Here is a 57671-nt window from a genome sequence, read left to right as displayed (position 1 = left end):
TTCTGAACATCATACATTCTGACCTCCACCTTCCCGTCGATCCGGCGGGTTACCTTAAAATACTCGGCTTTGTTGGAACCTACCACGTCGACTTCTTTTGCCAGCAGCAGGTAATATGCCGCCGCATATCGCTGCAAATCACCTATACGTATATGAAGCTTCCGTTCGATCTCTCGGCCGTCCTTCGCATAAATCTCCGAAGGCATATTGTGTACCGCGGCGGTAATATCCTGCTCGCTGATAGCCGCCTGGATTTCTTTTGCTGCCTGAACCCAGTCGGCTTTGCTGAGTTCGCTGCCTACAAACCGGTCGAGGTGGCGGGCCTGCCACATGAGGCTGCGGAGCCCTTTGATCCGTTCCCCGAAGTTTTCGCCGTTGGGCATACCCCATTCACGGTCGGCGAGCCAGGGAATGATGCCGTCCCAGCGTGAAAAAGCATGGTCGCGGTCGCGGGGGATTGGGCGGTATGTTTCACCGTCTTTGGTTTTGTAACCTGCCCATTTCCAGTTGTCTTCGTGCTTGCTCCAATCGCCGATCCAGAGATCGAAGATCCGCGCGCGGGCAAATTCGTGCTTATCGACGCGGTTGCCGTGGTCGTGGTAGAGCTTGTTAAAGAGTTTGAAGCTTTTTTCAATGTCTTTGGCTCCGCCGAAAATGTCGGGTTTGTCGATCTTGTCGGTCGGACGCTCTTCCAGCATTCCGAAAAGATTGCCATAGTTCTCCTTGAACGCACCGAGTTTATTGTCTTTCGGAAGCACGTACAATGCCGGAGTGGCATGCAGAATGCCGATTTTTTCGAGCAGCGGCGCTACGGCCATGGCTCCGTAGGGCTGCTGGGTGGAGGTCTGGTCTTTGAGCACCTGCGAAACGACCGTCCCGCGCAGCTCATACGCAAGCGCCCGGAAAGGATCTTTGTCGACCGACCGGAAAACATATTCCTTGCCATTTCCAGCCACCAGTTTCAGGGATGTAGTCTGTCGGCCGCCGCCTTTTCCGGAGATGACGAGCCCGTTGAAAGTGGTGTCCATGTTCAGATAGGGAACTTTTACAGGTACTGTCCAGGAATCGCGGTAATGCTTTCCGAACCATTTCTCCTTAAAACGTTTGCTGGCATATTCGCTCCCTGCTGCTATGTTGGCAGGCTGGGAATGGGGGCTGTCCATTTTATCCGACGGCTTTACTAATGCATTGCAGGGTTGGTAAAGTGTGTTTTTAATGCCTCTCGCATCGTTTCCGCAAGCCGATAAGAACAGGTTACCCGTTTCCCTGCTAACTACACGTTGCCCGTTCAGTGTCCAATGCTGAAAATTTACCGCGCCATTCTCGCGGTAAGTGAGCTCGATGAAGCCCTGGTCAGGCGAGGCCAAGGCTGCCTTTTTGCCGTGTGCGACGTAGCTGCCGCCTGCGATGCCCCCGCTGTTGATGTAGAAGTTATTGTCTTTCTGCAAAACAGACTGACTCCGTTCGTGGCCGGTAGCCAGGATTACAGAGGAATAATCCCTTAAAACGCCATTCAGTTTGTATCGGAGGATGCCAAACCGGGCATTGGAAATATCGCGCGGATTGCCGATGTTCTGTTTAAACCCGACCAGTGCGCTGCTGATCAGTGGTGGCGCCAGGTAGGAGCCGGCTGAAAAGTGACCACCATAGTTGCCGGGAGACTCGATCGGGAAATGAGAGAGCACGAGTACATTTTTATCGTTGGTGTCGTCCAGGATACCTTCCAGCTCTTCTATGAAATTGTCCGTATCTGCAACGGAGCAGGCGTCGGACGATGGTGTGGGTTTGTCGAAGGGATGGTTCCACCATTGGGAGTTGATAACGATAATTTCCAGCATCGGAAATGATACCGTCCAGGGACCCGGACAGCCGTGGCCGAGGAACAATTGGAAGCGCTGGTGCTTTTCTTTTTCCAGTGCTTTTTCCAAGGCCAGAATCCTTTCCCAGCCCTTTTTGCCCGAATCCAGCCAGTCGCGGTCGCCCTGGTTGATGAGCATATGCAGTTGCGGGGCGCGGTCGAGCAGGGCAACAGCATTTTTCTTCCATTCGACAGCCTGGCCGGTAGTCCATTGTTCAGGAAAAACATCTCCATTCATAACCCAAAGCACCGGGCCAGATTGCTGCGCGAGGTAATTTTCGATGATCGGGAAAATGTCGTCGGGATTTTTGAGGTCCGCGATGTTGCCGGTCAGCACGACTTTAAAGTCCGCCGCCAGCAGCGGCCGGGATGAAAAAATCAGGAGAGCGGCGACCAGGCCCAGGCGGCCTATGCAGATTTTCTGGCGATGAATAGCGCGGTGTAGAGGTGTTATCAAAGTTTCGGTACGTTGGGTAATGAAAACAATCACAATTTAGCAGTAATTCATACAGATTGAAATGGATCTATCATTGGAAACGTTGGGAAATTACGTTGCCACACTGTTTTTTTAATACCTTACAGCACAAAAACCGTTTGAAATGCCGCTATCAAAACTGCCGATGAAGCTATTGCTCATCGAAGACGAACCCAGTGTGATATCCGTGATCCAGCGAAGTCTTTCAGCTAATGGCCACGAAATCACCGTCGCTATGGACGGCCAATCGGGATTGCAAATGGCATTGCAGCACCAGTTCGACGTGATTATACTCGATCTCATGATCCCCATTATCAACGGAATGGAAGTCTGCCGCAGGGCACGCAATGCGCAGGTCACCACGCCGATCCTGATGCTGACGGCGCTCGGAACCACTGAAAATATTGTATCCGGGCTGGACGCCGGTGCTGACGACTATATGACCAAGCCATTTAAACTTGCAGAACTCGAAGCACGCCTGCGAAACCTTACGCGTCGGAGTAAAGAGCCCGAGAAAGAGAAAAACGACAAGGTGCTCTCGCTGGGAGATCTGGTTCTGGACAAAGTAACGAAGACCGTTAAACGCGGCACACAGACCATCGAGCTCACGGCCACAGAATTCCGGCTACTCGAATACCTGCTTTCGAACACCAATCGGGTACTGAACCGGATGGAGATACTCGAAAATGTGTGGGACATCAATTTCAACCTGGGTACCAATGTCGTGGATGTCTATATCAATTACCTGCGTAAGAAAATCGACAAGAACCATGATGTCAAGCTGATTCATACCGTTTTCGGGATGGGTTATGTGATCCGCCAGTCGTATGAAGATACAAAATAAAATTGCGCTCATTTTTACAGCCCTTTCGGCAAGCATTATCATTGCATTGAGCGTGTTTGTCTATTTTTTTGCTTCAGAGAGCATTTCCGGCAGCTTTTTTCACCGGCTGGAAGTACGCTCTGACATTGTAGGGCACGCTGCATTGCAGGAGAACAAGTCGCTCACCTCTATCTATTATGACATCAAGGAACGGCACCTGGGCAGTCTGCCGTTCGAGAAGCACCGTATTCTGCCAGACCCCCTGGACGAAGGAAGTAAAAAGCGGCTTGCATTACCGTCGTCGTTCTTCGAGGCGACAGAAGGGAGCATTCCGGCCCGGTTTTTCAGTCATGACACTTCCTACGTGGTCATGCGTGTCGCTCGGGAGAATAAAAAGATCATGGTCGTTTCATCGGCATTGGACCTTTATGGAATGGAAGAAATGACGAACCTTAAAAACCTGCTCCTGATTGGGTTTTTTATTGCGATGCTGTTTGTGTTTACATTTGGAAAGCTGTTTTCAGATGTCATTTTCAGGCCTATTCGCCGCATTATCCGCAATGTAAGAGGTATCAATGCCCACAATCTGCACCAGCGCCTGGTGGTAGAGGAGAGTAAGGACGACGTGGAAGACCTTTCGAGAACCTTCAACGATATGCTCGACCGTCTGGAAGTGACTTTTGAAATGCAAAACAACTTTGTAAGCAATGCTTCCCATGAATTCAAAACACCGCTGACGATCGTAAGCGGGGAAGCGGAGCTAGGGATGTCGATGCCGGGATTACCGGAGGCGGCCAGAGAATCATTTCTTAATATTTACAAAGAAGTAGAAAAACTCGAACACCTGACGGGCAGCATGCTGAGTCTTGCGCAGACCGGTTTCGACGGTAAGAAAGAGCAATGGACCGAGGTTCGGATTGATGAGCTGATACTTTCAGTGAAGGAGGCCGCAGATCGCATTATCCCTGATAATAAGGTGAGTATCAACTTCGACCACTTGCCTGAGGACGAAGACAAACTGGCCGTCAATGGCAATCTGGCGCTTTTGAAAGCGGCATTTACGAATATCGTCCTGAACAGCTGTAAGTATTCGGACAACAAACCTGTCCGGATTGAAATCCGTGCTGACCATAAGTACGCCATCGTCGAAATTGTGGACGAAGGTATCGGTATTCCGGACCGGGAGATCGGGCAAATTTTTGTGCCCTTTTTTCGTGCTTCCAACACCGGCAGGTACAAGGGCTACGGGATTGGTTTACCGCTGGCACACAACATCATACGCATGCACCAGGGGAAAGCGGAGGTGTACAGCCGCGTAGGAGAGGGAACGCGCTTCATTACCTACCTTCCGTTCAAGTATTTTTAGGCGCTCTTACCTCATTTTAATATTCTTATTTCATTCTAATAAATCTCTCACCGTATTATAACCGGGCTTTTAAATAGCCCTAATGTTTGGGCGGTAACATTGCATTGTCAATTGAAAATCAACGCTTTGTTAAACAAACCGACAAACTTAATATGAGAACGGTAGTAATCCCTACAGACTTTACCAATGAAGGCATTCAGATCGCTGAGGCCATTGTAAGAGACATTCAGGACGATGTGCGGGTGGTTTTCACCCATCTTTTCCACGTGGCCGACGACATTCAGGATTTGCTTTTTTCCACTTACCGCGAGAAGGAGTACGAGCTGGTACCCGAAGAATTCTGGGAGGATTGTAAAATACTCAAAGACACTTTTTCGGATAAACTCAGCAGCATCAAAGTCGATTTCTTCTATGGGAGCAAACTCGCCCTTCTGAAAAATTTCCTTGAATACTACGAAACCGACCTGGTCGCTTATTCGGAGATATATGGCATTCCCAAACTGACCAGAAGCAGCCTGGACGCCTTGCCGGTTCTCAAAAAAACCGGTTATCCGATGATCAACACCGATATGGTGCGCGTATCGGCACTGGCGGACCTGGGCAACTACCGGTAAGCTGTTTTGTATAAAATGAGATTGTGAAAAAGGTAAAGATTCGTGAATTATGCTTCTCAAAAAGAATATCCCCATCCGATATATTTTCGGAAAGATCAAATATGAAATTCTGTTCGTGACCATCTATGGCGTCGCGATTGAAATCATCTACCAGAACTTTCATATCACCAATATATCCATCCCGATGACGGTCCCTACCGTATTGGGTACGATCATATCGCTGTTGCTCGCATTCCGTTCCAATCAGGCCTACGATCGCTGGTGGGAGGCGCGGATCATCTGGGGCGCCATCGTGAACGATTCGCGTACGCTTGCCCGGCAGATACTTTCGTTGATGGAAGACCCGCTGGATCCGGAGCGTATCGACGGTTTCAAGAAGCGGATGATCAAAAGGCAGATCGCCTGGTGTTACGGGTTAGGCAAAGGACTTCGAAAGGACGATCCGATGCCGCTGATCAGCAAATTCGTGTCGGAAGAAGAGGTAGAATACCTGAAAGACTTTGATAACAAGCATGTTGGTCTTATTCAGCTCCACGCTCGCGACCTGAATAATGCCCTGAAACAGGGTTGGGTAAATCCCTATCAACAAGTGGAGCTCGACCAGACGCTAACCCGGTTGTGCGATCATATGGGCAAGTCGGAACGGATTAAGAATACCGTTTTCCCGTCGACTTACAGCCTGTACATTCATCTGGCGCTGCATTTTTTTATACTGCTGCTGCCATTCGGACTGGTGCAATTGTTTGGCTTCCTGATGGTTCCGGTGCTGATCGTGATTACTGCTTGCTTCTTCCTGATAGAGAAAATGGCGATCCATTTGCAGGATCCTTTCGAAAACAAACCGACCGACACACCGGTACTGTCGATTTCACGTAATATCGAGCGTGACTTGAAACAGATGATGAAAGACAAGCATGTGCCGATGGCATACCAGCCCGACCGTTTTTACATTTTGTAGTGTTTTTTGGTGCGAAGCTCCTGCTTCGCACCTTATTTTTTGCTCAAACCATTGTGGATATCGACCAGGATGTTGTGATCATCCCTCACCCAGTTACCGCTCTCGTATTTTTTTTGTTTCCCGCTAAAAAGATAGTCCTCGAACATACTGTAAGCCTTACGCGCTTCCTCCGCGGAGTAAAAAGAGTTCAGCCAGGTGGCCGGTATCTTGTCTTTTTTCACCACACCAACCCCTGCATTGTAAAGCTTTATAATGCCTGCCGAAAATTCCATTGATATATAATCCTGTTCCCGGATTTGCGCACTTTTAAGGACGGAAGCTGTGTGCGCCAGGTAATTGAGCAATCTTGCGCGTATCTGTGCGTCGTTTTCGGACTGCGCAGGCTTGACCCTCCACCAGTTGTTGGCAGGGAAATAAGGATCGTCCTGGTAGCGCAACAGTTTACGCCCATATTCAATCAGTGAGACACTTTCCTCTGGTGAAAATTCCAAATTGATCAGCCGGAGACCATTCCCGGCGAAAGAGAAGAATACGCCGATTTCTTCCGTTCTCCGGCTTGTGGTGAGGAAAACAGTATGCGCCGCGGTATCCAAATCCCACCGGCCGGTTGTGTATTCGCCATTTGTTCCAACCCTTGTGAAAGTGCTGTCCGGAAAGAACGAAATCAGCATGTTCTTCCTGTCTCCGGGTATATGCTGGCTCGAAGGCAGGCCATTCGGCTCGACGACGTCGCGTTCCGTAATGCTGACACCCGAAATCCGCCAGGTGCCTAGCATGTGTTTTGGTTTCGGCTTGCTGAGCTCGTCCATGGCATCGCGGGTAGGGCCCGACGGTCGTTTTGAACCCGTGCGGTAAATGATCCCGTGATGCTGCATCATGGTGATCATCATGAAGAGGATGAACAGTTTAAAGGAAGTCATGGCGCGGCTGCTGATGCGGTAGTGTTTACCCTCAAGTTAGGAAATTCTGTTTAAATAAAAATGAAGTAAACGGAAGGATACTTGAAATTTTGAGTAATTATTGGCCTCTGAATGCTTATTTCCAAATATAGGGATGGTCATAATGCATCCGTATTTAATCCTAAAACCCAGGAAATCTGCCCATGAACTTGCTCAGGTCTTTACCGTTGCTCTTCGTTTTTGTATTGTTAAATTTTGGTTACGATTTCGGCACGGATGACCCGGAACTGGTCGTTGCACCATCGGCAGATGCCACATTGCGGGCGGTGCAGAATGAAAAAGACGAAACCATCAGCATTTTCCGGGGTAACGAAACCAAGCCCATTCTCACCCAAAATGCGAAGGCCGATTTCCGCCCTTACCTGCATCCGATCGTCGCGCCGGATGGCAAGGGCGTCCTCACCGAGTACAGTCCCGGTCACCACAAGCACCAGACCGGCATTTACTGGGGCTACACCCGCGTGAATGGGCGGGATTATTTTCACCATCCGGGCGATGGTTACTGGAAAAGGGTTTCAGCCAAAGTGATCGAGGGAAAAAGCACCGAAGTGAAATGGCAAACCGTATATAACCTCATGGATTCGACCGGCACTGCAGTCTTGACCGAAACGCAAAACTGGTCGATGCGCGTGGAGGACGGCAAATACCTGCTCGATCTGGAATGGAACGGGGAAGCGCAAAAAGACGTGACCATCGGCAAATACGATTACGGCGGGTTGTTTGTGAGAATGCCCTGGAAAGAAGGTATCAAAGGTGAAGTAGTAAATGCGGCGCGGCAAAAGAACGAAAAGGCAGAAGGGCAGGCCGCCATGTGGGTGGATATTGGAATGCAGGTGCCGGGGCGTAATGATTTGGCGCATATTGCCATACTCGATCATCCATCCAATAAAGGTTACCCGCAAATCTGGCGCGTGGACGGCCAGCTAGGCGCAGGTCCCGCACGGGCGCGTAAGGGTGATTGGCATATCAAAAAGGGTGAAACCGAGATCATTAAACATGAATTGGTAGTTTATACCGGTGAATTTAAAGATGTTGAGTTAAATAAAACTTTCGGGGAGTTTATTGGTAACACCGGTCAGTACAACACCACGGCGCTTTGGGCATTAGCTCAAAAGGAGGGTAGGGAAGCCAAATTTCTCAGCGCACAGGAAGCGGTCGCGGCAATGACGGTGAAGGAAGGTTGTCAGGTCAATGCATTTGCCTCCGAACCGATGATGACCCAGCCGATGGCATTCTGCTGGGACGACCGCGGCCGGATGTGGATCGCCGAAAACAAGGATTACGAGTCGCGCGGGAAAGGCTTTTCCAATGCCGGAACCAGCCGCATTCTGATCCTGGAAGATACCGACCACGATGGCGTAGCCGATAGCAAGAAGGTATTTATGGAAGGCCTGGCATTTCCGGCTGCATTGGCGGTGGGTTTCGGAGGGGTATACGTTGGCGCTCCGCCTAATCTCCTTTTTGTGCCTGATACAAATGGCGATGATAAGGCCGATATGGACGATATCGAGGTCCGACTCACCGGCTGGGGCATCCGTGACCGGCACGAGACGCTCAATAGTTTTCATTGGGGGCCGGATGGCTGGCTTTATGGCTTGCAGGGTTTTGCAACGCCTTCCAAAGTGGGCAAACCGGCCGGTAAGGGCAAGTTGTACAAGCATAATGACCCGTTTCCGGAGAATATCGAAGTCGAGGATGGCGTCGATATCAACGGTGGCGTGTGGCGGTACCATCCTACAAAAAGAAAATTTGAAGTGGTAGCCCACGGTTTCAGCAATCCGTGGGGCATTGACTACGATGCCAAAGGCCAGCTTTTTATCACTGCGTGCGTGATCCCGCATTTGTGGCACGTCGTGCCCGGCGGTGTTTACCACCGGCAGGGCGGGCAGCATTTTAATCCGTACGTGTACAATGATATCAAAACCATCGCCGACCATAGCCACCGCTCGGCGCATGGCGGGGCGCGCATTTATCTTTCCGACGCATTCCCGGCCTCCGAGCGCGGTAAAATCTTTATGGCCAATATCCACGAGCACGGCATTCTCTCCGACCAATTAATACCGAAAGGCTCCGGCTTCTCCGGCAAGCACAGCGACGATTTCCTGATGGCCAACAATGCGCAATGGGTTGGTTTTAGTATGGAAATAGGGCCCGAGGGCGGCATGTACATCCTAGACTGGCACGACGCCGACATTTGCGGTTCCGACGTGCTCAATTCCGAAACCGGCCGGATTTTCAGGGTAATGCCCAAAAACTCCCTGGCCGAAAACTGGAAAGGCCGCTACGACGACCTGAACAAACTTCCCGACACGGAACTCGCCGCATTGCAAACGAGCAAAAGCGAATGGCACGCCCGCCGTGCGCGCATAATCCTGCAAGGTCGTGCTGTGAATGGAAAGATCTCAGCAGAAGCAGTTGAAAAACTGAATGCATTATACAAATCCAAAGACAACGCCGACAACCGCCTCCGCGCGATGTGGGCATTGAAAGTGACGGATAATCTGAGTGTCGCCACGTTGAAACAGGCCTTGTCGGATGCGGACGCACACGTACGCGCCTGGGCGGTCCAGTTCCTGTGCGAGGATGCGCAGCCTGGGTCGGACATTGTAAGTCAATTTGCGGAAATGGCGGCAAATGATTCGTCACCTGTTGTACGGCTGTACCTGGCTTCGGCGCTGCAACGGTTGGATGCGAATGCGAAATGGAGTATGACGAAAGGTTTGCTTGCCCACGCCGAAGATGCGCAGGACCATAATCTTCCTAAAATGATCTGGTTTGGGTTGGAGCCTTTGGTAAAGGATAACCCTGCCAAAGCATTAGACCTGGCGGCAACGAGCAAAATACCGATGGTAACCCAGTTTATCGCACGCCGCATTGTCGACGCCGATCAGATCAGCACATTGATATCAGCCATCGGCAAATCCACTGCCAACCGCACGGACCTCCTCACAGGCATGCGCGACGGCCTGGACGGTCGCACGGACATTAAAACGCCTGAAAACTGGAATGCCCTTTATGCCAAACTGAAACAAGCCGACAAACCCACCGCCCAGCTCGCCGCCGACCTCGGCAGGCAATTTGGTGACACGGAGTCCGCGAAAACAGCATTGGCGACATTAAAAAACAAGTCCGCGGCATTGGAAGAGCGCAAAAAGGCATTACAATCCCTCGCCGCCCGCCAGCGCCCTGAACTCCAAACCGAACTCCCCGCGTTGCTGAGCGACAATGCGTTGCGCCTGGAAGCCATCCGTGCGACAGCCGGGTACGACAGCGAGCCATTGGCAAAGCAGCTCATCGACGCCTATCCGAAATTTAACGCAGCAGAGAAATCCGAAGCCGTGCAAACCCTCGCCTCCCGGCCGAAATCGGGCTGGCTCCTTACCCAGGCCATTTCGAAAAATGTTATCCCGAAGAAGGATGTACCCACGTACGTCGCCCGCCAGCTCCGGCGCGTGGTCGGCAGTGGTTTTGTGGAGGTATGGGGCCCGATAGACCACGTTGCATTTGATGAAAAAGCCTATAAGAAGTACCGTACCCTGCTCAGTGACAAGGCCGTTGCCGATGCGAGCAAAGTACACGGCCGAATAGTTTTCCAAAATACCTGCGCGCCCTGCCATAAACTTTACGGCGAAGGCGGTATCATCGGCCCCGAGCTCACGGGCTCCAACCGCGCCAACCTCGACTACCTGCTCGGCAACATCCTCGACCCCAGCGGCGAAATCCAGGACGACTACAAAATGGTCGTCATCACCACCCGCGACGGGCGCACGTATGTAGGCAACGTCGCCAAGGAAACCGACCGCCAGCTAACGCTTCGCATTGTGGGGCAGGATGCTGTTAATATTAACAAATCGGACATTCAGACGCGGGAAGTGACGCCATCCTCGATGATGCCGACGGGGCTGTTGGATAATCTGAGTGAGAAAGAGGTTACAGAGCTGATCGCGTATTTGAGGACGACGGCTCAGGTGCCGTTAACAAAAAAATGATGAGCTCGAATGCGTCACGGAGCGCAGCGCAGTCAAAGCGTCGTTCATTCAACGGAACGATGTCGCCGATGTAAAGCCATCACGTCACGCGAATATTCTTTCAGGATAACATGAGCGTTTAACTGGGAAAAAAAGGTAAAGAGCGGAAAGTAAGAGAGGAACGTATAGAGGACTTTCAAACGAGGGCAGGCATCAGCCAGCGCAACTCATTCTGTCAATGCGCTGGTAGAAATGCACCAGCTCCCGGAATGTCAGATAAGCCGGGGACATCGAATCGTTGGATTCGATGGATGTCGTTTGTGTTTGTTGATACATAAAAAGTACATTTAGGATGATTAAAATGCCCTGTCTTAGGTGTCCTGACGTGTACTTTACGCCTGGGGGGCTTTTTTCACCACACCCACACCATAACAGGGCAATACTGCAAGATTTTCATTTGCGAGAAGTACTTTTAGGAGGATGGATATTCGTGGCATGCCGGGAGAAAAGCAAGAGGAGTAAAGACTTTTCGGGCAAGTTTCAATCAGCAATTATCAACAGGGTAATTTGCATGATGCAAGTGGTGACTGAATGAGGCCAGGAGACGGCGGTGAGGCAAGAAATTGTTATAATGGCATCCTCAAACACGAAAGTGTTACTTAGTGCCAAATACCTCAGCCCCCAGTTCCTGATGTGACGATGCATACTGCAACACCGACTTTACGAAATCATTCAAAGTAACGTCATATTGCGATGCAAGTAGCGCAAGTTTCTTGTGCAGATCGGATGATACGCGAACATTGAAAACCCCCTTGTACGACTTTTCAGGCGACTTTCCCATTGCTATACAGGTTTCGATATAGTCGTCAACGGCTTCCTTCATGCTTTGTTTGAGCTCTTCGACGGAAGTGCCTTCAAAACTGACAAGGTCATTCACCCCGATTAGTTTCCCAAAAAAAACTTCGTCGGCCGGGCTGTAATGAATGCTGGCGGTATAGCCATCGTAAGTCAGCGAATTAATCATTTTTGATCTTTCCATTTTCTTTTAGAGTAGTGATGAGTTGTTCGAGGCACGTAGCGCTTCACAATAGGGTTGGGATAAGGCCTGTGCAGTGTGATGATGTGTTTTTGCTCATCCGCAAATTTGATACGTGACCCACCGGTTTTGCGGGGAGAGAGCTCTTTGTAGCCACAAAATTTTAATATGAGTACAAGCTCTTGCCAAGTCAAATCCTTGGGCTTGGTCATAAATGGTTCAGCAGTTTTTCAATTTGGCTCATAGTTATAGTGTGTAACTGCAATTTAGTTACAAACAAAACAAATTTCCAAACGTTTGAAATTTGTTTTGTTTGCTCCATCGAATTCGTAATTTGCAAATCGCGAATCAAGAATTCGATTTATGAGAAAACACAACGGAATGCGTCCACTCGACGTAGTTATATTATTGAAAGTCAGTGAAATGCCAGGGCGCTCCTGGCTGCAAAAGGACATTGGCCAGTCACTCTTTGTGAGTAATTCTGAGGTCAGTGAATCGCTCCATCGCTCGCAACAAGCTGGTTTGATTAACGATTTGAAACAGACCCTGTTCCGCTCTAACTTGCTGGATTTCCTTCAATACGGCTTGAAATACGTTTTTCCAGCTTCACCCGGCGGTTTGGTGCGGGGTTTGCCGACTGCTCATTCGGCACCGATGTTATCGGGTAATTTTGTGGGCCAAATGACTTATGTTTGGGCTGATCCTAATGGCGAAGTGAATGGTCACGAGATCGAGCCCCTTTATTCAACAGTTCCGAAAGCCTGCCAACTTGATCCCAAATTGTATGAATTAATGGCCCTCGCGGATATGCTGCGAATCGGGCGTGCCAGGGAGATTAAGCTGGCTGTCGATCAACTGCGAAATCTTATTTTGAGTAAAGAAGATGGCTGATTTTCAATATGATATTTTAAACCGACTTAGACTAACAGCCGTCGCCCGACCTACGATCGAAAAGGAGATCTACGGTCATTTACCTCCAAGATTCGCATCAGTCAGGATGACCAGAATTGTTGAGCTAATGCGAATTGTCCGTAAATGCGAGGACCAGCACCTATAACTCCTCATCCTCAACTCCCTCAAAATAATTTAAAACCGTCATCAGCGGCAACGTAGTCTTATCAGCCGCATTCGACATCTGGATCACAGCCCTGTCAATAGAATTAGGATCGAAGCCGGAAAAGTAACCCTCGATAACCTCTCCGGGCCGCATTTGGTAGGAAATGGCTTTGTTAATGTACTTTGATGCGCGTTTTTGCAGGCCGGTAAGTTCTGGGGCGGACATGGGTGGTATTGGGTTGTTTAGTCAGAAGAATGCGGGGCATTCTTGCTAACAAAGGTACCAATGACCTGAAAAGTTTCCGCAAAATGCCAAAGTTTCAAAGGTCGGCAACCATCACATGGCGCCGCGAACCGGCTTTGTGCCGGTAATCGAAGCCCATTTTTTCGAATAATGGCTTGAAACCCATGAAGCGGTAGCTCGGTGAATCAGGGTTGACGGGGTAAGCTTCGACGTGCCTGGCTCCTTGCTTTTTGGCATAATGCGTGGCCTCATTGATCATTTGTTCGGTGAGGCGGTTTTTACGGTGGTCACGGCGGACGAAGAAGCAGGTGATCGACCAAACGCCTTCAAGCTTATCGTCGCCACCGAGGTCGCGGAAGCTGTCGCGCGGGCCTACCGAGCACCAGGCAATGGGCTCGCCATCGTGGTAGCCGATCAGGCCGATGGGAATTTTGCCGTCCACCTGGCTTTTTAATGCCTTTTTCTTCGCTTTGTTGTCGTTCCGGCCGTCCTTATCGAGCTCGCGCCAGGCCATGCACCAGCAGTAGCTCGGGCCGCCTTTTTCCTCGAACAGTCTTTCAAAATCGGGCCAGGTTTTGCGGTCGACCGGTTTGAATTGATATTCGGATTTTGCCATAACCTCTCATGTGTGCGGGTGCGTGTACAGCCGCCGGCGTCCGCTTAGCGCGGATGATTGGCCCGCTCGTTACGCGAGGCCATCTCCACCGACTGCGCGATGCGTTTTTCACGTGTTTCCCGTCGTTTGGCATTCAAAATCCATTCCAGGATAAGTCTTTTGGACGATGGAGGGAATTTTTCAAAATGCGCAAAAGCCTTTGCATTTGTATCGAACGCTGCTTGCAGATCATCGGGAATGACGGCATTGCCGGCGGTTTCGAGCGAGTCCCACGCCCCGGTTTCCTTCGCGAGGTCGATCATCGCCTGCCCCTCAGCGCGCATGAGCCCGGCGGCGATCATCCGCGCGGCACGTTCCTTGTTAACCGTGCTCCATTTACTTTTCGGGTTTCGTTTGGTGAAGGTGAGGTAAAAACTCTCCTCATCGCGTTTGACGGCCTTGCTGTCGATCCAGCCGTAGCACAATGCGTGCTCGATCGACTCTTTGTAGCCGATGCTGGGCGTAGGGCTGTCTTTGTGGTAAATGATCAGGAAAACGGCGTCTTTCTTCTTGCCGTTTTTGGCCAGCCACGCGCGCCATTCCTTATTGGATGGCGCGGGGATAGCTTCGATGCCGTTTTTAGTTTCCATTGACGATCGACAGATAATGCTTGTTGAACATGATCCCCAGAATGTTGCCAAACGGATCGACGACCGATGCCGTCACAAATCCTTCTCCGCGGGTAATCACGGGCTGGTAGCTCGTGGCGCCGAGGTCGAGCAGTCTTTGATAAGCGCCTTCCACATCATCGACATGCCAGTAAACGATCGACCCGGCCGGCGCTCCCGTCGCACCCGGAGGTGCCCATTTAGCGTCGATGATACCCATTTCGTGCTCATAATCACCCACGCGGAACTCGATGTAACCCGGTTTTTCGAAGTATGGGGCTATTTCAAATACATCCGAATACCATTTTTTGGCAGCGTCCAGATCGGCTGCATAGAAGTTAACAGTTGCGAATCCTCTGAGTGAAGTTGCGGTGGCCATGTTCGTTAAAGGTTTTTGGTTTGATGTTGATACAAAGCTAAATGGTGATGGTGACAGCCTTATGTCAGCAGGTTTTGGGAGGCTTGAAAAAATCCTGCCAGAAATCCGGGAACTTCTTGATAGTCATTTGGCTGAAACTGCATATAGATGTTTAAATGTTATCACTAAATAATTAAACCGCGAAAGAAAATTCTTCAATTAAAAATAAATTCAAAATTTTTTACAGAACCGACTAGGGATTTTGAAGCGTTAGTTGCCTATATATGCACGACGTTATTCCTAAACCTATGTACAAACGCTTTACGGACGAACAGCTGGTAGAATTTCTCCAACACGGCGATGCGCGTGCCTTTGAGGAGATCTATGCCAGGTACTGGTACCGGCTGTTCGGTATCGCGTTTCAGGAAACCGGCACCAGGGAGGAGGCCGAAGAATTGGTGCAGGATGTCTTCGAAAACCTCTGGTACAAGCGTGAGGATTCTTTTATCCGCCACCTGAAAGCTTATCTGGTGGTTTCCATGAAACACCGCATCACCAACTACATTAAATCCTGCATTACCCAGCGAAAATATCAGGAATATCTGATCCTGAGCGAGATGCGCCAATCCTACGGCACCGAGGAAATCGTTCGTTTCGAGGACCTTTCGCGGGCCGTGGACGAGGTGATGAAAAAACTGCCCGAAAAAACTTGCGAGGTTTTCAGGCTGAGCCGGTTTGAAAACCAGTCGGTGAAGGATATTGCCGAACGACTGAGTTTGTCCGAAAAAGGCGTCGAATACCACATCACGCAGTCCCTCAAAGTCCTGAAAGATCAGCTCAGGGTTTATAATTCAGATCATTAGCCTGGAAAACTACATCGATAATGAATCAACACGAATTCGACATATTATTACAAAAATACCTGGCCGGTAATTGCAGCCCCGAGGAGGAGCGGCAGGTGCTCGAATGGTCGGAGCACGTGCATGCGCACGCGCCGGAGCCGCTCACGGGCACAGAGCAGGCGGTTACCGAAAAGAAGATCTGGAAGCAGATCCGGCAGAATGCATTGCCTTCGCCGGGCTGGCGCACACCGGTTGTGCGGATCGGAATGGGTATTGCGGCGGCAGTGCTGCTCACGGTTGCATTGTACATGTTCCGGCCCGGGATGTTCAGCGATTCGGATGCCCGTTTGGTAAATCAGATCAAACCATCGCAGCTGGTAACGCCGCATTTGAAAGATTATCTGGTCATAAAAAATACAACTGGTGGGGAGCAATCGCTGAGGCTTGAAGATGGCTCGGTGATCACACTCGCGAAAGAAAGCACCCTGCGCTACCCCCGGCATTTTGACCCGAAAAACCGGCAGGTGGAGCTGGAAGGGGAGGCTATTTTCAATATCAAACGCGATACCTCACGGCCGTTCTTCGTGTATTCGGGCGAGCTGGTGACGCAGGTTTTGGGGACGAGTTTCAAAGTTACATCGTTCGGCCATGCGCGGACGATCGAGGTGCAGGTGCTGAGCGGGAAGGTTTCGGTGTATGAAAATCAGGCGAAATCACCCGAGAGCCGGAATGGGGTCATTTTAAGGCCCAATCAAAAAATCACATTCGATAAGGAAGCGAAAAAGCTGATTCCCGAGCTGGTGGAAGCGCCGGTGATGGTAGAGCTGCCGGTACAGACGCGCGAGCTGGCATTCGAAGAGTCGCCGCTGCAAGCGGTTTTGAATGCCCTGCAAAAAGCCTATGACGTGGAAATCGTCGTCGAAAACCCCGCATTGAATAATTGCATATTTACCGGCGACATTACCGGCCTGCCGCTCCATACCCAGCTCCGTTTTATCTGCAAGTCGGTGAATGCGAGCTATGAACTGCGCGGGACGACCTTTTTTGTCAACGGTGACGGTTGTCCGAAATAGAGCATCCAAACTAATGATTCATTTGACCAAACCTGACAACATGAAGCTGACAATCCCGGCCCAAACCTGACCACTAACGACCATTCCTAACCATACTAACCTTTCCAACCCCCTGCCTATGCCTAAACGCTGACCCACAAAAAAAGCCAATAATGTTGCGAGCATTACTGGCCTTTGAAACATCCGACCGAAACGCCAATTCCGGACCGGATGCATTTGTTCCTGAGTCTCTTACAAATCAAAAACACTTTAAAATTATGCAAAAAACCATATCCGTCAAACGGTTATTGATTCGTGCTATGCAAATAACTGTCGTTCAGCTGGTATGCTCGGCGCTTTTCTGCGGACTTTCCTTTGCGGCCGAAACGCGGGCGCAGGAAATACTCCGGCAGGAAGTGTCGCTGAGCGTACAATCGGCGGAGGTAAAAAACGTCCTCGCCCGCATCGAAAAGCAAACCAGCATCAAATTCATTTACAGCGGCAACAGCATCAATGCACATCAAAGAGTGTCGGTGAATGCGGTGAACAGCAAGCTTTCGAAGGTGCTCGACGAGCTTCTGACGCCCCTCAGCGTGGGTTATGAAGTGGTGGATTCGCACATTCTGCTGCATCGCAAGGCCCCGGAATCTGTGCAGGCGCCGGACATTAAATCGGTGATCCGCAAGCTGACCGGCTCGGTGGCCGACGAAAAAGGTGATCCGCTGCCCGGCGTGAGCATTCTCGTAAAAGGTACGCAAACCGGTACTACGACGAACGCCGACGGTAAGTTTACGCTGGACGTACTGAACGACAATGCGGTGCTGATTTTCAGCTTCGTAGGCTACATTGCGCAGGAGGTAGCGGTGGGAGGGAAAAGTGATATTTCCATTAAAATGGCACCCGAGGCCAAGTCGCTGAATGAGGTGGTGGTGACTGCATTGGGTATTGCCAAAGATAAAAAAGCATTGACCTACGCGGTGACCGAAGTGAAAGGCAGCGAGTTCACGCAGGCACGGGAAGCCAACCTGGGTAATGCATTATCCGGAAAAATCGCGGGCGTGAATGCGACGAGCACGGCTAACGGTGCGGCGGGTTCCAGCCGCGTGATCATCCGCGGCAACGGTTCGCTCAGTGGCGATAATCAACCGCTCTACGTTGTAAATGGTATTCCCATCAACAATGCAAACCAGGGCTCACCCGGTACCTGGGGCGGAACTGATAATGGCGACGGCCTGCTGAGCATTAACCCCGACGATATTGAAAGCATTTCCGTATTGAAAGGTGGGACCGCGGCGGCGCTTTACGGCTCACGGGCGTCCAACGGGGTTATTTTGATCACTACCAAATCGGGTAAAGGGCAAAAAGGGCTTGGCGTCGAATTTAACTCTAACTATACTTTCGAACGTCCGCTTACCTTTTCCGACTGGCAATATCAATACGGCTCAGGTTCACGCGGCGTGGCGCCTACCTCGCAGGCGGAGGCCATTTCATACGGTCGCACCTCCTGGGGGGCGAAGCTGGACGGCTCGATGGTGATGCAGCCCGATGGCCAGGCGAGGCCCTATTCAGCCCAGAAAAACAATATCAAAAACTTCTACGACACCGGCAGCACATTCAGCAACACGCTGGCGATCAATGGCGGGAACGAAACGTCCAATTTCCGGTTCTCGGCTTCCAATATGGATAACAAAGGCGTGGTGCCCAACTCGTCGGTGAACCGGAAAACTTTCAATCTGAGCGCTTCATCGACATTGGCTAAAAAGGTTGTTTTCGAGGGGAACGTGCAGTACAATATCGAGAATGTCAAAAACCGGACGTTTGTAGCCGATTTTACCAAAAACCCGAACGCATCGGTGCAGGTAGCGGCTACGAACCTCGATATCCGCACGCTTTCGCCGGGTTATGACGAACGCGGTTATGAGCAGCTTTGGAATGATTACGTTTTTGTAATGAACCCGTATTTCGCCGCGAACAAGGTTCGTAATGAGGATGATAAGCGGCGGGTAATCGGTTCATTCAGTACGCGATACAATGTTACCGACTATCTCTACGTGCGTGGGCGACTGGGTATCGACCAGTTTTCAATCAGAGGTGAGGACATTACGCCCACCGGAACGGCTTACAACACGCAGGGCGAAATGTCGACCCGGCGAATCACAACTTATGAAACCAATGCGGAAGCCATTGTTGGGTTCAATAAGGAATTTGGGCGGTTTTCTGTCAATGCCATTGCAGGCGGCAACAAGATGTACAACAATACCAACGGCGTGAGCGCGGTCAGCGGGCGGTTGAATGTGCCTTTTAACTACTTTATTACCAACGGCAGCAGCCAGGTTTATACTGAAACGGCGCGTGAGTTTGGTATCAATTCGCTTTTTGCTTCGGCTGATATCGGGTTTAATAACCTGCTTTATTTGACGTTAACAGGCCGGCAAGACTGGTTTTCGACACTTTCCAAAGATAACAACACACTGTTTTACCCCTCGGTGGGGTTAAGCTATGTGTTTTCGGATGGTTTCAAATCCAAACCTTCCTGGCTGGATTACGGGAAGGTACGCACTTCGTGGGCTAAGGTGGGTGGCGGCGCGCCGGATCCTTACGGGTTGACATTGGCCTACGCAGCACCCCCGCAGTCGCATTTGGGCCAGCCGCTGATGAATATCAACGGCGGTACCATTCCGAATGCGCAGTTGAAACCGTACACTTCCACGACTACGGAATTCGGTATCGAAACGAAGTTATTCGGCAACAAGCTCGGCGCGGACATTACCCTTTACGATCGGACGACAACCAATGATATCGTACGTGCAACAGTTCCATTTTCAACCAGTTATACCAATGTCTCCCTCAATGTGGGTAAGGTGCAAAACCGCGGGATCGAGCTTTTGCTGACGGGCTCGCCGGTGAAATCGGCTAATGGTTTTGGCTGGGATGTGAGCTTTAATATGGCTTATAATAAAAACACCGTCGTGAAAATTGCAGACGGTTTGACCAGTCTCGCATTGCCCGGTGCGATCGCTCGTACGCAGAATGGTTTTGTGTACCATTTTGAGGGCCAGCCGTTTGGAATGATCTCGGGTTACCGCGCCAAAACGGATGCGAATGGCAACGTCGTTTACAACCGCGACAGTGGCTTGCCGTTGCAAAGCGCATTTACGTCATTGGGCCGCGGCGTGCCTCCGCTGACATTGGGTTTGACGAATACATTCCGTTACAAAACCTTTTCACTGGGCTTTCTGCTCGACGGCAAGTTTGGCTCCAAAATGTATGTTTCGACCAATGCTTATGCCACCAATTATGGTTTGCACAAACAAACAGTGGAGAACAACGTCCGGGAAACCGGCGTTACCGTGACAGGCGTGGACCAGGAAGGGGCGCCATTTACCAAAAACATTCCCGCGCAGAACTACTACCAGGGCATCGCATTCTCGCTCACCGACCAGTTTGTGTCCGATGCTGGTTTCATCAAGCTCCGCCAGCTGACATTCGGTTATGCATTACCACAGAATATCGTTTCCAAAACACCTTTTCAGTCGGCTAGCCTGTCGTTCGTAGCGCGTAACCTCCTGCTTATTTACAGCCAGGTGAAGAATGTCGATCCGGAGTCGAATTACAGCAATGGTAATGCGCAGGGTTTGGAGAATTTTGGTGTGCCGCCCACCCGCAGCTTTGGTTTGAACCTGATGGTAAGGTTTTGATAATGAGAGTATATGAATGTTTGAACTACCAATTTTGACCTTGATTTATGAGCTATAAAAATATCAGTCTGAAAGCCTTCTCCGCCCTGCTCGCGGGCGCTATGTGCCTGGCCGCCTGCGATAATGGTTTTGAGGAAATGAATGTGAATCCCAATGCTTACACCGAACCGGTGATCGGCAGTCTATTCTCTAATAGTATTATCAAAACGGCCGGCGACGGGGATAATAACACGTTGTATGCCAACGATAAACTGTCGGGCTGCTTCGTGCAATACTTCGCCTCGCTGAATGCCTGGCAATGGACGGGCGACAAATACCTGTACAAGCAGGATTACAACAAGGGCCTTTTCGAAACCGCTTACAGTAGCGAACTGAAAGAAACCGCGCAGATTATTTCGCTCTTGAAAGACAAGCCCGATATGAGCAATCTGTACCATATCGCACGTATCTGGCGGATTTTTATCCTCCATCGCGTGACCGATATGTACGGTGATATTCCTTATTCGCAGGCGGGTTTGGGCTATATCGAATCGGTGTACAAGCCCGGATATGACACGCAGGACCAGATTTACGCTTCCATGTTGGGCGAGCTCGAAACCAGCGCGGTGGCGCTTGATGCGTCGAAAGCGTCGTTCGGCGGAGCGGACTTTCTCTACGGCGGCGATGCGGCCCAGTGGAAGAAGTTTGCCTATTCGCTGATGCTGCGGCTTGGCATGCGGCTTACAAAAGTGGATATCGCGATGGCCGAGACCTGGGTCAAAAAGGCCATTGCAGGCGGCGTCATGCAAAGCAATGCGGATATCGCGAAGCTCGACCATACGGGAGGCTCGGCGAATAACTGGAATGTGAATAGTTATCTTTTGCAGGGTGGGGAAGGGGTACCGCCGTCGGCGCAGGGTAAGGGTTATTCCAAATTGAACAAAACCTTTATTGATTACCTGAAAACGACGAAAGATCCACGGCTGCCGTTCTATTCGACGTTGTGGCAAGGCAATGCCGACGCGGCGAAGCTGCCACAAGCCAGCGCTCCGGACGTTCAGAAGGGGTTGCCCGGCGGTTATGATTATACCACCATTAAAGACCTCGTTCCTGGCTGGACGGACAATATGCAAGCCGAATATTCGGAGATCAATATCAACACCATCGCAGCCCTGGCCGCACCGACTATTTTCCAGAGCTACGCGGAGGTATCGCTGCTGCTGGCCGAAGCTGCATTACGCAAATGGACGACCGGTGATGTGAAAATGTATTATGACAATGCGGTAAAAGCCTCGATGGAATCGCAGACATTGTACCCCGGCAATGTGACGGTAACCGCCGTACAAATCCAGGCCTACCTGACGGCAAACCCGTACAATGCAACGACATTGGAAGCAGGTATGAAGCAAATCCACACCCAGTTCTGGGCCTCGCAATTCATGAACAATATCGAAGTATACGCCAACTGGCGCCGCACCGGCATCCCGCAACTAACTCCAACCAACTATGCAGGCAACGAAACAGGCGGCACGATTCCGAGAAGGCTACGCTATCCGGAATCGGAGGCCAGTTTAAATCGTGAGGCATACAGTGCAGCAGTCAGCAAGCAGGGCCCGGATTTGTTCACGACCAGAATCTGGTGGGATAAATAGGGGAGGAAAGGGAAGATGGAGGAAAGGAGAAGGGGAGAAGGGGAGGAAGGAAGAAAAGAAAGGAAGTATGTCAGTCTGAGCGCTCGGGGCCGCCCGGCGGTCGAAGACAGTCCGTACTCCGAATTGCACCATGCTGCAAGTGCTCCGACTTTGCAACATGACATTCCTCCATCCTCCCTTTCCTCCTTCGTCCCCCTTCTTCCTTCCTCCCTTTTTAATGAGCAAAAATCCGTAGTACAAAACCAGTATTTTATAGCAACGTGGCCGCTTTTGGTTTAAATTGATAACTCAACCAAAAACCAGGGCTATGCGCGCATTTCTTACATTGATTTTTGCTATTGCATTGTGTATCACTGCATTTGGTTCGTTCGCGGCCGACCAGCCGAAAACTTTGGAGATCGGTGCGGCGGCGCCGGATTTTAATCTGCTGGGAGTCGATGGCAAGCGCTATTCTCTGAAAAGTTTCGCCAATGCCGACATTCTTGCGATTGTTTTCACCTGCAACCATTGTCCCACGGCACAGGCGTACGAAGAACGCATTAAGAAGCTGACCGCAGATTACAAGGCCAAAAAAGTGGCTGTCGTGGCGATTTCTTCCAACGACCCGAAAGCGATCCTGCTCGACGAGCTGGGTTATACGGATATGAGCGACACCTATGACGAAATGAAGCTCAGGGCGAAGGATATGGCCTATAACTACCCTTACCTCTACGATGGTGATGATCAGAAGATCGCGGTGGCTTACGGGCCGGTGGCTACACCGCATATTTTTATTTTTGATAAGGCGCGAAAACTGGCCTACAATGGCCGCATCGACGATGTGGAAAAGCCCACGGGTATACCCAAGAACATCGACGCGCGGAATGCCATTGAAGCAATGCTGGCAGGAAAACCGGTTCCCGTGCCTGCTACCAAAACCTTCGGCTGTTCGATGAAATGGGCGGCGAAAGAAGATAATGTAAAGAAAGAACAAACCGCCTGGGCCAAGGAGCCGGTGACATTGGAAACCATCGATGAAGCCGGCTTGAAAGAGTTGATCCAGAATAAATCGGATAAGCTGCGGCTCATTAATGTGTGGGCAACCTGGTGCGGGCCGTGTGTGACGGAGTTCCCGGATTTTATGGTCATGCACCACATGTACCGCCGTCGGGATTTTGAATTTATCTCGATCAGCGCCGATAATCCCGACAAAAAAGACAAGGCATTGAAATTCCTGCAAGGCAAATTTGCTTCCAATAAAAACTACATTTTCAATGTGGAAGACAAATACAAGCTCATCGAAGCGGTAGATCCGAAGTGGCAGGGCGCTTTACCGTATACCATACTTGTGGAACCGGGCGGGAAGATCGTCTATTCGCAACAAGGGCCGATCGACCCTGCGAAAATGAAGAAGCTTATTGTCGAGAACAAGTATGTCGGTAGGTACTACTAATCGATATTTAAACATTTCAACCTGACTTTATGGAAGACCAAGACTTTTCAAGACGCCGGTTCCTGGGCGCTTCGGCCCTGGCGGCTGCGGGTTTCGTGATGGCGCGGACACCCATTTTCGGCGCGCCGGCTTACATTAAGAAACTCGGCAAACCCAACTCGCTATTCAACGGTGTACAGGTGGGAGCCATTACCTACTCGTGGAGAAGCCTGCCGGGTAGTGCGGAAGATATTTTGAAATACTGCATTGAAACCAATATCAGCGCGATCGAATTAATGGGCCCTACTGGCGAATCGTTCGCAGGCGCACCCGAAGCGCCGCCGCGCCCCAGCATGACGCCCGGCCCGGACGGCAAGCGCCCCGAAATGACTGACGAGCAAAAAGCGGCTCAGAAAGAGTATGGAGCGAAAATGGCGGAATGGCGCGCGAAGGTGTCGATGGATAAGTTTGCGCAACTGCGCAAAATGTATAATGATGCCGGGGTGAGCATTTACGGTTTCAAACCCAATGCATTAAATGCCAACAGTACCGATGCGGAGGTAGATTACGCATTCCGTGCCGCCAAGGCACTGGGCGCTAACCAGGCGAACGTGGAACTTCCAAACGATCCCGCACAAACGAAACGCCTCGGCGATATTGCCGCCAAAAACAAGGTGTATTGCGGTTACCATGGCCACACGCAGCAGACGCCGACCTGGTGGGATACTGCATTGAGCCAGTCGAAATACAATGCAATGAACTTCGATATGGGGCATTACGTGGCTGCGGGCTTCGATCCGTTCCCATTACTCGAAGCGAAGCATGACCATATCGTGAGCATGCATGTAAAAGACCGTAAAAACAAAGAGCACGGCGGTGCCAACGTAGTCTGGGGCCAGGGCGATACGCCTATTGTGGCCGTTCTCGAAATGATGCGTGCCAAGAAATACAAATTCCCCGCAACGATCGAGCTGGAATACGAGATCCCGGCTGGTTCGGATGCTTTGAAGGAAACGGCCAAATGCGTGGAGTTCGCACGGAAGGCGCTGGGCGCGTAATGGTACTGTTCGGGTTGCTGGTGTTATCACCAACAACCTATGCCATGTCCACTTCCTGCCTTTGACCCATGCCTCCTGGCCTTTGTTGGTGTTTTCACCAACAACCTTAGCGTCTCCGTTAGTGATCTCACTACAAGCAGTCTGCTGTTCTTGGCCATAATACATACGAAGGCTGAAAAAGCCTCATGTTAGTACTGATGATAACAACTGCGGCGGGGAACACCAGTAATGACGGGAATTGTTGGTGATAACACCAACAAAGGTGGGAAGCAGCAGCGATGAAGGAGTCACATACCGTACCGAAGTCCCTTGCATTGCAAATAGTTTTCCATCTAACCTGTTACCGAATTCACAAAACAGCGTCTCAATAGAAATCGAAAATCTATGAGACATGATGGAAACACACTACATTCAGTTTTTTACAGTGACAATCCTTTGGTGGAAGCCCTTGTTACAGGAAGACCGGTATAAGGACATTGTTTTGCAAAGCATGAAATTCCTGGTTGACGACAATCGAGCCAGGATTCACGGGTTCGTGATCATGCCAAATAACCTGCATTTAATTTGGAGGATCAATAGGGACAGAGCCCGGGCTGACGTGCAGCGAGACTTTTTAAAGTACACGGCACAGCAGATCAAGTTTCACCTTCTTGCGAATAATCCGGCGAAATTGAGGGAATTTGAAGTAAATGCAAAGGACCGGCGTTATCAATTCTGGGAGCGCAATGCACTTAGTATTGATCTGTTTTCCGAAAAGGTTCTACTTCAGAAACTTCATTATATTCATCGAAACCCTGTTCAGAAAGGTTGGAAGCTCTCGGAAGATGAAGCCGGATATAAATACAGTTCCTGCCGGTTCTACGATGGACGGGGAGATGATTTTGGGTTCCTGTCTCATTATATGGATTAGCATTACGCGTTCCCTACTCCAGTCTCACCATAATCGCCAATCGCCATTGTTGGTGTTATCACCAACAATCGTTTCGGGGTGTTGGTGATAACACCAACAATGGCGAAGTTTGAACAATATCAACCTAGCGTCTACGGTGTCGTACCCTCGGTTCCCGCTGGTTTATGTAAACCAATCTAAAAATTCTTCGCTAAAAATTTTTTCGTACGAAATTTTTCCTACCTTTGAAATGTTGATTGAAAAGCATACCAATGGAACCTACAAAATCAGAACTGGAAATACTGCAAGTACTTTGGGAACATGGGCCGTCGACGGTGCGGTTTGTGAACGATAAGCTGAATGAAGAGAAGCGGGCGGTGCAGTATTCGTCGACGTTGAAGCTGATGCAGATCATGGCCGAAAAGGGAATTGTGATCCGCGATGAGAGCAGTATGAAGCACATTTACAGCCCGGCCGAACCGGAGGATAAGACCAAGTCGGCATTGCTTGGGCGCTTTGTGGATTCGATGTACAAAGGTTCTGCGACGAGTCTGGTGATGCAGCTTTTTGGGAATAAAAATACATCTGCCGAAGAGCTTAGCGAGATCAGGAATTTTTTGAAAAAACTGGATCAGTAGTTATCAAACTGTATATATCCGTTAGCCATGAATTGGAACATCATCGATCAGCCCGCTGCGCATCAATGGATCGAGGCGTTGTGCCTTACCCTCGTGCATTCGCTTTGGCAGGGACTCATTGCCGCTATTCTGGCAGGGAGTATCCTGGTTTCCACGCGGAAAAGCAAACCGGTTTTGCGCTACAACCTGCTTGCCTTGGTGATGCTGCTTTTCGTTTCCGGAGCGGTGCTGACGTTCCTGTTGACGATTGAGGGATCGGACGGGCCGTCCGGGACAATGGTCGTTTTTACTGGGATCGCGCCGGCGGTATTGCAGAATGCGGATCATGCGACGCAAATGGTCATGCAAACGGACTGGATAGCCAGCATGATCGGTTTTTTCAGTGAACATGCCCAGATCATTGTAACGGTTTGGTTTGTGGTTTTTGCCTGGAAATCCCTGCAAGCTGTAACAGGACTGGTTTATTTGAACAAGATCGCGAAAGCCGTGTTTACGCCGGAAATGCGGTGGGTCGTTCGTTTCTACGAGCTGGCCGAAAAAATGCACGTTAAACAGGAAATTGATCTTTACGAATCCGCGCAGGCGACGGTGCCGATGGTCATCGGATTTTTGAAACCGGTGGTGCTGGTGCCGCTGGGTATGCTGGCCAATCTGCCGGCGGGGCAGGTGGAGGCGATCTTGTTGCACGAACTGGCGCATATTCGCCGGCGCGATTACCTCGTTAATCTCTTGCAGATCTTCTGTGAAAATGTGTTCTTCTTCAATCCCGCAATTTTGTGGATTTCGAAATTAATCCGCGAGGAGCGCGAGCATTGTTGCGACGACATGGCTATCAGCGTCATGCAGAACAAAACTTCTTTTATTCATGCCCTCGTCTCGTTCCAGGAGTACAACCAGTCGAGACCTGCATTTGAAATGGCTTTTTCCAAAAAGCGCAACCATTTGCTGGATAGAATCAAACGCATTGTCAATAACAATAATAAACCACTTGATGCCATGGAAAAACTATTTGTAACATTCAGTCTGGCAGCGGCTATTACGCTGTCGGCTGCCACCGCGCCGGAGAAGCCTGCGAAACCCCGGTCAGTACCTGCCCCGCGCGAAAATCAAGCCATTAAAACCATCGTCTTGCCGAAAAAACACGAGGCAATGGTCTCCGAGCCAGATACGCTTCCAAAGAAGAAAGTGAAGCCGGCTGACATGGAAATCCACTCCGCAAACGTGTATTCGGCGCGGGAAGGGATCAGTACGTATAGCCTTACACGTAATAACAAGCACTACGAAATTGTCCAGCGAAATGGTAAAATGGTTTCGCTTTGGATCGATGACCGGGAAATCCCTCAAACTGAATATGCTCAATACCAGCCGGAGATCGACGAGATCATGAAAGAGGTGAAAGTGCAGCATGAGCGCGCGGAAAAGGAGCGTGAAAAGGCCGAAGAAATGCGTAAAATAGCAGATGTCCAGCGCAAGGAAGCGGAAAAGCAGCGGGAAGCGGCTAATGTAATGCGACTGGATGCTGAAAAGCAACGGGAGCGGGCCAACGAAATACGGGTTAATTCGAACAAAAATCGGGAGGAAGCGGACGAATTACGGATAGAGGCAGACAAGTACCGTGCATCTGCAGAAGATATGCGGAAGCAGGCCGATGTGATGCGACTGGATGCCGAAAAACAGCGTAAGCAAGCGGATGGGTTCAGAGCAGAAGCGGAGGTACATCGTAAAAAAGCCGAAGAGCAACGTGCGATTGCGGAGAAGGAAAGGGAAGTTTACATAAAAATTCAGGAAGGTATTATTAATGAGCTCACCAGTGAGGGTTTGGTGAAAGACAAGGAGAACTTGTCATACAAGTTGTCGGATGAGGATTTGATTGTCAACGGAGTAAAACAATCTGCCGGTTTACACCAGAAATTGAAAGCGAAGTACATCAAAGAGTTAGGGGACAAGAAGTTTGAGTTGATGTACAACTACCGTAACCAAACTGGTCATATCAAAACAGGAATCATGCGTTCGCGCGAAGATTAGCAGTAAAACTGCGGTGCAGCCGTGTTTAATAGGCAGTTACAACGATAACGCCTGAACCACAATGCATCGCAGGACATTCATCAAAAATACAGGAATGGCAGCAGCCGGGGCCGCAATGGTTCCCGGTTTTGCTTCGTCCGCACAGGTAGCGCAAAACAAGTTGCCTAAATGGAAGGGGTTTAACCTCCTCGACTTTTTTTCGCCCGATCCCGCCAAAGGCCGGAAAGCAACGACCGAGGAACAGTTCAAATGGATGAGCGACTGGGGGTTCGATTTCGTCCGGATTCCAATGGCCTATCCCGCTTATGTGAAATTCGACCGCAGCCGGAACATTACACCCGAAGAGGTCTATCAGATCGACGAGCAGGCTGTCGAGCGGATTGAAAAGCTCGTCGCTGCTGCCCATCAAAACAACATTCACGTAAGCCTCAACCTCCACCGGGCGCCGGGCTATTGCGTCAATGCCGGTTTCAACGAGCCCTATAATCTCTGGACCGACCAAAAAGCGCTCGATGCATTCTGTTTTCACTGGAATATGTGGGCTAAAAGATATAAAAGTACTTCGTCCAAAAAGATCAGCTTCGATCTGCTCAATGAGCCCAGTATGCGGGCCGATATGAACGACCAGCATTCCAAACGCTCATCGGTCCCCGGTGACGTTTACCGCAAAGTGGCCATCGCTGCTTCCGAAGCGATCAGGAAAGAGAATCCCGGCCATTTGATCATCGCGGACGGCAATGATGTGGGAACATCCGTGATCCCGGAACTGGCCGACCTGGATATCGCGCAAAGCTGCCGTGGTTATCATCCCGGCATAATTTCGCATTACAAAGCGCCGTGGGCGATGAAAGACCCCGACAATGCGCCCGAGCCCAAATGGCCGGGACAAGTTGGTGACCAATATCTCAGTCGCGCAATGCTCGAAAAGTTTTATAAGCCGTGGATTGACCTCGTCAACAAGGGCGTGGGCGTGCATTGCGGCGAATGCGGCTGCTGGAACAAAACACCGCACGCAGTCTTCCTGGCCTGGTTCAATGACGTGCTCGACATCCTTTCATCGAACGGCATCGGCTTCTCGCTTTGGGAATTCGCTGGCGATTTCGGCGTGCTCGATTCCCGCCGAGATGATGTTGCCTATGAAGACTGGCACGGGCATAAGTTGGACCGGAAGCTGCTGACTTTGTTGATGAAGTATTGATTATTTATTCAACTCATTCAGCAATCCGGGGATATTCAAGCTCTTCGTATACATCTCAATAGAGCCGTCCGGTAAGTATTCCCATTGGTCCTGCGGGCGGTCCCAGTAAAGCTCTACGCCGTTGCCGTCCGGGTCGTTGAGGTATAATGCTTCCGAAACGCCGTGGTCGCTGGCTCCGCTAAGGGGGTAGCCTGCTTTGATTAGGCGATTTAACGCAACAGCCAGATCTTTCCGGGTCGGGTAAAGGATTGCCGTGTGAAAAAGGCCGACGCCGTGCGGAGATGCTGGCGGGGCGCCCTTGCTATACCAGGTGTTCAGACCGATGTGGTGGTGGTAACCCCCTGCGGAAATGAATACAGCCTGGGTGCCGTAGCGGGTCGTGATTTCGAAGCCGAGCAGGCCACAGTAAAAGTCCACGGCACGGTCCAGGTCGGCTACTTTGAGGTGAACGTGACCGATGCGGGTTTGCGCGGGCATGGTATAGTTGTCTGGTTCCATGGGAGGTGTGATGGCTTAATGTAACAATCAATTTACATGGATTTGCGGTAAAAAATTCCGGAAAGCGGCTTTACCTCTAAATCAGTTAACTATTCAGAACGCATTAATGAACCGCCGAGAAGCATTATCCTCGATCGCTGCCGTAAGTGCAGCAGGCATTGCTCCTGCCGAAGCCGCCAAAGCCAAAGTCCAGCCATTTATCTATTCCCTCAATATGAGCACTCTGCGTGGCCAGAAACTCGGCTTCCGCAAGGAGCTGGAAGTGGCCGCGAAGGCCGGTTATGGTTCGGTGGAAATCTGGATCAGCACATTGCAGGATTATCTCAAAGGCGGAGGCACATTACAGGAAGCCAAACGCATTATCGGTGACCTCGGATTGAAAGTAGAGGATGCGATCGGTTTTGCAACCTGGATTGTGGATGATGAAGCAGCCCGTGCAAAAGCATTGGACCAGCTGAAAGGAGAGATGGAACAACTGGCAGGTATCGGTTGCCCGCGCATAGCCGCCCCGCCCATGGGCGCGACCACCGGAGCGGCGTTAGATCTGGCAAAAGTGGCTGAACGTTACCGGGCGATTCTCGAACTGGGAGATAAAACCGGTGTGGTGCCGCATCTGGAACTCTGGGGTTTTTCTAAAAACCTTAGCCGCGTAGGAGAGATATTATATGTAGCCGTCGAATCGGGGCACCCGTCGGCCCGCTTGCTCATGGATGTCTACCATTTGCACAAAGGCGGCTCGGGAATGGATGCTATTAAAGACGTGGGCAAGCCATTGATCGAGATTTTCCACGTGAACGATTATCCCAAAACACCGCCGCGCGAGACCATTACCGACGCGGATCGCGTGTATGTGGGCGATGGAATTGCCCCGTGGAAAAATGTGATCCAAAGCCTCAAAAACCCTGACAAACCCATTATTCTGTCATTTGAAGTTTTCAATAAAGATTACTGGGCACAGGATGCGCTGCAGGTCGCTAAAACGAGCCTTTCTAAGATGAAAAAAATCGTGGAAGGGGCAGCTTAACATCGTGGGCCGGTGTAAAACCGGCCTTTTTTATAGCCTGCCTGTAAATGCCAGAACACTCAGTACCAGCCCGCCAATAGTGACAATGGCAGAGGCCAGAATGACAAATATCATCAGAAAGCCTTTTGAGCCTGTCTTTTTCATGATGATCAAACCATCACCCTTCCTGATTTCGGGAAGCTGTTCGACGGTTAGCAGATAAGCACCGGCTCGTTCGATGCTGAACTCCGCGACCGGCACAATCCGGCTGCCTGTCATGTCCTTTCTGGATCCCAGATGGTTAATGACATTAGCCGCTTGAAAATGTTTCCCGTCGGACAGGGATGAAAGTTTATAAATCACTTTCGTGGGCATTATGCCTAGAAAGGCGGGACGACGGTAGGCGATTTCATAGTCGCCGGGTTCTGAAAGATAGAATTCAGGCAACGGACGGTCGAGTGGTAGTGCGGTTTTCTTGCTCGCGTAAATTTCGACTATCCGACTGATGCTGCGGATCAGAAACCACAATCCGGCGATGAACAGCAGCGGAAAAAGTACTTTTAATATCATACAATTGCTTACAATGTGCCGCAAGTAAGCAATTATGAAATTTCCTTCGCGCCAAGTCGGTGATAATCAAAGTATTTTTTGAGTAAAAGGTTAATGAACCTTTTCAGATAGATCTCATTCAGAAAAACATTGGACCAGTTGTCGTATCGCTGAGACTGTATCCCCAAATAGAAGAAATACAGGCAGATTCCCAGCATTGGGATGAGCCGCTTTTCTTCGGCGCTTACGGGCGTAACAGATTCGTAGCCTCGCATAAACCGGTCGGTTTTATGTTCGCGTTCGTCATCGTCTTTTTCTGTCGAATGGATTTGCAGCATATAATAGGCCATATCCAGGCAAAGCCACCCATTTCCGCAAAAGTCGAAATCAAAGAAAGTAATGTCACCTTCCGGGGTAACATTCATGTTGTCGAACCAAAGGTCGAGGTGCACGGCGCCTTTCCGCAGCAGGCTTTGATCAGCATTTTGCAACTCGGCCACCAGATATTCGCGTATTGACTTCATGTATTGCATTTCCTCGGTATCGTCCGGCAGAAACCTGCTTAATTGCTCAAGCGAGTCGATCAATAGTTCTTTTTCCGTGTAAGTAATGCGTTGCAATCCGAAATCCCTGGTCAGTGAATGCATTTCCGCCATGAGCTTTCCCACGCGAAAATGCGTTTCTGAATCGAAATTGAGCACTTTTTGACCTTCTGCGAAAGAGAATAATACACCAAAACGCTCGCCTTCCGGCGCGGAAAAGGAGTGGATGAGTGTATTGGCTACATCCGGAATTGCATAGGAAACCGGAATGCCATTGCCCCGAAGGTAACCCAGCAACCGCAGTTCCTCGGAAATCTCGGTGGGTGTGCGCCACTGGAAACTATAAACGCGGAAAATGTAACGTTTCGCCGGTGCGGTGATCAGGTAAGTGTCGCTGATCCCTGTTTTCAGTATCCGGCATTCAACCGATTGCTCCGGGAAGTAATGCTTTTGAACAAAAAGACCTAAGTGGGCCGGCGAAAGATTGGAATTAGAAACAGGAAAGACGTTCATGGCGAAAGGCGATTGGGGCGGCAAAAATATAGATATATTTGCCCTGATCGTATCGCATTTTAAACAAAAATTTATGGCAGAGATTAAATTTCAACTCGATAACCGCCGCCGTGGAGCCTTTTATGTCGAAGAAGACGGAAAACAGGTGGGCGAAATGGTGATCGGGCTGAGCGAAACCACATTGACGGTTTACCACACCGAGGTCGACCCGGCTATGGAAGGACGCGGGCTAGCCCGTCTGATGCTCGATGCAATGGTCGCATATGCACGAAAGGAGGGTCTTCAGGTTTTGCCGTTATGTGAGTACGTGCACGGACAATTTCGTCGTCATCCTGATGATTATGCAGATATCTGGAAAAAATAGTTTTTTTTGGCCTCAGAGCGGTTGCGGCAGATAGACGATGAATGTCGCTCCTTCTCCCGGCTGACTTTTGGCAGTAATGTAGCCATGATGGTTTTGTACGACCTTTTTACATAGTGCAAGACCAATCCCGGAGCCGGAAAATTCACTGCGCCCGTGCAGGCGCTGGAACATCTGGAAAATTCGGTCGAGATATATTTCGTCGAAACCAATGCCATTGTCACCAACTTCCAGCCGGATGTATGGATGTTCGGGTAACAGCTTGGGGAGGGTGTTCTTTTCGGCCTCCTCCACCGAGCGATGTGACAAGGTGATCACGGAACGCTGATCGGGCAACCTGTATTTGATGGCATTGCTGACCAGGTTTTGGATCAACTGTGTGATTTGCGGGGCGCTTCCCCACACGACCGGCAATTCTTCCACGATTATATCCGTCTGCTGCTCCTGGATCGATATTTCCAGATCGGCCAGAACTGATGTAACGATATCAGGCAGGCTTACTTCTCCGAATTCACCTTCGCGCGTGGTAAGACGGGAATAGGCCAGCAGATCGTCGATCATGGCCGACATCCGTTTCGAGGCGTCCTGAATCCGGTTGAGCATGTATTTCCCGTTCTCGTCCAATTGCTCTGCATAGGTCGATTGCAACCGGGAGCCGAACGACTGGATTTTGCGGAGCGGTTCCTGCATGTCGTGGCTCGCCGCGTAGGCGAATTGCTGTAAATTGCTATTGGAATTCACTAATTCGACATTGGCCTGGTGCAGTTCGTCGGTCCGCTGCTGTACGCGCCTTTCCAGTTCATTGGCGAGCTGCCGGTACCGCTCCTCACTCTTTTCCAGTTCCAGACGGGACTTAACCTGCTCTGTTACATTTACTGCCATATCGAGAATCGCGTACACTTCTCCCGTGGAGTTCTTAAGTGGTTTGTAAGTGTAGTCGTAGTAGAAGGTTTGTAACTCGCCATCGATCATGATGTCCCCTCGTACATTCTGCTCAGAATACGGCTCGCCAGTACGATAGATGGTGTCGAGGATTTTGAGGAATGGCTGGCCTACCAGTTCGGGAAGCGCTTCGCGTAACGGTTTCCCGATTATCGAAGTACCCTTGCCCCACAATTTGAGCATCGCTTCGTTCGGAATATCGATGATCATCTCTTTTCCCACAAACAATGCGGTGGCGACGGGCGCTTGTGCTATGAGCGTCCGCAAATGCTCCTCATTTACTTTGAGCCGTTGTTCCGATTCGATGCGATCGGTAATGTCCATGACGATGCCCGACAGGGATATCGCTTTACCCATGCTGTCGTACAGATAACGTCCCAGCACGCGGACCCAATGGACGGAACTATCGTGCCAGATAAACCGGGCTTCATACCGCAGCTCACCGTTAGCGGCGGCCCGTTCGTAGGCCTTGTCTCTGATCGATACGTCTTCGGGGTGGAGGCCAGCCACGAAGGCGTCCCGTCCCATGCTACTCTTTTCACTACCCGTCATGATCCTGGCCATGGTCGGTGAGTATACAATCTCATTCGTGGTCAAAGTCACTAAAAACGACCCGGCACCAGAACCCTCAATCGTCATGGCTGCCTGCTGGTCGGCCCACACTATTTTCTCCTGGTTGCTGATTTCGGAAGTAATTTCCCTGGAAATGCCGGAAAAGCGGTATGGGGTGCCTGCTTGGTCGAAATAGGCTTGTCCTGTACAGTGTAGCCAGCGCAATGGCTGGTCACCCGCCCCGATAACGCGGTATTTAACATCATAGAGACTCCGTAGGGAAGGATCAAGTGCTTTTTCGATGGCCTCTCTGACGCGTGCCCTGTCGTCGGGATGAATAAGCTGCACCAGGCTATCATAGTGCATATCCGATTCGTCGGGGTATCCGAACAATTCCTTACAGCGGTCGTTAAATCGCGCCGTTTTGTCGGCCGGATTCAAATTCCACGTGCCCAGCTGAGCCGCCTCCATCGCAAATTTCAGATTTTCTTCACTTTCCTCCCGGGCGCGGTCAGATTGAAGTTGTTCGGTTATGTCCATCATCGAGCCGACCATCCTGACTGGCTTCCCCTCGCTCTGGATCGTATATCCGCGATCATGTACGTGTGCATAGGAACCGTCCGCACGTTGGAAACGGTAAAAATCCGACCAGTTACTTTGGCCTTTGTCAATAATAGCGTAGATCTTTTTAACGACCTGCTCCTGATCATCGGGATGGATGCGGTCGAACCAGGAATTGGGGCCGCTTTCAATTTCTTCGGGTTTGTAGCCGAAAATCTGCTCCATGCCTTCGTTCCACCAGACGGTGCCCAACGTAAGGTCCCAATCCCAGATCACATCATGGGTAGCTTTTGCTACAAGTTCAAATCGCTCGATCGCGACAAGCAGGTCATCTTTGCGTCCACTTAGGGTGTCAATCATTTCCAATTTTATTCTTCCTGAGTTTTGCCTGTCCGCGCAAGATGGCCATTGCACGTAAAAATAGAGATATTAGTCCAAATGTATGGGACGGCTATTTGTTGCCTGCATGCCGTTGATAAATGTGTACAAGTTGGATTGCCAATGCGGCTTCGCTCTCCGGGAAAAAGTAAAATCCAGCAGCAGACCGCTTTTCCCATCATAAAAAAAGTATACTAAGCAATCAAAACGGACAATGCCATGCTGAGATTATCCTTTTGTTTTTCGATCGTCGCCTTGTCGTTATCGACGGCATTCATAACAAGTGGCCCGGCAAAACCTGTTTCATTGTTTGATGGCAGGTCGTTCAAAGGCTGGGAGGGGGACACTGTAAAGACATGGAAGATCGAAAACGGCGCCATTGCCGGTGGATCGCTGGAAGAGCAGGTACCCCATAACGAGTTCCTTTGCACGCAGAGAACCTATTCGAATTTTATTCTGAAGGTAAAGTTCAAGCTGACAGGCCATGAAGGCTTTATCAATACCGGCGTCCAATTCCACAGCGTGCGCGCGAAGGAACCGGCTTACGAGATGATTGGCTACCAGGCCGATCTCGGGGACAAATTCTGGGCCAGCCTCTACGACGAATCAAGGAGAAACAAAACACTCGTTGCACCGGATCCTGCATTGGTCGAAAGAATACTTAAACGCAACGAATGGAACGACTATGAGGTGCGGAGCCAGGGTGGTCATATTCAGATTTTCCTGAATGGCACCAAAACGGTTGATTATACCGAGCAGGACAAGTCGGTACCTCAAAAAGGGCTGATAGGCCTGCAGATCCACGGAGGCGGCAAAGCCAAAGTCTTTTATAAAGACATTTACATAGAAGAGCTTTGATCATTGCAGTCCGGCAACTCGTATCCTCGACGTTGCCGGACTGGTTACTTTATCGCCAGATATTCAGCAGCCTGCGGGCTACCACGATCTCGGCGGTATGGTAAGAATTATGGTCGGCGATGAGCATCGCCTCGCGGACAATGTTCTGGCCGCTTCCCCATGAAAGCGGACTGAACAGGTCTCTTTCTTCATCCTGCAGCAAATCAAAAAATCGTTGCTGCTTCTCATTGATCTCCTGTATCGTTTGGGTCCATTGCTCGTCGGTAACCGCATCCGTAGGTTGCGGCCAGTAGTCGTCCGGCCAAGCCAGGTTTTTGTAGTTTTTGGATACCGAAAACTCAACAATATCCTGCTGCGCTATCCGAATGTGTTCCAGGAGTTGCCAGATACTGTACGGAAGGCTGTCGGGGATTACTGTGCGCAAATGCGGGGGGATGCCAGCAACGGCTTCTTCCAATGTGACATGTGCATTTCCCCCTTTGATGAGGGAAGTCAGTTCGTTGATCAGTTTTTTTCGCTGGTCGGGTTGCATGGAACGTTAGTTAAATTAGTAGAGTGAGGAATTAGGCGGCAAAATGTACATATTTTCTATCCACCGGCGCAAGAAAATCTTAATTGTTTAAATTAGGGGACTCATGACCTTAAACCTTTTGAAAACTGCAAATGAATCCTAATCGACGGAATTTTCTCAAAAATGTAACAGCAGCATCTGCACTGTTAGCCACGGAAAGCATTGCAAAGCCTTTTCATATTATCAAAGACCTGAAAAAAATCAGTCCAAACGACAAGATCCGCTTCGCTACCATAGGAATGGGAATCCAGGGGCATAGCGACACCAAAGCGGCGTTGCGGAGTTCAAAGGATGTCGAATTCGTGGCCGCCGCGGACCTGTACGATGGGCGCCTGACGCGGGTGAAGGAGTTGTATGGAAAGGACATATTCACCACCCGCGATCATCGGCAGATACTGGAAAGAAAGGATATCGACGCGGTCCTCGTCGTGACGCCCGACCATTGGCATGATCACATTACCAAAGCGGCGTTGCAGGCCGGGAAGCATGTATATTGCGAAAAGCCGATGGTACACCACATCAACGAGGGCCTTTCGGTGATCGATGCCTGGAAGAAATCAGGGAAAACGATGCAGATCGGCAGCCAACGGATTAGTTCCGCATCATTTAAGGAAGCGAAACGGCTGTTTCAGGCCGGTGAAATAGGGGAGATCAACTATGTCGAATCCAATAATGACCGTTTCAATTCGATCGGGGCCTGGAACTACTCCATACCGACCGACGCTTCCACGAGCACGGTCGACTGGGACGCGTTCCTGGGGGATGCACCTAAAAGGGCATTTGATGCCAAGCGGTTTTTCAGATGGAGAAATTACCAGGACTACGGTACCGGCGTAGGCGGCGACCTTTTTGTCCACCTCATCACCGGTGTCCATTTTGTGACCAATTCCCTGGGGCCGGAACGGGTGATGTCATCCGGTGAGCTGAGTTACTGGAAAGACGGGCGCGATGTCCCCGATGTATTGGTTTCGATCCTTGATTATCCCAAGACCGACATTCATGCCAACTTTCAGATGGTACTCCGGGTAAACTTCGCGAATGCGGGTGCAATTGCCAACAACACCCGGATTATCGGTACCGAAGGGCAGATCGAGTTTACGGAAAACAACCTTGTTCTGACCAAGAAAAAACTACCCAAGGCGCCGGGATTCGGCGGATATGACAGCTACAACACATTCTCCGAGAGCGAACAAAAGGAGTTCAAAAAGCAGTATGACGCACAATATCCCGAGGAGACCCGGAAAGCAGACCCGGTTAAAGAGATCAAATTTGAGGCGCCTAAAGACGACGATGCGCATGCCAACCATTTCAGGGATTTCTTCGAGAATGTAAAGAAAGGCAGCCTGGGTACGGTGGAAGACCCGGTTTTCGGCTTCCGGGCTGCCGCTCCGGTACTGGCCTGCAATGAAAGCTATTTCAGCAGGAAAATCGTTCACTGGGATCCGGTTGCGATGAAGATGAAAAAGAAATAATGAAATCCATTCCAGCGGGGGATCCTATTGGGTCCACCGGCTGGGACGGATTCCGGTAAATAGGGGAGGTTGGAAAAGTATTTCAAGTAACCGTGCTTCTTATTAGGTAACAACCGCCGGTGCTCCCGGCAATGCTTGTCATTCATAAAATCCAACAGTTACCGGTATGAAGATCTTCTGTACGATCGTGCTGGCCCTGCTATCGGCCATTTCTGCCTTTGCCCAAACCGGCAAGGTTCTCGACAATCTTTCCGTTCCTTCCAAACTGCTTAAATCCGAAAGGAAATTTGCGATTTACCTGCCACCCGATTATGCAACTTCCGAGCGAAGCTACCCGGTGATGTACCTTTTGCACGGTGCCGGCGATGACCACACCGGCTGGGTGCAATTCGGAGAAGTGCTGCATATTGCTGACCAGGCCATCCGCGAGGGTACCGCTACCCCGATGATCATCGTGATGCCCGATGCGAATACCGGCCGTAGAGGGTACTTCAATGATGTAAAAGGCGACTGGCCTTATGAAGACTTCTTTTTTACAGAACTGATGCCTTATGTCGAAAAGAAGTTCAGGATCAAGGGAGAGAAGCGTTTTCGCGCCATCGCGGGCCTTTCGATGGGAGGCGGTGGTAGTTTCATGTATGCATTGCATCATCCGGAGTTGTTTTCATCAGCATGTCCCTTGAGTGCCTCCACAGGCCCGATTACCCTGGAAGATGCCAAGAAGAATCTGCTCAGGAACAATCCGGATATCGCGGATTCTACCGTAAGTGCCTATTATAACCGCCACAGCGCGCTTGCATTGATTAATAACATTCCGGATGCCCAGAAGAAGGCCGTGCGTTGGTATATCGATTGCGGCGATGACGATTTTCTGTACGAAGGGAACAGCCTTGTCCACATTGCATTGCGGAAAAAAGAAGTACCACACGAGTTTCGCGTGCGGGAAGGCGGGCACACATGGACCTACTGGCGGCAATCCCTGCCTAATGTACTTGAATTCGTATCTCAGGCATTTCATCAGTACTAGTGTCATGGTTCAGGACGTCTTGCCCGGTATCAAACAATTTGACCTGACCGGAAAGGTAGCAGTGGTCACAGGCGGCTCCAAGGGGCTGGGCCTTGCCATGGCGGCGGGGCTTGCTTCTGCCGGTGCCGACATTTTGCTGGTGAATAGAAGTGCATTGGATGGGGAACGCAGTGCTACCGAGCTGAGCATTTCCTTCGGGACCAGGGTGATGTCGTATGCTGCAGATATTACTGTGCAGCAGCAAACCGAAGCGATGGTGGCATTTGCCCTGGAAAGTTTTGGCAAGGTGGACATTCTCATCAATAGCGCCGGTATCAATATCCGAGGGCCTATCGACGAGCTTACAGCTTCGGATTTCAAGCATGTGCTGGATGTTAATGTGACCGGCACCTGGCTTGCCTGCCGGGCTGTGACGCCCTGTATGAAGGCACAGCGCAGCGGGCGGATTATTAACCTGGCCAGCACGCTCGGGCTGGTAGGATTGGCCAACCGCACTCCCTACACGGCCAGCAAAGGTGCGATCGTGCAGATGACCCGGGCCCTGGCGCTCGAATTGGCTCCTTTCAATGTCATGGTAAACGCGATCTGTCCAGGTCCGTTCCTGACTGAAATGAATATACCGATTGCAGAAAGCGAGGATGCGCGTAACATTATCCTGGGTGCTACCGCACTGCAAAGATGGGGGCATCTGCGTGAGATTCAGGGTGCTGCTATATTTCTGGCGAGCGAGGCGGCCAGCTATATGGTTGGGTCTATCCTGGCGGTGGACGGCGGCTGGACCGCGCGCTGATTGCGTGCTGTGTGGTACGAAAATATAACTTTTACAATATACGCATTTGCCAATTTCGCCCTTTTCAAGCCTTTTGGAAGGCAATTGCAAAAATCAAGTTAGTTTCTGCAAATTTGATGTTATTATCTTTCTGTTTTGCCGTAATGCCCTTTCTGATGCAGCAAGGGCATTTTTTTATGCCTAGCCCAAGTGCTGCACGTATATTACCCGGTTACTACTATACGTTAAGTAACTATTGGTTATTTTCTAAGAAAACATAGTCAGAAAGCGGGATTCCTTGTTTATGTAAATAATTTCATATCTTTTTGTACATCCGGTTAATACAGCCTCCTTCCTCGGTATTGCAGGATAACAAAATATAATAATTTCGAGTTTACCTCCCCTGTTAAGTATCATTTTTTTGCAGCCCGGTCACGTGCTGCATTTTTAAAATAGGACGTTTGAGATTTTTTGTTGAATAAATTGTGTATGGTAGACACTTCTCTGACTTGTTGATAAACAAGGGCTTATGCATCGAATCCAGTTGTAATATCTTTTTGTTTTTTTATAATTTTTTTAACTATCTACTATCTATCTATACTTAATCTATGAGGATTTCTGAACGGGAAAAGTACCGGAGCCTAACACGGTATTTTTGCTCCCTTCTGTTGACCCTGATGGTCATGACCGCTGCATTCGCTCAGGATGTAACGGTGAAGGGAAAAGTGAATGATGAGCAGGGGCAGGGGTTGCCCGGGGTGAGTGTCCTTGTGAAAGGAACATCCGCTGGTACGGTGACGGACATTGAAGGGAATTACACGGTGAATGCACCGGGTACTGCTACCCTGGTGTTTTCTTTTATCGGATACATGACGCAGGAGATTCCATTGGGCAACAAAACGAGCCTGGATGTGAAAATGGCAACCGATACCAAAGCGCTCGATGAAGTGGTGGTCGTGGGTTATGGTACTGCCAAGAAAGCTACCCTGACCGGCTCTGTAACCGCCGTGAAGGGCGCTGACCTTCAAAAGGCGCCTTCTGCAAACCTTTCCAACACCCTGAGCGGACGTCTGCCAGGTGTATCTGCAGTACAGGCGAGCGGTGAACCGGGCTACGACGGTTCCGCGATCCGTATCCGTGGTACCAATTCCCTCGGTAACAGCAATGCGCTGATCGTGGTGGATGGTGTCCCTAACAGGAGCGGTGGCCTGGACCGTATCAATCCCGCTGATATCGAGAGTGTTTCGGTACTGAAAGATGCAGCTGCGGCTATTTATGGTTCACGTGCGGGTAACGGGGTTATCCTCATCACCACAAAACGTGGAAAGAGTGGTAAGCCACAACTTTCTTACGACCTAAACGTAGGGATGGCCCAGCCAACGCGCACGCCGACGATGTCGAACGCTGCGGAGTATGCGACGATCCGTAACGAATTGCAGATCTACGACAACCTGCCCGTAGGACAATGGCAAGGTGCATTGCAGGGCTTCAACACCAACGGTGCCTATACCCGCACCGACAATGGCAACGTGCTGAGCGCGGTTTTCACACCAACTGACCTTCAAAAGTTCCGCGACGGCTCCGACCCGCTGACCCACCCGAATACGGATTGGTACGGTTCGGTGATCCGCAACTGGTCGCCGCAGCAGCGCCACAACCTGCAATTGACCGGTGGTAGTGAAAACATCAAATACCTTGCTTCATTGGGTTATATCAACCAGGAAGGTAACTATGTGAACTCCGCAACAGGTTACAAGCAGTACGACATGCGTGTGAACCTCGATACGAAGATCAACAAGTACGTTACCGCTAAACTGGGTGTGGTACTACGCGAAGAGTTCCGTCGCTTCCCGAATGGCGGTGGTGCGGGCGATATATTCCGTATGCTGATGCGCGGTAAGCCTACCGAAATCGCGATCTGGCCGGACGGTCGCCCTGGTCCCGATATCGAAAACGGACAGAATCCTGCGGTTATCACCACCAACACGACCGGTTATAACAACGACAAACGCGACTACATCCAGACCAACGGTCAATTGGATATTGATGTCCCTGGCGTACCTGGTTTGAAAGTGACGGCTATGGCCGCTGTTGATAAGCAGCTGCGTCGCCAGAAGTCGTTCCAGAAGCCGTGGACACTTTATTTTTGGGATAAAAAGACCTACGAAGCGGATGGAACAACGCCTTTCCTGACCGGAACCGTGCGTTCGACATTCAACGATCCGCGTCTGACTGAAACTTCTTCCCAGGAGCTTTCAATCCAGCTGACCGGCCAGGCTTCTTACGAAAAGTCATTCGGCTCGCATAACTTCAATGCGATGGTGGGTGTTCAGCGCGAAACCGTGGATGCAGATGGTTTCTTCGCTTACCGCCGTTACTTCATTTCGCCGGTGGTTGACCAGCTTTTCGCGGGTGGTACACCGGAGCAGAACATCGGTAACTCGGGAACCACAACCGTCAACGGACAGACGATTAATAATACTGACCTTTATAAGCGTGCGCGTTTGAGCTATTTCGGTCGTGTGGGTTACAATTTCAAAGAAAAATACCTCGCCGAGTTCCTTTGGCGTGCAGATGGTTCTTATGTATTCCCGAAAGAAGGTCGTTTTGGTTTCTTCCCGGGGGTATCGGCAGGTTGGCGTATTTCCGAAGAGGGTTTCTGGAAAAACAATATCCACTTCGTGAACAACGTGAAATTGCGCGCTTCTTGGGGCCAGATGGGTGCTGAGCCCTATTTGCTGGGTACGGAAACATTGGCAGAATACCAATACCTGAACACCATGGGTTTTGGTACTTATATCGTGAACGACCAGGTTGCGAAAACCCTTCTTGAAACACGGGTTGTTAATAAGGACTTCACCTGGGAGGTGGCTAACAACTCCAACTTCGGTATCGAGGGTACATTGTGGAAAGACCGTATCGCATTTGAGATCGACTACTTTGTTAACAACCGTTCGAAAATCCTCATCCCGATGTCAGGCTCTACGCCTTCGTCGGCAGGTATCGATGGCAAGCTTCCTCCTGTGAACCTGGGTAAGCTGCAAAACAAAGGATTTGAATTCAAGGTGAGCTACGACGGCTCTGTCGACAACTTTACCTACTCGGTGGGTGTGAATGGTGGTTATGCCAAAAACACGATCAAGTACTGGAACGAAACACCGGGTATACCTTCTTACCAGACCACAACCGGCCGTCCTTACAATGCATTCCTTGCTTACCAGTACGACGGCGTTTTCGCGGACCAGGCAGCAATCGATGCGAACACCATCGATTACAGCGGTATCACCGGTACGCTTCGTCCGGGCGACATGAAATTCAAGGATGTCAGCGGCGATGGCAAAATCACCAAGGATGACATGGTACGTTCAGAAAAAACCAACCGTCCGCAATTTACAGGTGGAGCAAACATTAACCTCGGTTATAAGGCATTCGACTTGACTATCCTGTTCCAGGGCGCTGCGGGTGGTTTGCAATACATCGGTCAGACCGAATCGGGTGACATTGGTAACTATTTGAAATACGCTTACGACCACCGTTGGACAATCGACAACCCAAGCTCGACCGACCCACGCTTGGCTAACCGTAACAATACCTATTATACCAACCTTACCAACCCAGATTCACCGGGCGCTAACACCTATTTCCTGAAAAGCAACAATTACCTGCGTCTGAAAAACATTGAATTGGGCTATAACCTGCCTTCGGAAATCGGTTCAAAGATCGGTGTGGGCAACCTGCGTGTGTATGTGAACGGTTTGAACCTTTTCACGATCGACAAGATCAAGATCTGGGACCCGGAAGCGACTTCAACCAACGGACAATACTATCCGCAGTCGCGAGTTCTTAATGCAGGTGTACGTGTAACTTTCTAAGACTTAAAAAATGAAACTGAGTTATAAAAATTGGATTTTTCTGGCGGCGCTGGCAACATCGGGGCTTGTGTCGTGCGACACTGACTTCCTGGATGTAACGCCGCCCACCGAAATCCCTACCGAGGAGGTTTGGAAGGAAGGTGCATTGGCCGAAGGATTTGTGACCGGTATATACCAGGGGCTTCAACAGGGTGGTTTCAGCGAGCAAATGCTGGCGTCGCTGACCGATGAGGCGGTGTTTACCCACACAGGCCGTAACATCAATACGATAAACGAGGGTAGTTTGAGCCCTTCCAACCTTGGCTGGGTGGATGATACTTACGGATGGGGACCTATGTACACCCGTATCCGCGCCACCAACCAGGCGATCCAGGAGTTGCCGACGTCTACTTTCGCAGATCAGACCCTGAAAGACCGTTTGAAAGGCGAGGCGCACTTCCTGCGTGCTTACTACTACCAGCAACTGATTCGTTACTACGGTTCGGTTCCTCTTATCACGAAAGTGTACTCGTTGAATGAAGACTATTCTGTGGCGCGGAATACTTTTGAGGAATGCGTGAAGTTCATTGCAGCGGATTGCGACAGTGCTGCTGCATTGCTGAAAGGCAAAGCCGAACAGAAAGGCCGTGCTTCGGAAGTGGCTGCACTGGCATTGAAATCACGCGTGCTCCTGTACGCTGCGAGCGACTTGCACGATGTTCCTACTGCCAAAGCGAAATCGGCTGTGATCGCTGCTTTCCCGAATCCTGAGTTCCTGGGCTACACTTCCGGTGAGCGTAAGGCGCGTTGGACTGCCGCACAAGCTGCTGCAAAAGCTGCATTGGATGCGAAAGCGGGTTATAAGCTCAACCTGACCGCCCCGGTGACCGGCGCGCAAGGGAAGACCAACTACATTTCGATCGCAATGGCGGGATATAGCGCTGATAAATCCCTGGATGCTTCCGGTGGCGACGATATTATTTTCGGTCGCTATTTCACGGCGAGCCAGACTTCGGATGGTGCACGCCAGACCGGTTTGAACAACGGCCCGAACGGCTACCACAACTGGGCTGGTAACACGCCGATCGGTTTGCTCGTGGATGATTATGAAATGATGGATGGAACGCCATTCTCGTGGACTAATCCTACCCACAAGGCCAAACCTTACGAGAACCGTGATCCACGTTTTTATGCAACCGTCATGTACGACGGTGCTACCTGGAAACCACGTCCTTCCGATGCGAAAGACCCCGCTAACCAGATCCAGACCGGCGCGTATGACCTGCTCGACGACAAAGGTGCGTTGATCAACCGCAAAGGGCTCGATACCCGCAGCAGCTCGATCGAAGACTGGAACGGAAGCCGCACAGGTTACTACATGCGTAAGTTCATCGATCCGAACCCGGCATTGTACGACAACACCGACCGTCAGAATATTCCCTGGCCGTTCATTCGCGTGACTGAGGTGGCATTCAACTACATCGAGGCGAGCATCGAACTGGGGCAGGACGCGGTAGCGCTGGAATGGTTGAACCGGATTCGTTTCCGTGCAGGTATGCCTGCGTTGAAAGTATCGGGAGCTGCCCTGAAAGAGGCTTACCGTCATGAAAAGCGTATTGAAATGGCCTACGAAGAACAGCGTTACCACGATGCGCGCCGCTGGATGATCGCACCGACTACCTTGGGCCGCTCGCTGCAATTTATCACTGTGATTGGTAAATTCAAGGCAGGCAAGTCGATGCGGGAGCCGTATCACTACGATCCTACCATTTACGACTACACCTATACGCCGACTGAGGACAAGTCTCACGAAAACCGTACTTGGGTAGACAAAATGTACTTCCGTCCGTTCAGCCGCGATGAGATGAACCGGAATGCAAAACTGATTCAGAACCCCGGATACGACAAGTAACGGAACGAGGTTCTAAAAATTGGCAAATGCCCGTGCTGTGATTGCACGGGCATTTGTCGTTTTTGTGGGTTTTTGAAGACAAATTCCTACAAAACGTGGATTTTGGTAAACACTATCAAATTCCTAGTATTTTTGTAATTATCTAAAAATCAGATTGTTGTGTATTTTGGCATAATCCTGTTGGAATAAATAGCAGCAGTGCGAATGCACGAGATTATAAACATTACATTAATAGTTGTCTAAAAAACAAGGATTATGAAAAAGCTAGTAGTATCGGCATTAGCCCTGACGCTCATCTCGTTTGCTTCTGTTCAAGCCCAGACGGCCAACCAGACTACCGCCACGCATGCGGAACATCAGCAAGCAACGGCCGACAAAGCCAGTAAGGCAGACAAGGAGGACAAAGTAGCCGTGAAACCGGAAGATCTGCCTGAGGGCATCAAAAAGACTATCAAAAGTGAAGAATTCAGCGGCTGGACCGTTAAGAAGGCATTTTTGGTAACCGAACCTGACAAAACCCAATATTACGAGTTACAAGTAGCGAACGGCAAGGAAAATGCCAGAGTGAAACTTGATAAAGACGGAAGAAATGTAGGATAACCATAGTATTCCTTCATTGTTCAGTGATTAAAGCCGGAGCGATCCGGCTTTTTTATTTTCCAGTCGCTAACTTTGACCCCGCTTTTGATCAATCCTATACCCCCCGTATTGAATGACCTTTATTCTACGATCCTTTTTCAGCATTGCCGCAGCTTCATTGCTATTTTTTAACTGCGCAGGAAGAAAGCAATCCACTCCTGCCGGCACCCAGGCAACCTTCGCAGATCCGCAAGGCAAAGAATTGTTTACCACGCATTGTGTTTCCTGCCATGCCATGGAGCAGGAGGAAATCGGTCCACGCTTGGGTGGGGTTACGAGTCTGCTTTCCGAGAAGGAACTGATCGCGTTTATCCGAAACCCCGGTCACTCGATCGAATCCGGTAATCCGCGGGCGGTAAGCCTTTCCAAACGCTACAAGATGGTAATGCCACCGTTCGATTTTCTGAAAGACGAGGAAATCCGGTCAATCCTGGGTTATATCGCATCCGAAACCAAAATACATCATATTAAGCCACTTGAAGTAAAGATTGACACAAGTGCTTCCAATGCCCGATTGACGCAGCCGGTGATCAAAACTGCTTTGAGAATCGAGCTGGAAGACTTTCTGACGATCCCGCCGTCCAGTGACAAAATGCCTCGTACCCGTATCGCGAACATGCGTACGGGCCCATCGCACGATGGCACGATATATGTGAGCGATCAGCGAGGATTAATTTACCGGATTAATGGCAAAGAGATCGGGACTTTTCTCGACCTGCGGCCTGTTGTCGAAAACTTCGTGAACGAGCCGGGACTTGGTACTGGCCTTGGCAGCTTCGCATTCCATCCTGAATACCTGCAAAACGGGTTGATTTACATTACTCATACCGAGTCATTCCAGGGGAAGCGGGCAGACTATGGCTATAACGATTCGATCAAGGTTGCCCTGCAATGGGTGGTTTCGGAATGGAAGGTGGATGATGTAAAAAGCCCAGTTTTCAAGGGGAAGAGAAGGGAGTTACTCAGGATTAATGTGCCAAACGTCGTGCACGGCACACAGGATATTGGTTTCAATCCGGACGCCGGCAAAGGAGATCCCGATTACGGACTCCTATACATCGGTACCGGCGACGGTGGCTCCACGATCAGCAAGCATCCCGAGCTGTGCCACAAAATCACTTCGCTGCTCGGCACTATTATCCGGATCGACCCGGCGGGCAGGACCAGCAAAAATGGGCAGTATGGTATTCCGGTAGATAATCCATTCGTGAACGAAAAAGATCCGGCTGTTTACAAAGAGATTTATGCGTACGGCTTCCGCAATCCGCACCGGTTGTCGTGGCACGGCGGAAGGTTGTTCAGTGCGGAGGTTGGTGAGTCCAATTTTGAAGAGGTAAATGTGATCGTCAAAGGCGGGGACTACGGGTGGAATGTGCGGGAAGGAAATTTCGGAATTTCTTCAAAAGATCTTAAGAATGTATATCCTGTGCCTGAAACTGAGGGCGGCAAGTTCCAAAAGCCCTATTTACAGTATGATCATATAGACGGGAATGCCATCAGCGGCGGTTATGTGTACGAAGGATCTATAGGGGCTTTGAAGGATAAATACATCTTCGGTGATATTGTCAACGGCCGCATCTTTTTCGCCAATATCGGTTCTGGCCTCAGTGATCAGTCTGTTTATGAATTGATGATCACCCGTGAGGGGAAAGATACCAATCTGGTGGAAATGTCAGGTTCAAAGCGGGTCGATCTGCGGGTTGAATACGACCGCTTCACGAGGGAGCTTTATATTATGACTAAAAGCGACGGCAAGATCCGGCGTGTGACCAGGGCATTTACGATTAATCAGCCTTAACGGCGCTTAATAGTTTGTAATGGCCGCTAAATAATTGAATTGTCCTGATTTTCAATGACTGATGTTTCTTTGCAGCCCTCAGTACATCAAAAATCAGGACAATTATTATGGCCAACGTCAAAACTGTGCTCGACCAATGGTCGGTCAAAGACCTGGAAGACAATTCCTCCATTCAAGTCACCGTAGAAAGCTGCACCGAGCTGGGTAATGATGCCAAGCCCGGTATTCAGACCATGTGTATGGGCCAATTCGTAACCTACGAACCCAATATCGTGGAGCGCTGGGCATATCAGGCCAGTAAGCAAAATGTTTCGGAATATCTGCTCGAAGACAAGTCCTGGACTTTTCATGAAGATCAGTATGTCAAATACTACCTGGTGCTTGGGAGTCCGCTCAAAGCACGCATTGTTGTAAAAACGCGGACTTCGAAGCCGGTCACCAAAGACTTCGATCTTCCTTTCGAAGTTTGACAGCACAGCGCCCATTTTCATTCAACCGATACACACACGCCCTATCATGATCAAATATGGTTACTACGGGCTGCTTGCGGCCTTCTCCATTCTTCTGGTGGTCTCCATTATTTATTATCTTGTAAAGCCTGCACCTACCGGAGACAGTTCGGTGGGGTGGGCAACCGGGATTTTCTATCTGGCCGGGCTGGCGGGTTTCATCCTGCTTGCATTGTTGTTCTGGCGTCACAAAACGATTGGCCTTGCTATTCTGGCCATTCCCTTGCTTCTATCCGTTTTGCCGGCCATCAGCGGAAAATTGACGGACTTCTACGCCTGGCTTCCTTCCGCCAACCGGCAGCCGCTCACGCTTCATATCGTCAATAATACCAGAGCGCTGGTCAATGTAAAACTGGAATGCTGGTTTGGAGGTGCTGACGATGTCGAACATTCCCTGTATAAAACGCTTGAATTCACGTCGAAACCGCTGGAAGCGAGTCAGCATTTATTATCTGAATACGATGCAGGCCTTCTTTCCACGAAATCAGGTTTCGTCCGGGTTGTGCTTTATGAATGCGTCCAGCAAAGCGGGAATGGCTATTCAATGGTAAGGGAGATCCAGCCTTGCATGCAAAATGAGAAGGTTGCCATCGAAGCCTTTCAAACCAATAACTACATTATTTCTATCGACGCTGAAAAGAATTCCCGACAATTCGGGGATGAAGTGATGAGGTTAAAAAGAGATAGTCTGTACACCAACGGAGCATTTTAAAACAAATTATGAAACTGACATTATCGAAGGTCATCCCGTCACCGCTCGGCAAACATCTGGAGTTTATACATGCGCTGGAAAGCAAAGGGGCTTTTCTGATCGGTGACCGCTGGAAAGTTGTACACCTGCCTCCCGATGGCATTATGGAACTGCTGTGGCAGACAACAGACCCGGAGGTTGCTTATCAATGGAGAGGTGCCTGTGATGACCGGATACCCGATGCATTGGACGATGAAATCAGAAATGGAGGATCCAATAATAGAAGGATCAATGGATTTAAATTGCTTAGTAAGGAAGATCGTAAGCGGATTGAGCAATCGGATTTATATCAATCCAGTCGTGTCGAACAACCTAAGCTACTTGAGGGACATGATGGGATTTTGCTTGCATTTGCCGGTAAGAGCATTTCGATATTGAAATTCGAGCGTGAAAATGTGGTGGAACAGAGCAAGATCAGAACGAAAGGTCGGGAGCCGATCACAAGGGCATTGCATCCGAAAAAAAACCTGATCGTTTACGGGACGAATCATGGAGAATTATACGGACAGCCTTTCGACGCGGACAAATTTGGCCGGTCACTGAAAATCGATCAATTGCCTAATACCTGCTATCAGGTTGCTTTTTCCGGGGATGGCAAAAAGCTGTTCGCAGCGGGTATGGGTTACGTGAAAATTTATAGCTATGATGGCAATGTATTCACATCCGTTAGCTCCATATCGACAGCTGTACGATCATTTGAAATCGTGGGAAACTGCCTCGTGCTCAATAAAGGCATGCATGGAATAGGTGTAATGAACGTGCTGGATAAACCGGAAAGCATTGCTTCCATGGAATTGCCTTTTATGCTTGATCAAATGGTGTATCTCGCGTCTCAGAAAACATTTCTATTGATATCCGGCTCTACCGACGAATGGGCGTTCCTGACTTGGTCGGAATAAGGTTCACAAATAAATCTTCACCATTTCGCGCCAGTACCTGGGCCGGTGTGCTTCTTCTTCCCAAACGTAGAGCTGGTGGGGCACGCTGATCTGGTGCAGCGAGTCGCTTAAATGCCGGTTATTGTCTAGAAAAGTATCTTCCCGGCCGATCACCAGCGTGATTTCCAGGTTCCTCAAACGCTTAAGAAGGCACGGATCGGAAATTTTCGGGACAAAATGATTGGGCATATTGTAATAGATGTTGTCATCGAAATACCCGTCGAACAAATCTGCAAAATAGGGTAGTGCCTGCGTGAGATCGTATCGGGCACTCATCCCGACCACTTTGGTGAAAAGTTCGGGATGTTTTAAAGCAAGATTGACAGCATGGTAGCCGCCCAGGCTGCAACCTGCCGCGATCAGTTCCTTGCGTTTGTTCTGTATCCTGATGAATGGTATCACTTCTTCGAGAATGTACCGCTCGTATTGTATATGCCTCATTATCCTTTGAGGCGGTGCCGCATTGGAATAAAAGCTCTCACTGTCTATACTGTCCACGCAATACACCTGGATTTCACCAGATTCGATTTTGTGCTTCATGGCGTCGATCACACGCCAGTTTTCGAAGTCGTAGAAATGCGCCGACCGGGTAGGAAAGAATATGACCGGCGTGCCGGTATGACCAAATACCAGCAACTCCATATATCTTTTCAAAGCCGGACTAAACCACTTGTGATATGTCCTTTCCATGACCAAACGACGTTTATGGTGTTTTCAGCAGTGCCTCGGAGGCCAGCTCCGCTTCGATATTTTCCATAATAATCTTCTTCCATAAAGCGTAGCCGTTCCCGTTAATATGCAGACCGTCGGCTTCAAACAATGATTTACGCGGATATCCCTGGTAGTTAACCATTTGGGGGAAGATGTCGATGTAATGTTGTCCGGGATCGTTCTCCGTCTCTTCGCGGATCAGCTCGTTGGCCATTTTGATGGCTTCGATAATCTCCCAACGCTGTAAGCTCGGTTTAATAGACACAAAAAAGCACGGAATATCACCAAAGCGGCCGCGTATGAGTGTGATGAGTTGGCGGTAGAATAGTAAAACCTCGGTAGGATGGCGCCCATCTCCCAAATCGTTGTCACCCGCATAAATCAGAATTCTTCGCGCAGTGGTAACGGGACCGAGGATACGTTCGAAAAACCACACGCACGCCGCCAGCGTCGATCCCCCGAAGCCGAGATTTACAGGTTTCAAAGCCTGAAAGTCGTGATAGAGGTTTTCCCACAAAGTAAAACTTGAACTCCCGTAAAAAATCGTTTCAGGGGCGTAGGGCAACGAAAGCAGTTCGTTCTCTACCCTCGCGACTTCTTCTTCGTACCAGATCATAGGGCTTTAGGGATGCATGTTATACTTCCAAAAATAAAAAAGACACATTAACCCAGCATTAAATTATGATCAGTTCATTGAAAAGAATTGAGCCGGTACGGGGTGAACTTGGATAAATGTAATTTTTTATACCACGGTTACAACCATTTATTAAATCCATGTTTCTTCCCGATGTAATTAAAACTCTATTACCATGAAAAGAACGATTTTACTTGCGTTGATCTGGGTTGCTGCTGTGGCATGTGATAAAAAAGAAGATGCGGCTCCACATCCGGACCTGATTTCGATCAGCGTTCCATACCGACAAACCACATCGGTGCCTACCTCCGGGAAAGACCTGAAAGTGGTCCTGAAAGAAGTGACCGACAGCCGATGCCCGATTAACGCGAACTGCGTCACAATGGGAAGTGCCCAGCTCGTGCTGACGGTCTCGGATGCTTCCAATCAGGTCGATGTCAATCTGGAATTCGTCGGTGGAAAAACCAATGAGAAGTCATTTACATTAAGCGGACTGGACTATGTGCTGACAGTAAGCGAAGTGTTGCCTTATCCGGAACTGTCGAAGACGCCCAAGTTGGAAGATTATAAAATCGGGGTTTCCATTGAAAAGAAATAGTAGATTCAGATTTGGTGTGAAGTGCAGTAAAGGGAGTCAGGATTATCCTGGCTCCCTTTCTCATTTTTACTGCCAGCGACGTTGCAAACGCTTTTTGTTTGTAACTTAAAGGCTTTAAATATCGATGTAAAGGCAATGACGCATACTTTTTCTAGACGGGAGGCATTGGCTGGTATAGTTAATGCCGGCGCTGCACTCGCGTTGGGCCCATTTTCTTCTTTCGCAAAAAACAACGCACAAATGATTCTCGAAAGAAAGATCCCGTCTTCAGGTGAACTGCTGCCCGCGGTGGGCCTGGGCTCGTGGCAACAGTTCGATGTAGGGCCCAGTGCGGGCGAGCGTGGTCCATTGCGGGAGGTTTTGCAAAAAATGAATGAACTGGGCGGTAAATTGATTGATGCATCGCCCATGTATGGTCGCGCTGAGCAGGTTATCGGTGACCTGACGAATGAATTGAAATTGAACGACCGGTTTTTCTTCGCCACCAAGGTCTGGACGACCGGCAAACAAGAGGGGATCGATCAGATGAATGCTTCTTTGCAGAAAATGAAGCGTAAAAAGATAGATCTGATGCAGGTGCATAACTTGCAGGATTGGGAAACGCATTTGAACACCCTGAAAGATTGGAAGGCGGCAGGGAAAGTCAGGTACATTGGAATAACACATTATACCGATGCTGCGCATGCGCGTCTGGAACAGATCGTCAAATCGGAGCCTATCGATTTCGTTCAGTTCAATTACTCCATCCGTTCCCGTAATGCGGAGAAAAGTTTACTGAGAACGGCCAGAGACAAGGGGGTAGCAGTGATCATCAACGAGCCGTTCGAGCAGGGAGCATTGTTCAGGGCGGTCAAAGGCAAAGAGCTCCCCGCCTGGGCCCCTGACTATGGTATCAAAAGCTGGGCACAATTTTTCCTGAAATACATCCTTTCGAATGACGCCGTAACCTGTGTCATTCCGGGCACTTCCGACGTGAAGCACCTGATCGACAATCTGGGAGCGGGTGAAGGGCGCCTGCCGGACGATGCCGGCAGGAAAAAGATGCTGGAATGGATTGCGACCTTGTAGCTATTCCAGCGCAAAAGCCACATATTGATTGCCTTTTTTCGTCCCCAGCTTGGTTCCGCCGCAGGCTATGACCACATATTGTTTTCCATTGACCTCGTAGGTCGCCGGTGTTGCAAAGCCAGCCGCCGGTAACTGTGTTTCCCAAAGCAATTTGCCGGTTCTTTTATCAAATGCCCTGAATTTCCCGTCTTTGGTAGCTGCGATGAAGAGCAGTCCGCTTGCAGTCACAACCGGTCCGCCGTAGTTTTCGGTACCGGTAGCAGGCACACCTTTCGCTTTGAGCGATTCTACTTCGCCGAAAGGAATTTTCCAGAGAAATTCACCGGTGTTCAGATCGATCGCATTGAGTGTACCCCATGGCGGTGAAATGGCGGGTAGGCCGTTGGCATCGAGGAATTTGTTATATCCAGTGCTCTGGTAGGGTAAAAACACTTTTTTAGAGGCGGGAGTGGAGGATACCGCTTCCACTTTTTCATCCCCAAATAGAAATGCGATCAAGGCCTGCTTTTCCTCGGCAGTCAGCATGGTGAATCCCGGCATCATACCTTTCCCGGAAGTAAGAAGCTGGCTCACGAAAGGCCTGTCGCGACGTGCGCCGATGTCAATTAGTGAAGGGTAGCCGCTTTTAGCATTGCCTTTCCGCTGTGGACCGTGGCAGGTTACGCAATAGGTAGTATAAATTTTTTCCCCGGGGCTGAGGTTGGAAAGTTCGCTTTCTTTCGGCGTATCTTTCATAGTCAGGATCCATGCCATTTCATTGCTGTTCACATACAAAATGCCTTCATGGGGGTCGGCGGCGGCACCGCCCCATTCGGCACCTCCGTCGAAGCCGGGAAGTATAACGGTTCCTTCCTTGCTGGGCGCGGCAAAATGGTCCTTTTTGTAACCTCTGAACTTGATTATGAGCGAATCTCTGTCCGGAGCGTGGACGCTGATGTCGTTTTCAGTCAGCGTGTGTGCTTGCCGCGCGTAAGGCGCGGGTTTGGAAGGCACGGGTTGAGTGGGCCAGGGGTGCTCGCCTGGCAATGCGGTTTTGGGAGCTGGTACTTCTTTGATGGGGAAGAGAGGCTTCCCCGTCACCCGGTCGAAAATAAACACGTATCCCTGCTTGCTTACCTGGGCCACCGCGTCGATCTTTCGGGAACGCCCGTCTGCACCTTTTTGAGTGACAGTAATCAGGTTGGGCGGTGCGGGCAGGTCGCGGTCCCACATGTCGTGGTGCATTGTCTGATAATGCCAGAGGCGTTTTCCGGTCCTTGCATCCAATGCCAGCAGACAGTTTGAAAATAGGTTGGTGCCTTTGCGTTTGCCTCCGTAAAAATCATATCCCGCAGACCCTGTCGGCACAAACAGGATGCCGCGTTTGCGATCAATGGCAGTTCCGGCCCAGTTATTGGCGGCTCCGGTGTAAGTATTTTTATACGCATCCGGTGGGAATGTCTCATAGCCAAATTCACCCGGATAGGGAATCGTATGGAATGTCCATGCCAGTTTGCCGGTCCGGACATTGAATGCACGTAGGTCTCCGGGAGCAGCATCCGAGTCCTCCGACAGCCGGAGCGGCATGATAATCAGGTCTTCGAAAATGGTACCTGGCGTGTTGGATACCATGTATTTGTTCTTTGCAACATCAGGCAGACCCGTATGCAGATCTATGCGCCCATGATCGCCAAAGCTTTCGATCACTTTTCCCGTACGTGCATCCAACGCGTACAGGTAGGCGCCCATGGCGTGAAGAATCCTTTTGTCGTTACCATCGCTCCAATAGGTCAGACCGCGGCTGGTGTTGGAGCCGTTTTTGGATTTATCCCCAAAAATCCAGAGCTGTTTTCCGGTAGCAGCGTCCAATGCAAAGGCCTGAACGGCGGCAGTAACACCATAGAGTACACCGTCGACGACTATGGGGTTCACCTGCGTCTGGCCGGAGTCCGGCATCGCGTAAGTCCAGGCCACTTTTAGATTTTTGACATTATCCCTGTTGATCTGCGTCAGAGGAGAATAATGGTTACGGTCGGGGCCTCCCAGATACTCGGGCCATTCGCGACTGTCTTCTCCATGCTGGTCCGAAAAACTCTGTACGCCTGCCAGAAACAATGCCAGGCCGCCAATGAACCACGATAAGGGCTTCAACAACATATTTTATACTTAAATTAGAAGGTCTTGGATGAGTTATTCGAAGCGGTTATTCACCGTGTTTCCAGGCCAGGTGTCGCTCCTGAATGCGCTTGCAGGAAAGCCATCCGTATTGTAAAGATTAGCCTCCTCGGGCGCATCCGACCACGCGTAACGTACGGAGACGGGCTTACTGACCTTCGGGTGCGAAACCACAACTTTACCACCCTGAATTTCCGCTTTGGCATAGTAGAAGACCTTGTCATCGCCCGCGATTTCGAAACCCTTAAGATAGCCGTAGCGATCTTTCACCATTAGCCCGTTTTCGGCGTTTTTGAATGATATGATCGCTTTATTGTTGTCAACCTGCATCTGGTCGAAGAGAGGAGAGGCGTAGGGGAGGGACTGTCCGTAGTCGTTTTTCAATGCATTGGTAGCCAATCGGTGCGCGACGTCCTGTTTGTTCGTGGGGTGAATGTCGTTCGGGTTGCCTACATCTGTAGAAACGGCCATACCTGTTTTCGGCAGGCTGAGTGTCATATTCTGTGCTTCACGTAACTCGGCCCAGTTGCTGCCCTTGTTGCTGTCGTTGTCCTTTCCAAAGCTCGAAAGCTGTACCCAGTAAAATGAGAACTCATCGTTCCAGCGTTTGCGCCAGTCATTGATCATCAGCGGGAACGACTGGCGATATTGATAGGCCCGCCCCGCATTGCTTTCGCCCTGGTACCACAGCATCCCCCGGACCCCGAACGGGATCACCGGCTCGATCATCGCGTTATAAATCGTGGTGCCCACATTGTTCATCAAATGGGCATACTCGTGCTTTTCGGCAAACGATGGCATCAGGTACCAGTCTTTGGCAATGCTGATCTTACGTGCGCTTTCTTCAATAAAAAGGTCGTTGGCAGAGCCCATCATACCGGGGCCAAACCAGGCGGCACTAACCATATTGCCTGATTTGAAAACGAGGATATTTTTGCCTTCCTTCCAGGTGCCCGCCGGAATATTGATTTTCCTGGGACCTTTAACAATCGCACTATTAATCAATTTTCCGTTGATGTAGACTTCCACCGGTCCGTCATTTTCGGCCAGCGACAGCGTGGTTTGTTTGGCTGCCACGTCACCCGCCAAAATCACTTCCCTGGCCATGTAACCCTTCCCGCGGAAGCCCATCAGGCCCTTCCAGTCCCATTGCCCTGTTGCGTCAGCTGTTTTTTGCCAGGTTGAGAAATCAACATCAGCAGCGAGGTATTTCTTTTCATCTTCCCAGCCAGGTTCGTAAGACGCATCCTTGAACATCTGCTTTTTGAGCTTTTTGTCCATGATTATATCGGCTTCTTCCCAGGTTTTGGGAAGGTTTTGCGCATAGGACCGGAGCTCGTCATTGGTTAGCATGGCTTCCTTGCTGATCCAGCCCTCAACTTGAGAGCCGCCCCAAGAAGAGTGCAGGAGGCCGATCGGGACGTTGAGCTTTTGATACAGTTCGCGGGCGAAAAAGAAGCCTACTGCCGTAAAACCGCCGACCGTTTCCGCAGAGGCAATCTTCCATTCTCCGGTTTTGAGATCAGCTTCGGGAGCGAGTGTTACTTCGTGTTCCACCCTGAAATGCCTGATTTGCGGGAAATCGGCATTCTTGCGTTCGGCGTCATAGTTTTTGGCAGCCGAAACCGGCCATTCCATATTAGATTGGCCAGAGCAAAGCCATACTTCGCCGATCAGCACATCATTCACCGACACATTTCCCGATTTAGCAGTGGCTTGCAGTATGTGGGGGCCACCGGCTTCCATAGGTTTGAGACTAACCTTCCATTTCCCCGTTCCATCCGCCTTGGCTTCGGCAGCCTGACTTCCAAGCATCACTTTCACTTTCTCACCTGGTTTCGCCCATCCCCAAACCGGGATCGGTTTTTGCCGTTGCAGCACAACATGGTCGGAAAAGAGGCGGGCAAACCTGGGTTGGCTGAATGCCGTTGTATGGATAATAAGCAGAATGAGGAGATAGATCCGTTTCATAAAGTTCTTTTTGCGAGATAATGTTTATAAAATACGCCCTGGGGGCATATTCTACTTAAAATACTAACTTTGTAGAGCCCCGTTCGTCCTAATCTACTATAAGAATCTTTAAATCAATCAC

50 protein-coding genes (1 of these 50 running past the window's edge) are annotated in these 57671 nt (G+C 50.1%); 32 read left to right on the top strand and 18 right to left on the bottom strand.

Annotated elements, in window-relative coordinates; translation table 11 throughout:
- Positions 1 to 2315: the 5' portion of a BamA/TamA family outer membrane protein gene (locus BP71_RS20195; protein WP_496382511.1), read on the bottom strand. The gene continues 1369 nt to the left of window position 1, outside the view; only the first 2315 of its 3684 coding nucleotides appear in the window; the start codon lies at positions 2313 to 2315; its stop codon lies beyond the left edge, outside the window.
- 163 nt (positions 2316 to 2478) lie between these two features.
- On the opposite strand from BP71_RS20195, the gene BP71_RS20190 reads away from it, so the two are divergent.
- The 4 genes from BP71_RS20190 to BP71_RS20175 all read left to right on the top strand — a co-directional run bounded on the left by BP71_RS20190 (position 2479) and on the right by BP71_RS20175 (position 6094).
- A complete protein-coding gene (locus BP71_RS20190; RefSeq protein ID WP_496383133.1) occupies positions 2479 to 3177 on the top strand; it encodes a response regulator transcription factor in 699 nt (232 codons plus the stop codon).
- Positions 3161 to 4522 (top strand): HAMP domain-containing sensor histidine kinase, encoded by a 1362-nt coding sequence (locus BP71_RS20185; RefSeq protein ID WP_496382510.1) that lies wholly within the window; start codon positions 3161 to 3163, stop codon positions 4520 to 4522. The genes BP71_RS20190 and BP71_RS20185 overlap by 17 nt, the downstream gene beginning before the upstream one ends.
- Positions 4523 to 4674: 152 nt before the next feature.
- Positions 4675 to 5136, top strand: a complete 462-nt coding sequence (locus BP71_RS20180; RefSeq protein WP_496382508.1) for a hypothetical protein — start codon at positions 4675 to 4677, stop codon at positions 5134 to 5136.
- Between the two features lie 49 nt (positions 5137 to 5185).
- Positions 5186 to 6094 carry a bestrophin family protein gene (locus BP71_RS20175; RefSeq protein WP_496382506.1) on the top strand — a complete coding sequence of 303 codons (909 nt, stop codon included), beginning with the start codon at positions 5186 to 5188 and terminating at the stop codon, positions 6092 to 6094.
- A gap of 32 nt (positions 6095 to 6126) precedes the next feature.
- On the opposite strand, the gene BP71_RS20170 is transcribed toward BP71_RS20175, so the two are convergent.
- On the bottom strand, positions 6127 to 7014 hold the full coding sequence (locus BP71_RS20170; protein ID WP_496382504.1) for a hypothetical protein: 888 nt from the start codon (positions 7012 to 7014) through the stop codon (positions 6127 to 6129).
- 182 nt (positions 7015 to 7196) lie between these two features.
- Between BP71_RS20170 and BP71_RS20165 the strand changes: the two genes are divergently transcribed.
- The gene (locus BP71_RS20165; protein ID WP_496382502.1) at positions 7197 to 11042 is read left to right on the top strand and encodes a PVC-type heme-binding CxxCH protein; all 3846 of its coding nucleotides are present in this window, start codon (positions 7197 to 7199) and stop codon (positions 11040 to 11042) included.
- A gap of 192 nt (positions 11043 to 11234) precedes the next feature.
- Here the strand turns inward: BP71_RS20165 and BP71_RS20160 are convergent, their stop codons facing one another.
- The 3 genes from BP71_RS20160 to BP71_RS20150 all read right to left on the bottom strand — a co-directional run bounded on the left by BP71_RS20160 (position 11235) and on the right by BP71_RS20150 (position 12269).
- The gene (locus BP71_RS20160; protein ID WP_496382500.1) at positions 11235 to 11357 is read right to left on the bottom strand and encodes a hypothetical protein; all 123 of its coding nucleotides are present in this window, start codon (positions 11355 to 11357) and stop codon (positions 11235 to 11237) included.
- Between the two features lie 319 nt (positions 11358 to 11676).
- Positions 11677 to 12060, bottom strand: a complete 384-nt coding sequence (locus BP71_RS20155) for a type II toxin-antitoxin system HicB family antitoxin (RefSeq protein ID WP_496382498.1) — start codon at positions 12058 to 12060, stop codon at positions 11677 to 11679.
- A complete protein-coding gene (locus BP71_RS20150) occupies positions 12042 to 12269 on the bottom strand; it encodes a type II toxin-antitoxin system HicA family toxin (RefSeq protein ID WP_496382496.1) in 228 nt (75 codons plus the stop codon). The genes BP71_RS20155 and BP71_RS20150 overlap by 19 nt, the downstream gene beginning before the upstream one ends.
- A 151-nt stretch (positions 12270 to 12420) precedes the next feature.
- Between BP71_RS20150 and BP71_RS20145 the strand changes: the two genes are divergently transcribed.
- On the top strand, positions 12421 to 12948 hold the full coding sequence (locus tag BP71_RS20145) for a hypothetical protein (RefSeq protein WP_496382494.1): 528 nt from the start codon (positions 12421 to 12423) through the stop codon (positions 12946 to 12948).
- Between the two features lie 160 nt (positions 12949 to 13108).
- Here the strand turns inward: BP71_RS20145 and BP71_RS20140 are convergent, their stop codons facing one another.
- The 4 genes from BP71_RS20140 to BP71_RS20125 form a co-directional block, all read right to left on the bottom strand.
- A complete protein-coding gene (locus BP71_RS20140; protein ID WP_496382492.1) occupies positions 13109 to 13339 on the bottom strand; it encodes a hypothetical protein in 231 nt (76 codons plus the stop codon).
- Positions 13340 to 13433: 94 nt separating this feature from the next.
- Entirely contained in the window at positions 13434 to 13973 is a 540-nt protein-coding gene (locus BP71_RS20135; RefSeq protein ID WP_496382491.1) for a GNAT family N-acetyltransferase, read from the bottom strand.
- Positions 13974 to 14017: 44 nt separating this feature from the next.
- A complete protein-coding gene (locus BP71_RS20130; RefSeq protein WP_496382489.1) occupies positions 14018 to 14602 on the bottom strand; it encodes a YdeI/OmpD-associated family protein in 585 nt (194 codons plus the stop codon).
- Positions 14592 to 14999, bottom strand: coding sequence for a VOC family protein (locus BP71_RS20125; protein WP_496382487.1), 408 nt, complete (start codon positions 14997 to 14999; stop codon positions 14592 to 14594). Before BP71_RS20125 ends, BP71_RS20130 begins: the two co-directional genes overlap by 11 nt.
- On the opposite strand from BP71_RS20125, the gene BP71_RS20120 reads away from it, so the two are divergent.
- The 11 genes from BP71_RS20120 to BP71_RS20070 all read left to right on the top strand — a co-directional run bounded on the left by BP71_RS20120 (position 14998) and on the right by BP71_RS20070 (position 29420).
- Positions 14998 to 15171, top strand: coding sequence for a hypothetical protein (locus BP71_RS20120; protein ID WP_496382485.1), 174 nt, complete (start codon positions 14998 to 15000; stop codon positions 15169 to 15171). The genes BP71_RS20125 and BP71_RS20120 overlap by 2 nt on opposite strands.
- 115 nt (positions 15172 to 15286) lie before the next feature.
- Positions 15287 to 15841 (top strand): RNA polymerase sigma-70 factor, encoded by a 555-nt coding sequence (locus tag BP71_RS20115; RefSeq protein ID WP_496382483.1) that lies wholly within the window; start codon positions 15287 to 15289, stop codon positions 15839 to 15841.
- Between the two features lie 20 nt (positions 15842 to 15861).
- Positions 15862 to 16893 carry a FecR family protein gene (locus BP71_RS20110; RefSeq protein ID WP_496382481.1) on the top strand — a complete coding sequence of 344 codons (1032 nt, stop codon included), beginning with the start codon at positions 15862 to 15864 and terminating at the stop codon, positions 16891 to 16893.
- Positions 16894 to 17150: 257 nt separating this feature from the next.
- Positions 17151 to 20570, top strand: a complete 3420-nt coding sequence (locus BP71_RS20105; RefSeq protein ID WP_496382479.1) for a SusC/RagA family TonB-linked outer membrane protein — start codon at positions 17151 to 17153, stop codon at positions 20568 to 20570.
- A 47-nt stretch (positions 20571 to 20617) separates the two neighbouring features.
- A complete protein-coding gene (locus BP71_RS20100) occupies positions 20618 to 22201 on the top strand; it encodes a SusD/RagB family nutrient-binding outer membrane lipoprotein (protein ID WP_496382478.1) in 1584 nt (527 codons plus the stop codon).
- A 307-nt stretch (positions 22202 to 22508) separates the two neighbouring features.
- Positions 22509 to 23633, top strand: coding sequence for a redoxin domain-containing protein (locus tag BP71_RS20095; RefSeq protein ID WP_496382476.1), 1125 nt, complete (start codon positions 22509 to 22511; stop codon positions 23631 to 23633).
- A gap of 29 nt (positions 23634 to 23662) precedes the next feature.
- The gene (locus tag BP71_RS20090) at positions 23663 to 24670 is read left to right on the top strand and encodes a sugar phosphate isomerase/epimerase family protein (protein WP_496382474.1); all 1008 of its coding nucleotides are present in this window, start codon (positions 23663 to 23665) and stop codon (positions 24668 to 24670) included.
- 391 nt (positions 24671 to 25061) lie between these two features.
- Positions 25062 to 25580, top strand: coding sequence for a transposase (locus BP71_RS20085; RefSeq protein WP_496382472.1), 519 nt, complete (start codon positions 25062 to 25064; stop codon positions 25578 to 25580).
- A gap of 251 nt (positions 25581 to 25831) precedes the next feature.
- On the top strand, positions 25832 to 26197 hold the full coding sequence (locus BP71_RS20080; protein WP_496382470.1) for a BlaI/MecI/CopY family transcriptional regulator: 366 nt from the start codon (positions 25832 to 25834) through the stop codon (positions 26195 to 26197).
- 27 nt (positions 26198 to 26224) lie between these two features.
- Complete coding sequence (locus BP71_RS20075) at positions 26225 to 28222, top strand: M56 family metallopeptidase (RefSeq protein ID WP_496382468.1); 1998 nt, start codon at positions 26225 to 26227, stop codon at positions 28220 to 28222.
- A 61-nt stretch (positions 28223 to 28283) separates the two neighbouring features.
- Positions 28284 to 29420 (top strand): glycoside hydrolase family 5 protein, encoded by a 1137-nt coding sequence (locus tag BP71_RS20070; RefSeq protein ID WP_496382466.1) that lies wholly within the window; start codon positions 28284 to 28286, stop codon positions 29418 to 29420.
- Here the strand turns inward: BP71_RS20070 and BP71_RS20065 are convergent, their stop codons facing one another.
- Positions 29421 to 29918: a VOC family protein gene (locus BP71_RS20065; protein WP_496382464.1), complete on the bottom strand. Its 498-nt coding sequence runs from the start codon at positions 29916 to 29918 to the stop codon at positions 29421 to 29423.
- Between the two features lie 106 nt (positions 29919 to 30024).
- Between BP71_RS20065 and BP71_RS20060 the strand changes: the two genes are divergently transcribed.
- Entirely contained in the window at positions 30025 to 30942 is a 918-nt protein-coding gene (locus BP71_RS20060; RefSeq protein WP_496382462.1) for a sugar phosphate isomerase/epimerase family protein, read from the top strand.
- Between the two features lie 30 nt (positions 30943 to 30972).
- Here BP71_RS20060 and BP71_RS20055 read toward each other — a convergent pair whose 3' ends face one another.
- Together BP71_RS20055 and BP71_RS20050 are read right to left on the bottom strand one after the other, a co-directional pair.
- Complete coding sequence (locus BP71_RS20055) at positions 30973 to 31491, bottom strand: hypothetical protein (RefSeq protein WP_496382461.1); 519 nt, start codon at positions 31489 to 31491, stop codon at positions 30973 to 30975.
- A gap of 32 nt (positions 31492 to 31523) precedes the next feature.
- Positions 31524 to 32525 carry a phosphotransferase enzyme family protein gene (locus BP71_RS20050; protein WP_496382459.1) on the bottom strand — a complete coding sequence of 334 codons (1002 nt, stop codon included), beginning with the start codon at positions 32523 to 32525 and terminating at the stop codon, positions 31524 to 31526.
- A gap of 73 nt (positions 32526 to 32598) precedes the next feature.
- Between BP71_RS20050 and BP71_RS20045 the strand changes: the two genes are divergently transcribed.
- Entirely contained in the window at positions 32599 to 32889 is a 291-nt protein-coding gene (locus BP71_RS20045) for a GNAT family N-acetyltransferase (RefSeq protein WP_496382457.1), read from the top strand.
- A 12-nt stretch (positions 32890 to 32901) separates the two neighbouring features.
- On the opposite strand, the gene BP71_RS20040 is transcribed toward BP71_RS20045, so the two are convergent.
- Positions 32902 to 35301, bottom strand: coding sequence for a PAS domain-containing sensor histidine kinase (locus tag BP71_RS20040; protein WP_496382455.1), 2400 nt, complete (start codon positions 35299 to 35301; stop codon positions 32902 to 32904).
- A gap of 237 nt (positions 35302 to 35538) precedes the next feature.
- On the opposite strand from BP71_RS20040, the gene BP71_RS20035 reads away from it, so the two are divergent.
- On the top strand, positions 35539 to 36177 hold the full coding sequence (locus BP71_RS20035; protein WP_496382453.1) for a 3-keto-disaccharide hydrolase: 639 nt from the start codon (positions 35539 to 35541) through the stop codon (positions 36175 to 36177).
- A 49-nt stretch (positions 36178 to 36226) separates the two neighbouring features.
- Here BP71_RS20035 and BP71_RS20030 read toward each other — a convergent pair whose 3' ends face one another.
- Positions 36227 to 36709 (bottom strand): DinB family protein, encoded by a 483-nt coding sequence (locus tag BP71_RS20030; protein ID WP_496382451.1) that lies wholly within the window; start codon positions 36707 to 36709, stop codon positions 36227 to 36229.
- Positions 36710 to 36840: 131 nt separating this feature from the next.
- Here BP71_RS20030 and BP71_RS20025 point away from each other — a divergent pair, with 131 nt between their 5' ends.
- From BP71_RS20025 to BP71_RS19980, 10 genes are all read left to right on the top strand, one after another.
- Positions 36841 to 38220, top strand: a complete 1380-nt coding sequence (locus BP71_RS20025; RefSeq protein ID WP_496382449.1) for a Gfo/Idh/MocA family protein — start codon at positions 36841 to 36843, stop codon at positions 38218 to 38220.
- A 166-nt stretch (positions 38221 to 38386) separates the two neighbouring features.
- Complete coding sequence (locus tag BP71_RS20020) at positions 38387 to 39247, top strand: alpha/beta hydrolase (protein ID WP_496382447.1); 861 nt, start codon at positions 38387 to 38389, stop codon at positions 39245 to 39247.
- Between the two features lie 4 nt (positions 39248 to 39251).
- Entirely contained in the window at positions 39252 to 40037 is a 786-nt protein-coding gene (locus tag BP71_RS20015; RefSeq protein WP_496382445.1) for an SDR family NAD(P)-dependent oxidoreductase, read from the top strand.
- Between the two features lie 662 nt (positions 40038 to 40699).
- A complete protein-coding gene (locus BP71_RS20010; RefSeq protein WP_496382443.1) occupies positions 40700 to 43888 on the top strand; it encodes a SusC/RagA family TonB-linked outer membrane protein in 3189 nt (1062 codons plus the stop codon).
- Between the two features lie 10 nt (positions 43889 to 43898).
- Entirely contained in the window at positions 43899 to 45779 is a 1881-nt protein-coding gene (locus tag BP71_RS20005; RefSeq protein WP_496382441.1) for a RagB/SusD family nutrient uptake outer membrane protein, read from the top strand.
- A 255-nt stretch (positions 45780 to 46034) separates the two neighbouring features.
- Entirely contained in the window at positions 46035 to 46379 is a 345-nt protein-coding gene (locus BP71_RS20000) for a hypothetical protein (protein WP_496382439.1), read from the top strand.
- 112 nt (positions 46380 to 46491) lie between these two features.
- Positions 46492 to 48216 carry a PQQ-dependent sugar dehydrogenase gene (locus BP71_RS19995; RefSeq protein ID WP_496382437.1) on the top strand — a complete coding sequence of 575 codons (1725 nt, stop codon included), beginning with the start codon at positions 46492 to 46494 and terminating at the stop codon, positions 48214 to 48216.
- A gap of 107 nt (positions 48217 to 48323) precedes the next feature.
- Entirely contained in the window at positions 48324 to 48686 is a 363-nt protein-coding gene (locus BP71_RS19990) for a hypothetical protein (RefSeq protein WP_496382435.1), read from the top strand.
- Positions 48687 to 48732: 46 nt separating this feature from the next.
- Positions 48733 to 49437 carry a hypothetical protein gene (locus BP71_RS19985; RefSeq protein ID WP_496382433.1) on the top strand — a complete coding sequence of 235 codons (705 nt, stop codon included), beginning with the start codon at positions 48733 to 48735 and terminating at the stop codon, positions 49435 to 49437.
- An 8-nt stretch (positions 49438 to 49445) separates the two neighbouring features.
- Positions 49446 to 50375 (top strand): hypothetical protein, encoded by a 930-nt coding sequence (locus tag BP71_RS19980; protein WP_496382431.1) that lies wholly within the window; start codon positions 49446 to 49448, stop codon positions 50373 to 50375.
- Between the two features lie 3 nt (positions 50376 to 50378).
- Here BP71_RS19980 and BP71_RS19975 read toward each other — a convergent pair whose 3' ends face one another.
- Both BP71_RS19975 and BP71_RS19970 read right to left on the bottom strand, forming a co-directional pair.
- Positions 50379 to 51104 (bottom strand): esterase family protein, encoded by a 726-nt coding sequence (locus BP71_RS19975; RefSeq protein WP_496382429.1) that lies wholly within the window; start codon positions 51102 to 51104, stop codon positions 50379 to 50381.
- 13 nt (positions 51105 to 51117) lie between these two features.
- On the bottom strand, positions 51118 to 51741 hold the full coding sequence (locus BP71_RS19970; RefSeq protein ID WP_496382427.1) for a GDSL-type esterase/lipase family protein: 624 nt from the start codon (positions 51739 to 51741) through the stop codon (positions 51118 to 51120).
- A gap of 193 nt (positions 51742 to 51934) precedes the next feature.
- Here BP71_RS19970 and BP71_RS19965 point away from each other — a divergent pair, with 193 nt between their 5' ends.
- Together BP71_RS19965 and BP71_RS19960 are read left to right on the top strand one after the other, a co-directional pair.
- Positions 51935 to 52357 carry a hypothetical protein gene (locus BP71_RS19965; RefSeq protein ID WP_496382426.1) on the top strand — a complete coding sequence of 141 codons (423 nt, stop codon included), beginning with the start codon at positions 51935 to 51937 and terminating at the stop codon, positions 52355 to 52357.
- A 240-nt stretch (positions 52358 to 52597) separates the two neighbouring features.
- Positions 52598 to 53425: an aldo/keto reductase gene (locus tag BP71_RS19960; RefSeq protein ID WP_496382424.1), complete on the top strand. Its 828-nt coding sequence runs from the start codon at positions 52598 to 52600 to the stop codon at positions 53423 to 53425.
- Here BP71_RS19960 and BP71_RS19955 read toward each other — a convergent pair whose 3' ends face one another.
- Positions 53426 to 55561: an outer membrane protein assembly factor BamB family protein gene (locus tag BP71_RS19955; protein ID WP_496382422.1), complete on the bottom strand. Its 2136-nt coding sequence runs from the start codon at positions 55559 to 55561 to the stop codon at positions 53426 to 53428.
- 33 nt (positions 55562 to 55594) lie between these two features.
- Positions 55595 to 57550 (bottom strand): sialate O-acetylesterase, encoded by a 1956-nt coding sequence (locus BP71_RS19950; RefSeq protein ID WP_496382420.1) that lies wholly within the window; start codon positions 57548 to 57550, stop codon positions 55595 to 55597.
- Positions 57551 to 57671 lie beyond the last annotated feature (121 nt).

Source organism: Dyadobacter ginsengisoli DSM 21015 (assembly GCF_059568735.1).
The sequence above is the reverse complement of the archived record's forward strand: the minus strand, read 5'-3'. Positions and strand labels throughout refer to the sequence as shown.

Excerpts from the sequence above, each read along its gene's own strand:
- BP71_RS20000 (WP_496382439.1), top strand. The coding sequence starts at position 46,035 with ATGAAAAAGCTAGTAGTATCGGCATTAGCCCTGACGCTCATCTCGTTT.
- BP71_RS20040 (WP_496382455.1), bottom strand. The coding sequence starts at position 35,301 with ATGATTGACACCCTAAGTGGACGCAAAGATGACCTGCTTGTCGCGATC.
- BP71_RS20135 (WP_496382491.1), bottom strand. The coding sequence starts at position 13,973 with ATGGCAAAATCCGAATATCAATTCAAACCGGTCGACCGCAAAACCTGG.
- BP71_RS20025 (WP_496382449.1), top strand. The coding sequence starts at position 36,841 with ATGAATCCTAATCGACGGAATTTTCTCAAAAATGTAACAGCAGCATCT.
- BP71_RS20070 (WP_496382466.1), top strand. The coding sequence starts at position 28,284 with ATGCATCGCAGGACATTCATCAAAAATACAGGAATGGCAGCAGCCGGG.
- BP71_RS20035 (WP_496382453.1), top strand. The coding sequence starts at position 35,539 with ATGCTGAGATTATCCTTTTGTTTTTCGATCGTCGCCTTGTCGTTATCG.
- BP71_RS20080 (WP_496382470.1), top strand. The coding sequence starts at position 25,832 with ATGGAACCTACAAAATCAGAACTGGAAATACTGCAAGTACTTTGGGAA.
- BP71_RS20155 (WP_496382498.1), bottom strand. The coding sequence starts at position 12,060 with ATGGAAAGATCAAAAATGATTAATTCGCTGACTTACGATGGCTATACC.
- BP71_RS20060 (WP_496382462.1), top strand. The coding sequence starts at position 30,025 with ATGAACCGCCGAGAAGCATTATCCTCGATCGCTGCCGTAAGTGCAGCA.
- BP71_RS19980 (WP_496382431.1), top strand. The coding sequence starts at position 49,446 with ATGAAACTGACATTATCGAAGGTCATCCCGTCACCGCTCGGCAAACAT.
- BP71_RS20190 (WP_496383133.1), top strand. The coding sequence starts at position 2,479 with ATGAAGCTATTGCTCATCGAAGACGAACCCAGTGTGATATCCGTGATC.
- BP71_RS20175 (WP_496382506.1), top strand. The coding sequence starts at position 5,186 with ATGCTTCTCAAAAAGAATATCCCCATCCGATATATTTTCGGAAAGATC.
- BP71_RS20055 (WP_496382461.1), bottom strand. The coding sequence starts at position 31,491 with ATGATATTAAAAGTACTTTTTCCGCTGCTGTTCATCGCCGGATTGTGG.
- BP71_RS20065 (WP_496382464.1), bottom strand. The coding sequence starts at position 29,918 with ATGGAACCAGACAACTATACCATGCCCGCGCAAACCCGCATCGGTCAC.
- BP71_RS20170 (WP_496382504.1), bottom strand. The coding sequence starts at position 7,014 with ATGACTTCCTTTAAACTGTTCATCCTCTTCATGATGATCACCATGATG.
- BP71_RS20005 (WP_496382441.1), top strand. The coding sequence starts at position 43,899 with ATGAAACTGAGTTATAAAAATTGGATTTTTCTGGCGGCGCTGGCAACA.
- BP71_RS19975 (WP_496382429.1), bottom strand. The coding sequence starts at position 51,104 with ATGGAAAGGACATATCACAAGTGGTTTAGTCCGGCTTTGAAAAGATAT.
- BP71_RS19995 (WP_496382437.1), top strand. The coding sequence starts at position 46,492 with ATGACCTTTATTCTACGATCCTTTTTCAGCATTGCCGCAGCTTCATTG.
- BP71_RS20050 (WP_496382459.1), bottom strand. The coding sequence starts at position 32,525 with ATGAACGTCTTTCCTGTTTCTAATTCCAATCTTTCGCCGGCCCACTTA.
- BP71_RS20145 (WP_496382494.1), top strand. The coding sequence starts at position 12,421 with ATGAGAAAACACAACGGAATGCGTCCACTCGACGTAGTTATATTATTG.
- BP71_RS20075 (WP_496382468.1), top strand. The coding sequence starts at position 26,225 with ATGAATTGGAACATCATCGATCAGCCCGCTGCGCATCAATGGATCGAG.
- BP71_RS20120 (WP_496382485.1), top strand. The coding sequence starts at position 14,998 with ATGTTCGTTAAAGGTTTTTGGTTTGATGTTGATACAAAGCTAAATGGT.
- BP71_RS20165 (WP_496382502.1), top strand. The coding sequence starts at position 7,197 with ATGAACTTGCTCAGGTCTTTACCGTTGCTCTTCGTTTTTGTATTGTTA.
- BP71_RS20015 (WP_496382445.1), top strand. The coding sequence starts at position 39,252 with ATGGTTCAGGACGTCTTGCCCGGTATCAAACAATTTGACCTGACCGGA.
- BP71_RS20090 (WP_496382474.1), top strand. The coding sequence starts at position 23,663 with ATGGAAGACCAAGACTTTTCAAGACGCCGGTTCCTGGGCGCTTCGGCC.
- BP71_RS20100 (WP_496382478.1), top strand. The coding sequence starts at position 20,618 with ATGAGCTATAAAAATATCAGTCTGAAAGCCTTCTCCGCCCTGCTCGCG.
- BP71_RS20130 (WP_496382489.1), bottom strand. The coding sequence starts at position 14,602 with ATGGAAACTAAAAACGGCATCGAAGCTATCCCCGCGCCATCCAATAAG.
- BP71_RS20095 (WP_496382476.1), top strand. The coding sequence starts at position 22,509 with ATGCGCGCATTTCTTACATTGATTTTTGCTATTGCATTGTGTATCACT.
- BP71_RS19990 (WP_496382435.1), top strand. The coding sequence starts at position 48,324 with ATGGCCAACGTCAAAACTGTGCTCGACCAATGGTCGGTCAAAGACCTG.
- BP71_RS19950 (WP_496382420.1), bottom strand. The coding sequence starts at position 57,550 with ATGAAACGGATCTATCTCCTCATTCTGCTTATTATCCATACAACGGCA.
- BP71_RS20180 (WP_496382508.1), top strand. The coding sequence starts at position 4,675 with ATGAGAACGGTAGTAATCCCTACAGACTTTACCAATGAAGGCATTCAG.
- BP71_RS20105 (WP_496382479.1), top strand. The coding sequence starts at position 17,151 with ATGCAAAAAACCATATCCGTCAAACGGTTATTGATTCGTGCTATGCAA.
- BP71_RS20140 (WP_496382492.1), bottom strand. The coding sequence starts at position 13,339 with ATGTCCGCCCCAGAACTTACCGGCCTGCAAAAACGCGCATCAAAGTAC.
- BP71_RS19985 (WP_496382433.1), top strand. The coding sequence starts at position 48,733 with ATGATCAAATATGGTTACTACGGGCTGCTTGCGGCCTTCTCCATTCTT.
- BP71_RS20010 (WP_496382443.1), top strand. The coding sequence starts at position 40,700 with ATGACCGCTGCATTCGCTCAGGATGTAACGGTGAAGGGAAAAGTGAAT.
- BP71_RS20085 (WP_496382472.1), top strand. The coding sequence starts at position 25,062 with ATGATGGAAACACACTACATTCAGTTTTTTACAGTGACAATCCTTTGG.
- BP71_RS20160 (WP_496382500.1), bottom strand. The coding sequence starts at position 11,357 with ATGTATCAACAAACACAAACGACATCCATCGAATCCAACGATTCGATG.
- BP71_RS20150 (WP_496382496.1), bottom strand. The coding sequence starts at position 12,269 with ATGACCAAGCCCAAGGATTTGACTTGGCAAGAGCTTGTACTCATATTA.
- BP71_RS20020 (WP_496382447.1), top strand. The coding sequence starts at position 38,387 with ATGAAGATCTTCTGTACGATCGTGCTGGCCCTGCTATCGGCCATTTCT.
- BP71_RS20125 (WP_496382487.1), bottom strand. The coding sequence starts at position 14,999 with ATGGCCACCGCAACTTCACTCAGAGGATTCGCAACTGTTAACTTCTAT.
- BP71_RS19955 (WP_496382422.1), bottom strand. The coding sequence starts at position 55,561 with ATGTTGTTGAAGCCCTTATCGTGGTTCATTGGCGGCCTGGCATTGTTT.
- BP71_RS19960 (WP_496382424.1), top strand. The coding sequence starts at position 52,598 with ATGATTCTCGAAAGAAAGATCCCGTCTTCAGGTGAACTGCTGCCCGCG.
- BP71_RS20110 (WP_496382481.1), top strand. The coding sequence starts at position 15,862 with ATGAATCAACACGAATTCGACATATTATTACAAAAATACCTGGCCGGT.
- BP71_RS20030 (WP_496382451.1), bottom strand. The coding sequence starts at position 36,709 with ATGCAACCCGACCAGCGAAAAAAACTGATCAACGAACTGACTTCCCTC.
- BP71_RS20045 (WP_496382457.1), top strand. The coding sequence starts at position 32,599 with ATGGCAGAGATTAAATTTCAACTCGATAACCGCCGCCGTGGAGCCTTT.
- BP71_RS20115 (WP_496382483.1), top strand. The coding sequence starts at position 15,287 with ATGTACAAACGCTTTACGGACGAACAGCTGGTAGAATTTCTCCAACAC.
- BP71_RS19970 (WP_496382427.1), bottom strand. The coding sequence starts at position 51,741 with ATGATCTGGTACGAAGAAGAAGTCGCGAGGGTAGAGAACGAACTGCTT.
- BP71_RS20185 (WP_496382510.1), top strand. The coding sequence starts at position 3,161 with ATGAAGATACAAAATAAAATTGCGCTCATTTTTACAGCCCTTTCGGCA.
- BP71_RS19965 (WP_496382426.1), top strand. The coding sequence starts at position 51,935 with ATGAAAAGAACGATTTTACTTGCGTTGATCTGGGTTGCTGCTGTGGCA.